This window comes from Streptomyces sp. NPDC058678 (assembly GCF_042714835.1).
Taxonomy (GTDB): Bacteria; Actinomycetota; Actinomycetes; order Streptomycetales; family Streptomycetaceae; genus Streptomyces.
Map to the genome: position 1 here is coordinate 425,584 of NZ_JBHXSG010000001.1, position 57,671 is coordinate 483,254.

General features: G+C 70.4%; 40 protein-coding genes and 2 pseudogenes (1 of these 42 running past the window's edge). 23 read left to right on the forward strand and 19 right to left on the reverse strand.

Features of this window, described 5'->3' with window-relative positions; all coding sequences use genetic code 11:
• Positions 1-176 precede the first annotated feature (176 nt).
• Complete coding sequence (locus tag ACFWWR_RS01825) at positions 177-1,262, reverse strand: M12 family metallopeptidase (protein ID WP_384301400.1); 1,086 nt, start codon at positions 1,260-1,262, stop codon at positions 177-179.
• Positions 1,263-1,339: 77 nt separating this feature from the next.
• On the opposite strand from ACFWWR_RS01825, the gene ACFWWR_RS01830 reads away from it, so the two are divergent.
• On the forward strand, positions 1,340-3,145 hold the full coding sequence (locus ACFWWR_RS01830; RefSeq protein ID WP_384301404.1) for a LuxR C-terminal-related transcriptional regulator: 1,806 nt from the start codon (positions 1,340-1,342) through the stop codon (positions 3,143-3,145).
• A 71-nt stretch (positions 3,146-3,216) separates the two neighbouring features.
• On the opposite strand, the gene ACFWWR_RS01835 is transcribed toward ACFWWR_RS01830, so the two are convergent.
• Positions 3,217-5,784: a CHAT domain-containing protein gene (locus ACFWWR_RS01835; RefSeq protein WP_384301590.1), complete on the reverse strand. Its 2,568-nt coding sequence runs from the start codon at positions 5,782-5,784 to the stop codon at positions 3,217-3,219.
• Positions 5,785-5,932: 148 nt separating this feature from the next.
• Here ACFWWR_RS01835 and ACFWWR_RS01840 point away from each other — a divergent pair, with 148 nt between their 5' ends.
• From ACFWWR_RS01840 to ACFWWR_RS01850, 3 genes are read left to right on the forward strand one after another with little or no spacing between them, the layout of a single operon-like run.
• Complete coding sequence (locus ACFWWR_RS01840) at positions 5,933-7,363, forward strand: S8/S53 family peptidase (RefSeq protein ID WP_383868328.1); 1,431 nt, start codon at positions 5,933-5,935, stop codon at positions 7,361-7,363.
• Entirely contained in the window at positions 7,360-7,998 is a 639-nt protein-coding gene (locus ACFWWR_RS01845) for an RNA polymerase sigma factor (protein ID WP_383868330.1), read from the forward strand. Before ACFWWR_RS01840 ends, ACFWWR_RS01845 begins: the two co-directional genes overlap by 4 nt.
• Before the next feature lie 14 nt (positions 7,999-8,012).
• Positions 8,013-8,522 carry a hypothetical protein gene (locus ACFWWR_RS01850; RefSeq protein ID WP_384301408.1) on the forward strand — a complete coding sequence of 170 codons (510 nt, stop codon included), beginning with the start codon at positions 8,013-8,015 and terminating at the stop codon, positions 8,520-8,522.
• Between the two features lie 227 nt (positions 8,523-8,749).
• On the opposite strand, the gene ACFWWR_RS01855 is transcribed toward ACFWWR_RS01850, so the two are convergent.
• Positions 8,750-9,547: an N-formylglutamate amidohydrolase gene (locus ACFWWR_RS01855; RefSeq protein WP_383868334.1), complete on the reverse strand. Its 798-nt coding sequence runs from the start codon at positions 9,545-9,547 to the stop codon at positions 8,750-8,752.
• Between the two features lie 84 nt (positions 9,548-9,631).
• Between ACFWWR_RS01855 and ACFWWR_RS01860 the strand changes: the two genes are divergently transcribed.
• Positions 9,632-9,973 (forward strand): DUF5713 family protein, encoded by a 342-nt coding sequence (locus ACFWWR_RS01860; RefSeq protein WP_383868336.1) that lies wholly within the window; start codon positions 9,632-9,634, stop codon positions 9,971-9,973.
• A gap of 73 nt (positions 9,974-10,046) precedes the next feature.
• Here the strand turns inward: ACFWWR_RS01860 and ACFWWR_RS01865 are convergent, their stop codons facing one another.
• Positions 10,047-12,266: an NADP-dependent isocitrate dehydrogenase gene (locus ACFWWR_RS01865; protein ID WP_383868338.1), complete on the reverse strand. Its 2,220-nt coding sequence runs from the start codon at positions 12,264-12,266 to the stop codon at positions 10,047-10,049.
• Between the two features lie 223 nt (positions 12,267-12,489).
• On the opposite strand from ACFWWR_RS01865, the gene ACFWWR_RS01870 reads away from it, so the two are divergent.
• Positions 12,490-14,031, forward strand: coding sequence for a M1 family metallopeptidase (locus tag ACFWWR_RS01870; protein ID WP_383868340.1), 1,542 nt, complete (start codon positions 12,490-12,492; stop codon positions 14,029-14,031).
• A gap of 48 nt (positions 14,032-14,079) precedes the next feature.
• Here the strand turns inward: ACFWWR_RS01870 and ACFWWR_RS01875 are convergent, their stop codons facing one another.
• The 3 genes and pseudogenes from ACFWWR_RS01875 to ACFWWR_RS01885 form a co-directional block, all read right to left on the reverse strand.
• The gene (locus ACFWWR_RS01875; protein ID WP_384301410.1) at positions 14,080-15,177 is read right to left on the reverse strand and encodes a mechanosensitive ion channel family protein; all 1,098 of its coding nucleotides are present in this window, start codon (positions 15,175-15,177) and stop codon (positions 14,080-14,082) included.
• Between the two features lie 205 nt (positions 15,178-15,382).
• Positions 15,383-15,699: pseudogene (locus tag ACFWWR_RS01880) on the reverse strand (amino acid permease); the annotation flags it as partial.
• Between the two features lie 56 nt (positions 15,700-15,755).
• Positions 15,756-16,724, reverse strand: coding sequence for a YbhN family protein (locus ACFWWR_RS01885; RefSeq protein WP_383868344.1), 969 nt, complete (start codon positions 16,722-16,724; stop codon positions 15,756-15,758).
• Between the two features lie 180 nt (positions 16,725-16,904).
• Between ACFWWR_RS01885 and ACFWWR_RS01890 the strand changes: the two genes are divergently transcribed.
• On the forward strand, positions 16,905-18,794 hold the full coding sequence (locus ACFWWR_RS01890; RefSeq protein ID WP_383868362.1) for an ABC transporter ATP-binding protein: 1,890 nt from the start codon (positions 16,905-16,907) through the stop codon (positions 18,792-18,794).
• Positions 18,795-18,808: 14 nt separating this feature from the next.
• Here ACFWWR_RS01890 and ACFWWR_RS01895 read toward each other — a convergent pair whose 3' ends face one another.
• The 4 genes from ACFWWR_RS01895 to ACFWWR_RS01910 all read right to left on the reverse strand — a co-directional run bounded on the left by ACFWWR_RS01895 (position 18,809) and on the right by ACFWWR_RS01910 (position 24,020).
• Entirely contained in the window at positions 18,809-19,780 is a 972-nt protein-coding gene (locus ACFWWR_RS01895) for a helix-turn-helix domain-containing protein (RefSeq protein ID WP_383868346.1), read from the reverse strand.
• A gap of 110 nt (positions 19,781-19,890) precedes the next feature.
• Entirely contained in the window at positions 19,891-22,179 is a 2,289-nt protein-coding gene (locus ACFWWR_RS01900; protein ID WP_383868348.1) for an ATP-binding protein, read from the reverse strand.
• A 129-nt stretch (positions 22,180-22,308) separates the two neighbouring features.
• Positions 22,309-23,025 carry an alpha/beta hydrolase gene (locus ACFWWR_RS01905; protein ID WP_384301413.1) on the reverse strand — a complete coding sequence of 239 codons (717 nt, stop codon included), beginning with the start codon at positions 23,023-23,025 and terminating at the stop codon, positions 22,309-22,311.
• A gap of 23 nt (positions 23,026-23,048) precedes the next feature.
• Positions 23,049-24,020, reverse strand: a complete 972-nt coding sequence (locus ACFWWR_RS01910; protein WP_384301417.1) for an alpha/beta hydrolase — start codon at positions 24,018-24,020, stop codon at positions 23,049-23,051.
• Between the two features lie 630 nt (positions 24,021-24,650).
• On the opposite strand from ACFWWR_RS01910, the gene ACFWWR_RS01915 reads away from it, so the two are divergent.
• The 13 genes from ACFWWR_RS01915 to ACFWWR_RS01975 all read left to right on the forward strand — a co-directional run bounded on the left by ACFWWR_RS01915 (position 24,651) and on the right by ACFWWR_RS01975 (position 37,275).
• Positions 24,651-25,151 (forward strand): flavin reductase family protein, encoded by a 501-nt coding sequence (locus ACFWWR_RS01915; protein ID WP_383861302.1) that lies wholly within the window; start codon positions 24,651-24,653, stop codon positions 25,149-25,151.
• Between the two features lie 11 nt (positions 25,152-25,162).
• Positions 25,163-25,546 (forward strand): chorismate mutase, encoded by a 384-nt coding sequence (gene aroH, locus ACFWWR_RS01920; protein WP_383861305.1) that lies wholly within the window; start codon positions 25,163-25,165, stop codon positions 25,544-25,546.
• A gap of 54 nt (positions 25,547-25,600) precedes the next feature.
• Entirely contained in the window at positions 25,601-27,049 is a 1,449-nt protein-coding gene (locus ACFWWR_RS01925; RefSeq protein WP_383861308.1) for an FAD-binding oxidoreductase, read from the forward strand.
• An 11-nt stretch (positions 27,050-27,060) separates the two neighbouring features.
• A complete protein-coding gene (locus ACFWWR_RS01930) occupies positions 27,061-28,251 on the forward strand; it encodes an acyl-CoA dehydrogenase family protein (protein ID WP_383861311.1) in 1,191 nt (396 codons plus the stop codon).
• A 41-nt stretch (positions 28,252-28,292) separates the two neighbouring features.
• Positions 28,293-29,264, forward strand: a complete 972-nt coding sequence (locus ACFWWR_RS01935) for a methionyl-tRNA formyltransferase (protein WP_384301420.1) — start codon at positions 28,293-28,295, stop codon at positions 29,262-29,264.
• A 20-nt stretch (positions 29,265-29,284) separates the two neighbouring features.
• Entirely contained in the window at positions 29,285-29,779 is a 495-nt protein-coding gene (locus tag ACFWWR_RS01940; RefSeq protein ID WP_384301423.1) for a quercetin 2,3-dioxygenase, read from the forward strand.
• A gap of 35 nt (positions 29,780-29,814) precedes the next feature.
• Positions 29,815-30,567, forward strand: a complete 753-nt coding sequence (locus ACFWWR_RS01945) for an SDR family NAD(P)-dependent oxidoreductase (RefSeq protein ID WP_383861320.1) — start codon at positions 29,815-29,817, stop codon at positions 30,565-30,567.
• Between the two features lie 105 nt (positions 30,568-30,672).
• Positions 30,673-31,269 (forward strand): TetR/AcrR family transcriptional regulator, encoded by a 597-nt coding sequence (locus ACFWWR_RS01950; RefSeq protein ID WP_383861323.1) that lies wholly within the window; start codon positions 30,673-30,675, stop codon positions 31,267-31,269.
• A 116-nt stretch (positions 31,270-31,385) separates the two neighbouring features.
• Complete coding sequence (locus tag ACFWWR_RS01955) at positions 31,386-32,603, forward strand: MFS transporter (protein WP_383861325.1); 1,218 nt, start codon at positions 31,386-31,388, stop codon at positions 32,601-32,603.
• Positions 32,604-32,684: 81 nt separating this feature from the next.
• On the forward strand, positions 32,685-34,073 hold the full coding sequence (locus ACFWWR_RS01960; RefSeq protein ID WP_384301425.1) for a class II 3-deoxy-7-phosphoheptulonate synthase: 1,389 nt from the start codon (positions 32,685-32,687) through the stop codon (positions 34,071-34,073).
• Complete coding sequence (gene aroH, locus ACFWWR_RS01965; RefSeq protein WP_384301430.1) at positions 34,070-34,456, forward strand: chorismate mutase; 387 nt, start codon at positions 34,070-34,072, stop codon at positions 34,454-34,456. Before ACFWWR_RS01960 ends, aroH (ACFWWR_RS01965) begins: the two co-directional genes overlap by 4 nt.
• Positions 34,456-35,670: a prephenate dehydrogenase gene (locus ACFWWR_RS01970; RefSeq protein ID WP_384301434.1), complete on the forward strand. Its 1,215-nt coding sequence runs from the start codon at positions 34,456-34,458 to the stop codon at positions 35,668-35,670. The genes aroH (ACFWWR_RS01965) and ACFWWR_RS01970 overlap by 1 nt, the downstream gene beginning before the upstream one ends.
• 468 nt (positions 35,671-36,138) lie before the next feature.
• Complete coding sequence (locus ACFWWR_RS01975) at positions 36,139-37,275, forward strand: tyrosine-type recombinase/integrase (RefSeq protein WP_384301438.1); 1,137 nt, start codon at positions 36,139-36,141, stop codon at positions 37,273-37,275.
• Between the two features lie 213 nt (positions 37,276-37,488).
• Here the strand turns inward: ACFWWR_RS01975 and ACFWWR_RS01980 are convergent.
• The 7 genes and pseudogenes from ACFWWR_RS01980 to ACFWWR_RS02010 all read right to left on the reverse strand — a co-directional run.
• A pseudogene (locus ACFWWR_RS01980) lies at positions 37,489-38,192 on the reverse strand (metallophosphoesterase); the annotation flags it as partial.
• Between the two features lie 178 nt (positions 38,193-38,370).
• Complete coding sequence (locus tag ACFWWR_RS01985) at positions 38,371-40,308, reverse strand: DUF2357 domain-containing protein (protein WP_283968631.1); 1,938 nt, start codon at positions 40,306-40,308, stop codon at positions 38,371-38,373.
• Positions 40,305-42,557 carry a hypothetical protein gene (locus tag ACFWWR_RS01990; protein WP_384301444.1) on the reverse strand — a complete coding sequence of 751 codons (2,253 nt, stop codon included), beginning with the start codon at positions 42,555-42,557 and terminating at the stop codon, positions 40,305-40,307. The genes ACFWWR_RS01985 and ACFWWR_RS01990 overlap by 4 nt, the downstream gene beginning before the upstream one ends.
• 118 nt (positions 42,558-42,675) lie before the next feature.
• On the reverse strand, positions 42,676-44,124 hold the full coding sequence (locus ACFWWR_RS01995) for a hypothetical protein (protein WP_384301448.1): 1,449 nt from the start codon (positions 44,122-44,124) through the stop codon (positions 42,676-42,678).
• A complete protein-coding gene (locus tag ACFWWR_RS02000) occupies positions 44,108-47,494 on the reverse strand; it encodes a DEAD/DEAH box helicase (protein ID WP_384301450.1) in 3,387 nt (1,128 codons plus the stop codon). The genes ACFWWR_RS01995 and ACFWWR_RS02000 overlap by 17 nt, the downstream gene beginning before the upstream one ends.
• A gap of 23 nt (positions 47,495-47,517) precedes the next feature.
• Positions 47,518-48,939 (reverse strand): protein kinase, encoded by a 1,422-nt coding sequence (locus tag ACFWWR_RS02005; RefSeq protein WP_384301452.1) that lies wholly within the window; start codon positions 48,937-48,939, stop codon positions 47,518-47,520.
• 34 nt (positions 48,940-48,973) lie between these two features.
• Positions 48,974-49,627 (reverse strand): VWA domain-containing protein, encoded by a 654-nt coding sequence (locus ACFWWR_RS02010; protein WP_384301592.1) that lies wholly within the window; start codon positions 49,625-49,627, stop codon positions 48,974-48,976.
• A 437-nt stretch (positions 49,628-50,064) separates the two neighbouring features.
• Between ACFWWR_RS02010 and ACFWWR_RS02015 the strand changes: the two genes are divergently transcribed.
• The 3 genes from ACFWWR_RS02015 (at position 50,065) to ACFWWR_RS02025 (ending at position 55,815) form a co-directional block, all read left to right on the forward strand.
• Positions 50,065-54,621: a sacsin N-terminal ATP-binding-like domain-containing protein gene (locus ACFWWR_RS02015; RefSeq protein ID WP_384301454.1), complete on the forward strand. Its 4,557-nt coding sequence runs from the start codon at positions 50,065-50,067 to the stop codon at positions 54,619-54,621.
• 385 nt (positions 54,622-55,006) lie between these two features.
• Positions 55,007-55,426 carry an aspartate 1-decarboxylase gene (gene panD / locus ACFWWR_RS02020; protein WP_384301456.1) on the forward strand — a complete coding sequence of 140 codons (420 nt, stop codon included), beginning with the start codon at positions 55,007-55,009 and terminating at the stop codon, positions 55,424-55,426.
• 38 nt (positions 55,427-55,464) lie between these two features.
• Entirely contained in the window at positions 55,465-55,815 is a 351-nt protein-coding gene (locus ACFWWR_RS02025; protein WP_383861339.1) for a GNAT family N-acetyltransferase, read from the forward strand.
• A 580-nt stretch (positions 55,816-56,395) separates the two neighbouring features.
• Here the strand turns inward: ACFWWR_RS02025 and gndA are convergent.
• A protein-coding gene (gene gndA / locus ACFWWR_RS02030) for an NADP-dependent phosphogluconate dehydrogenase (protein ID WP_383861342.1) crosses the window boundary here: on the reverse strand, positions 56,396-57,671 show its 3' portion. Its footprint extends 164 nt past the window's final position; the window shows 1,276 of its 1,440 coding nt (coding positions 165-1,440); its start codon lies beyond the right edge, outside the window; it ends in the stop codon at positions 56,396-56,398.

A 57,671-nucleotide genomic window follows, 5' to 3' on the forward strand; every position in this document is an offset into this window, starting at 1 on the left:
AGAGGTCGTTCCCCCGTGGGGGAGGTGCCCGGTCGGGGCCTCCGACTAACCACAACGCCCCAACCCCCGCGCGGGCGCGGGCCACCCCCCCCCCCCCCCGCGGGGCCCGCCCCCCGACCGCTCCCCCGGCGCCGGACAGTGGTCCAGCATCGCCCGTGTGCGGCCCGCATGTGCTGTCACCAGCACATGACCGCTGTTTCCCCCGAACCCCAGCTGGAGTACAGGCGCACACGGACGAAGTAGCGGCGGCCCTTGACGAGACGGGCCTTGATCGTGGCGTTGCGCGGGGTGCCCCCGTCGTCCTCGCCGGTGAGGTAGCGGGGCTCGCCGTCCCGCTCCTCGAAGAGCACCACCAGGGCGTCGCTGTCGCCGAAGGTGCCCACGGTGTACTCGCGGGTCTCCGGCGGCTCGACGACGAAGTCGGCCTGTTCGCCCGGGCCGAGACCGAGCGGCGCGGAACGGAAGGGCACCAGCGCGGGCGCCCGCGGCGGCCGGGCCGGCGGGTACCAGCGCAGCACGTACTCCTTGTCGGCGGCGGAGAGCGTGCCGGGCGGGTGGAGACCCGCGCGGTACTGCTCCGGCTCCAGGATCAGCCCCGCCTCGAAGGGATACTCCATGATCGACTGCGGATCCCACACGGAGCCGTTCACCTCGCGCGGGTCCAGCTTGCGCAGGATGTTGAAGAACGTGCGGTCCCGGCTCCAGAAGTTCGGCGGGCCCGCCAGATCGGCGTAGACGGCCTCGTCGTCCCAGTGGATGCCGGCGAACGGGCTCTGGTGCTCGTGCAGCATGCCGAGCCCGTGACCGATCTCGTGCAGGGCCGTTCCGCGCTCCCCGGGCGCGGTCAGGTCCCAGCCGAAGTTCATGGTGCGTTCGTTCAGGCCGACCTGGAGCGCGTCCTTGCCGACGGTCGACCAGGAGCCGTCGCCGAGCTGGAACCCGATCCGCAGTTCGGCCTCAGAGCGGTCTCCGACCTCGGCGAACGACACCCCGATGCCGAGGTCCTGCCACTCTTCGAAGCACTCGCGTACGACGTCCCGCTGGTCCTTGGGGCCGGCCCACGAGACGCGCCTGGTCGCACCGGATCCCGGGACGGGAATGACGGACCCGTCGGTGTCGTCGTCGAAGAAGCAGTAGTGCAGCAAGGTGTGGTTGGCCCACATCCGGCTGCCGGCGATGAGCGCACTGTGCCGCTCGGCGGCCAGTCCCGGCACGAAGGCCGGGGCGGGCTGCCACGCGAGCGAGCAGTAGCGTGCGGTCATGGCGAACAGACTGCCGCGGGCCGCCCCCGGGCGCCTGAGTCGGGGGCTACTCAAGTCCCCCTGTATCAGGCGTGAGTATGGCGCCTCTTGTAGTCGTGACGATTTTCGAACGGGACGCGAAGACGCTGGAGCTGCCCTGGCCGTTCACCGGCCGGGAGGACGAACTCGAACTGGTCCGCCGGGCCCTGTCCGTCGCACGCCAGGGCATCGTGGTGACCGGGCCGACGGGCAGCGGCAAGACCCGCCTCGCCACGGAGGCCGTGCGCGGCACCGACTGCGCCAAGCTCGCGGGGACGCCCGAGACCCGGCAGATCCCCTTCGCCGCCTTCGCGCACCTGCTCCCCGAGCACGTCTCCCTGCACCGCGCCGTGCAACTCCTCGCCGACACGCGGGTGTTGCTGGTCGACGACGCCCACCTGCTCGACGACGCCTCGGCCGCCCTGGTCCACCAGCTGGCCGTGCACGGACGCACCCGCCTCCTCGTCGTCGCCACCGAGGGCGCCCCGGTGCCCGGAGCGGTCTCCCGGCTGTGGACCGGGGAGCTCCTGCCGCGCCTCGCCCTGCAACCCCTGTCCCGGGAGGAGACGGCCCACCTGCTCGCGGCGGGTACCGGCGACGGCCTGGAGCCGCTCACCGTCAACCGCCTGCACCGCCTGTGCCAGGGCGACCTACGACTGCTGCGCGACCTGCTGGGTGCCGTGCGCGAACTGCTCACCCCCCTCCCGGGGGCCGACGGCGCCCGGGCCTGGCGCGGCCCGGTGCCGATCACGGCGACCGTCCGCGAACGCACCGCCCACCTCCTCGACCGCACCGGCCCCGCGGAGCGCGAAACACTCGACCGGCTGGCCTTCGCCGAGCCCCTCCCGCTCCCCATGGACGACCTCGACCTGCGCACCCTCGAACACCTGGAGGCCGACGGCCTGGTCCACGTCGACGACCACGGCGCCGCCCGCCTCGCCCACCCCCTGCACGGCCCGGTACTGCGCGCCGCGGCCGGACGGCTGCGGTCCCGACGGCTGGCCCGGACGCCGGACAGCTGCACGGCCGCCCTGGCCGCCGAGTCGGCCGCGCTGACCAGGGGGATCGAGCGGGCGGACGTACGGGCGATCCCGGCACCGGTGGGGGAGTGGCTGCTGGACGAGGGCGCTGTGGTGCCCGCCGGATACGCGGCCGTACGCGCGCGGTTCTCGCGGCTGCGGGGGGAACTGCGCGAGGCGGCGGCCTGGGCGGGGGAGGGGCTGAGGGGAGCTCCCGGGGACCGGCCCTGCCGCGTCGAACTCGCCTTGGCCGCCGCCCAGTCGGGCGAGACGGTCATGGAGACCGTCGTAGGGGTGGCGACGGTCTGGCAGGCGGCCGCCCGAGGTGACCTCGACACGGTGGCGGCGGCCACGGACGACCCGTACGACGCCGTCCGTGTCGGCGCGCCCGACACCGCCGCCGGCAGGCTGACCGGCGTGTTCGCCGCCCACGCCGACGCGCTCGCCCGCGGTGACGGACCGGCCCTGGACCATGCGGCCGCACGACTGGAGGAGCGGGGCTTTCTGCTGTTCGCCGCCGAGGCGCACGCCCAGGCCGTACGCGCGCACCGCGACCCACGCGCCGCCCGCACCTCACGCACCCGTGCCGTCGCGCTGGCCCGCCGCTGCCAGGGCGCCCGCACACCCGCGCTGTCCGGGCTGGTCCTCGGCGAACTGACCGCACGCCAGCGGCAGATCGTCACGCTCGCGGCCGCCGGCCTGAGCAACCGGCAGATCGCGGAGAAACTCACCCTGTCCGTCCGTACCGTCGGCAATCACCTCTACAGCGCGTACGCCCGCCTCGGCGCGAGCGACCGCGGCGCGCTGCCCTGGCTCGTCGAACTGCCGGAGGCGCAGCCGGCCTGAGCCGCCCACAGGACCGGCGGTCTGACCCCCGTGATCGGGGGTGGGGTCAGGCCGCCACACACGCGGGCGGGTCAGGCCGCCCCGAACGCCGAGAACGCCCACCCCGTCGCCTGGTGGGTCGCGTCGCCCGGCAGCGCGGCACGGGCGTCGCGCAGCGCCTCGGCCAGGGACAGGCCGGCGTCGAGCCCCTTGTGCAGGGCGAGCATCAGGGGCACCACCGCGGCGTCGTTGACGGGCGCGCTGCACGCCACCACCCCCGCCGTGCCCAGCGGCAGCAGCGCGGTGACCAGGCCGAGCAGTTCGTCGGCGCCGACGGACGCGAACCGGGCGGTGTCGCAACAGGACAGGATGATCCGGTACGGGCTGCGGTCCAGGCGTTCGAAGTCATGGACGATCAGCGGGCCGTCGGCCATCCCCAGCGACGAGAACAGGGGGCTGTCCGCGCGGAACGTGCCGTGCGCGGCGATGTGCGCCAGCGCCGACCCGTCGAGCTCCTCCAACACCCGGGGAACACACGCGTCCTCGTCCTCCAGCACGGTCGATCCGCCGTACCGGCCGGCCAGTTCGGGCACCTCCGCGCCCCCGGTCGCCAAACCGGGGCCCCGCACCAGCACCTGGCGTCCGCCCGGCGGCGGCGCCGTCTCCAGGGCGCGCAGCCAGCTGCTCGCCGACGGCGACACGCTGAACACCCGCTCCCGCAGCGAGGGCAGCAGTGCCCACGGCACCCGGTGCAGCCGCCCCGGCGGCACCACCACGAGCGGTCCGCTGCCCAGATGCGCCGCCGCCGGACCGAACAGCAGCTCCTCCAGCCGGCGCCCCGCGGCCTCCACCACCGGAAGCCGCGCCTCCGCACCCGGATGGGCCAGCCGCCGCAAGCCTGCCTGCACATGCTCGGCCTCGGTCTCCGCCTCGGCCAGCAGCCCGGCCTCGAACCGCCGCACCCGCCCCCGCCCGCACAGCAGCACCTGCACCCGCCCGTCGAGCACGGCCAGCTCCACCAGCCGTACCTCGTCCCCCAGGCGCTCCAGCAGCCGGGCGGGGTCGAACCGGTCGCCGTCGCCGGGCGCCTCGCCGCGGATGTGCAGGGTCCGGGAGCGGACCTCCCGCTCCAGCCGCCGCTGGTCGCGCTCCAGCGTCGGCACCGGACGGCCCTCCATCCGGGCGGCCTCGGCGCGGGCGGCGATCTCCCGGAACGCGGTGAGGCCGCTGAGCAGGGCGGGGTCGGCCGGGGGCCGGGTCGGCGGCGCGGACAGGACGGTGGCCCGCCAGCGCTCGCTCCACACCAGCAGCCGCCGCGGGCCGCCCGAGGCGAGACTGGCCTGCTGGGCCAGCGCGGCGAGTTCCGCGCCCTGCGCGGTGGCCCGGGCCCTCAGCTCCGAGGCGCCGAGCGTCATCCGGTGGTCGTCCAGCACGTCGAGGCCGTGCCGGCAGGCATTGAGGACACCCCGGCCGGAACCGGCGGCCCGGGCCCGCAGCGCCTGCGCCGCCCAGCCCGTCATCCGCGCCAGCGGCGGCCCGTTGCGCCTGCTGCGGGCGGCGACCGTCAAATGCCGTTCGGCGTCCGCCGTCCAGCCGAGGGCGAGGGCGATCCGCCCGGCGAGCAGCGAGGCCTCCGGCGCGGCCGGCGCGCCGAAGCCGGCCAGCCGGTCGGCCACCGCGGCGGCATCCGCGACCATCCGGCCCGAGCGGCGCCCGGTGGCGACCCGCGCCTCGATCAGCACCAGCCTGGCGTGCGTCTCCCACCAGGTGCGCCGCTGCCCGGCGAACAGCCGTACGGCCATGTCCGCGCGCGCGATCGCCGTGTGCGGGTCGCCCGCCAGCCGGGCGGCGCGGGCGGCGGCCAGCAGCAGTTCTGCCTTGCGGGTGGACTGCCCGCCGATGCCGTCGAGCACGGCGATCGCCGAGTCCGCCTCGCCCAGCGCCTCCGGGGCGAGCCCGGCCGCCATCAGGACCTCGCAGCGGCGGATGTTGAGCATGAAGGTCGGCGTGCCGAGCTTGGCGTACCGCTCCTCGGCCTCGTCGAGCAGCCGTAGCGCCGCCGGGATGTCGCCCGAGCGGTACGCGGCCAGGCCCCGGCTCTCCACCGCGTCCGCCTTGTCGTGCTCCTGGCCGGTGGTGTCCCACAGCGCCTCGGCGGCGGTGAAGTCGGCGTCGGCGCGGTCCACCGCGCCGAGCGCCAGATGCACGGTCGCGCGCAGCGTCAGCGCGCGCGCCGTCCAGATGACGTCGTCCGCCTGCCGCAGCACGGGGACCGACCGGCGCACGTCGTCCAGCGCCTGACGGTGATGCCCCAGCACCCACGAGGCGTAGGCCCGCCGGAACAGCACCCGCGCGCGTGTGTGCCCGCTGCTCACCGCGACTCCGCGTTCCAGCGCCTTCAGGCCCTCCCGGGTGCGGCCCGCGTGCACCAGCGCCACGCCGAGGGCGGCCAGGACGTCCGCCTCCCGGTCGGCCGACTCCGCGCGCGCCGCCAGATCGCGGGCGCGACGCAGGTGGTGCAGCGCGATCCTGAGGTCCCCCCAGTCCCGCTGCCAGATGCCGATCACCTGGTGGGCGACGGAGGCACACCACGGAGACGGATCGGAGTCGAGCACCGCCTCTGCCCGCGCCAGCGCCTCGTTCGGTGCGGCGAACACCATCGGCAGCAGTTCGAGAACCGAGTCGCTTCCCGCTGTCACTCCATGGATGGTAGTGGCCCCGGTCGCACGCCACACAGGGTTGTCGCTGTATCAATCGCCGTCTTGGCGGCTCTGACTGACGACCGCCGCCTCAACCGGAGGACATGCCATGGCACCACAGCGTTTCCACGAGCAGTTCGACCAGATCCAGCGCTCCATGCCCGACGTCCCCCTCGCTCTCGGGCCCGACGACGCCGCGGAGTTCATCTACGAGAAGGGAGTCGTGCTCGCCCGGGACGGTGAGGAGGCGCGGCTCGTCGAGGACAGCGTGCGCAGCCACTTCACCGCGGCGCCCGACCTGACCGCCGACCACGTGCGACGGGCGAGCCCGGAGACCAACCGCTCGGGCATCACCCGTATCCACGTCGGCGACCCCGGCCAGGGCGGCCGAAGCGCCGACCAGGCCGTCGCCCACGCCCTGCGCGCCCTGCGCGAGCCCGAGGGGCGCGCCGGACGCCGGCTGGTCAGCCGTAACCACGTGGTGTCGATCGCGGTCAACTCCTGCCCCGGTGACGAACCCGTGCCCGCCCCGCGCGCCCAGGGCACCAACCCGGCCCCGGCAGAGGCCGGTCACGACCCGGACACCGCCGTCGGCGTCCTCGTCATCGACAACGGCCTCACGCACGACTACGCGGCCCTGCCCCTGCTCGCGCACGTCCAGGGCGACCTGCACGGCACCGAGACCGACAGCGCGGGCAACCTCCTGCAGTACGTCGGCCACGGCACCTTCATCGCCGGGCTCGTCGCGGCCGTGGCACCCAACACGGACGTCACCGTGCTGAACACCCTGAACGACGCCGGCGCCATCCTGGAGTCGGAGTTCGGCGAGCGGCTCTTCGACGCCGTCGACCAGCACGGCTGGCCCGACGTCATCAGTCTCTCCGCGGGCACCTCCAACGGCCGCACCGACGGACTGCTCGGCATGGACGCCTTCATGGAGGAACTCCGGCAGCAGCGCACCCTGCTGGTCGCGGCGGCCGGCAACAACGCCAGCGCCACGCCGTTCTGGCCCGCCGCCTACGCCTCGCTGCCCGAGTACCAGGGCGTCGTCCTGTCGGTCGGCGCGCTGCGCGGCGACGGCGAGCACGGCGCCTGCTTCAGCAACCACGGCTCCTGGGTCGACGCCTACGCCCCCGGCGAGCGCCTCACCAGTGCCCTCACCGGCTTCGACGCACCCGTCCCGTACCTGTACCAGCACTCCACGTACGACGCCTGCCGCTACGGCTTCACCTACACCTGCACCTGCCAGTCCCCGCAGCACGCCGGTGTGTTGAGCGAGGAGGGCGACACCGTCACGCCCGACCAGGTGATGTTCGAGGGGCTCGCGCACTGGAGTGGCACCTCCTTCGCCACCCCGGTCGTCGCGGGCCTGGTCGCGGCCCACATGACCGCGCACAAGGAGACCGACCCGCGCGCCGCCCGGCAGCAACTGCTCACCACGAACACCGAGTTCGCGGAAGTGCGTGGGGCGCACGTCCCGGCGCTGCGGCCGGCCACCTGGCGCCCGGTCCCGGTCACGCGGCCCTCGGCGGGCGCATGACGGCCGGAACCGCCCACTCCACGGCGTACGATGACTTGCCGTACACGAGGGGTGGGGCCGTGGACCGTGCAGATGTCGGCGCGCTCGTCCAGTCCGCCGTCGACGGTGACGCGGCGGCCTGGAAGGCGCTGGTGGAAGGGCTGAGCCCACTGGTGTGGTCCGTGGTGCGCGCACATCGGATGTCCGACGCCGACGCGCACGAGGTGTACCAGACCGTCTGGTTCCGTTTCGCCCAGCACCTGGGCCGGATCCGCGAACGCGAGAAGGCGGGCTCCTGGCTGGCCAGCACCGCGCGGCACGAGTGCCTGAAGGTGCTCAAGAGCTCGAGGCGGCTGATGCCGACGGACGACCCGCAGGTCCTGGACCGGGTCAGCGAGGACCGTACGCCCGAGCAGTCCTTCCTCGACTCGGAGGAGGCCGCTGCCGAGACCGAGCGGATCCGGCGGGTGTGGCAGGAGTTCGAGGAACTCGGCGACCGGTGCAGGCAGTTGCTGCGGGTGCTGATGGCCTCGCCGCCGCCGAGCTACCAGGAGGTGTCCGCCGCCCTGGGGATCGCGGTGGGCAGCATCGGGCCGCTGCGCCAGCGCTGTCTGCGCCGCCTGCGGGCCCGACTCGACGCACGGGGGGCGTTGTGAGCGACATGCATGACATGAACGACTTGAACGGTGACTCCTTCGCCGAAGAAGGCATCGGCGACGAGGAGTTCGACGACACGGCCGACCCCACGGAATTCGACACCGGCCTCCTGGACGATCTGCGTCTGGCCGCCGGCATCCTGGACCCGGTGCCCGCCGAGCTGCGGCAGATCGCCGTCGAGGCCTACGCCCTGCACGACCTCGACGCCCGGCTCGCCGAGCTGACCTTCGACTCGCTGGTCGACGCGATCCCGGTCAGAGGAGCGGCGGCCCCGCCGCGGATGCTCACCTTCCACACCGGTGACGTGACCGTCGACGTGGAAGTGACCCCGCAGGGACTGATGGGGCAGGTGCTGCCTCCGCAGCCGGCCAGCATCGAGGTGCTCAGCGGCCCCCGGGCCGGTGCCGCGCTCGTCGCAGACGACATGGGGCGCTTCACGTCCGACGTGCCCCCCGCCGGACCCTTCGCACTGCGACTGCGGGCCGGCGGGGAGGTGGTGGTCACGGAGTGGCTGCGCGCCTGACCCGGCGGTCGCCCTTCACCACGTGACGGGCAGGGTCCGCGGATCCCGTCTTCCGGCGCCGGCGGACCTGGTCGGCGCGGACCGCGAGCCGCAGCCCGGGCAGCCGGTCGGGGACCGCGCCGACCAGGAGCCCGGTCTGCAGGCGGGCGGGGACGTACCGGTGCGGTGGTGCGGCCCGTTGCCGAAGGCGAGACCCGGCTGGGAGTCCCGTTCCGGGTCCGGTCCGGCTAGCCGGTCAGCGCGTCGACGAGGCCGGCCAGCGCCGACGCGAGACGGGTGAGGCCGGGTCCGGCGGGGCCGCCCGGCTCGCTCATGTACGTGTCCCGGCGGATCTCCACCATCAGAGCACCGACCCTCGGCTCGGTCCCGTAGAACTCCAGCGGCACGTACGCCCCGCCGAACGGACTGTCGAGCCCGATCTCCCCGCACCCCGCGAACGCCTCCCGTGCCGCTGCGAGCAGACCGGGCGGCGTGTGGAAGGAGTCGGTGCCCAGGCAGACCGGCGGTCGCGGGCCCTCGCCGTGCAACTCGTAGGGCAGCGCGCCCGTGGGGTAGGAGTGCACATCGATGATCACGGCCCGACCGGCCACGGCGAGCCGCTCGGCCACGGCGTCCGTCATCGCCTGCGCGTACGGGCGGAAGTACCGCGCGATCAACGGCTCCGGGTCGGTGTCCGCGGGCCGCAGCGGTTCGCGGTGCGTGGTGCGCGTGTACACGGCGCCCATACCGACGGCGAGCATCTCCTCCCGTTCGTCCGGGAACCGCTCCGGGTCCACGACCAGCCGGGAGAGCCGATTGACGAACCGCCAGGGGGCGACCGGGGACAGCCGGGAGGCTTCGGCGGCGATCTCGGCGGTGTGCGCGTCGGTGATGTGGTCGAGCTCCCGCTCCAGTTCCGCGTCGTCCAGCACGATCCCCGCGCGCACCCCGGGCGGTATCTCCCGTGCGGAGTGCGGCACGTGCAGGATCACGGGGGATTCCGCCGCACCGGGCAGCAGCTCGAAGGACGGTGCGGCAGAGGTCATGAGGCTGCTCCCGGGGCGTTGTCAGTGGCGTGGTGCACGATCAAGGTGCCACATCGGAACGTCGAGGAAGGGCGGGGGAGCAACATGCCCGTCAACAACCAGCAGGTGACCGCACACCGGTTTCTCAAGGGGCTCTACCGGGACGACTACTACCCGGACCACGTGGTGGACCGGGGCAAGGAGATCCTGCTGCGGCTGTGCGAGCGCATCGAGACCGAGCGGCCTGACGGCCTGGCGGCGCTGTACGTCCTGACCCAGGCCGCCACCGGCGAGTTCAACGACCTCCAGGCCGACTTCGAGGAGGCCGACAGCGACATCGAGACCGTGGCGCGCGAGGAGATAGCCGAGAACTTCTGGTTCGTGGCGCAGGCCTACGGCTTCGCGGACGCGGACGTGGAGGAGCTGATCGCCACCCGGGACTGGTGACAGACGGCTCCGCCCCGGCCGGGCGGCTGCCGGCCGGGGCGGAGTCACGCGGGGCCTCGCGGAGGCCGGTGCGTCAGCTCAGGGACGCGAGCGCCTCGTTCCACGTGGTCGACGGGCGCATGACCGCGGCGGCCTTGGCCGGGTCGGGCTGGTAGTAGCCGCCGATGTCGGCGGGCTTGCCCTGGACGGCGTTCAGCTCGTCGATGATCTTCTGCTCGTTCGCGGCGAGCGTCTCGGCGAGCGCGGCGAAGGCCTTGGCCAGGTCCGCGTCGTCGGTCTGCCGCGCCAGCTCCTGCGCCCAGTACAGGGACAGGAAGAAGTGGCTGCCGCGGTTGTCGATGCCGCCGACGCGACGGGTCGGGGACTTGTCCTCGTTGAGGAAGGTCGCCGTGGCGCGGTCGAGGGTGTCGGCGAGGACCTTGGCGCGGGAGTTGCCGGTGGCCGTCGCGCACTGCTCCAGGGACGGGACCAGCGCGAAGAACTCGCCGAGGGAGTCCCAGCGCAGGTAGTTCTCCTTGACCAGCTGCTGGACGTGCTTCGGCGCGGAGCCGCCGGCGCCCGTCTCGAACAGGCCGCCGCCCGCCATCAGCGGCACGACCGACAGCATCTTCGCGCTGGTGCCGAGCTCCAGGATCGGGAACAGGTCGGTGAGGTAGTCGCGCAGCACGTTGCCGGTGACCGAGATGGTGTCCTCGCCGCGGCGGATGCGCTCCACCGACAGCTTGGTCGCCTCGACCGGGTTCAGGATCCGGATGTCCAGGCCCTCGGTGTCGTGCTCCGTCAGGTACGCCTTGACCTTGGCGATCAGGTTGGCGTCGTGGGCGCGGGTCTCGTCCAGCCAGAACACCGCCGGGTTGCCGGTGGCGCGGGCGCGGGTGACGGCCAGCTTCACCCAGTCCCTGATCGGGGCGTCCTTGGTCTGGCAGGCGCGGAAGATGTCACCGGCGGAGACGGCCTGCTCGATCACGACCTCGCCGGCCTGGTCGACGAGGCGGACCGTGCCGGTGGTCGGGATCTCGAACGTCTTGTCGTGGCTGCCGTACTCCTCGGCCTTCTGCGCCATGAGACCGACGTTCGGGACCGAGCCCATGGTGGACGGGTCGTAGGCGCCGTTGGCGCGGCAGTCCTCGATCACGGCCTGGTACACGCCGGAGTAGCTGCTGTCCGGCAGGACCGCGAGGGTGTCGGCCTCCTGGCCGTCCGGGCCCCACATGTGGCCGGAGGTGCGGATCATGGCCGGCATCGAGGCGTCGACGATCACGTCGGACGGCACGTGCAGGTTGGAGATGCCCTTGTCGGAGTCGACCATGGCCAGCTCCGGGCCCTCGGCGAGCTCGGCGTCGAAGGAGGCCTTGATCTCGGCGCCCTCCGGCAGGGCCTCCAGGCCCTTGTAGATGCCGCCCAGGCCGTCGTTCGGGGTGAGGCCGGCCGCGGCGAGCGTCTCGCCGTACTTCGCGAAGGTCTTCGGGAAGAAGGCGCGCACCACGTGACCGAAGATGATCGGGTCGGAGACCTTCATCATCGTGGCCTTGAGGTGCACGGAGAACAGCACGCCCTCGGCCTTGGCCTTGGCGATCTGGGCGGTGAGGAACTCGCGCAGCGGCGCGACGTGCATGACGGAGGCGTCGACGACCTCGTCCTTGAGGACGGGTACCGACGGGCGCAGCACGGTGGTCGTGCCGTCGTCGCCCACCAGCTCGATGCGCAGGGCGCCGTCCTCGGCGATGACCGCGGACTTCTCGGTGGAGCGGAAGTCGTCGACGCCCATGGTCGCCACGTTCGTCTTGGACTCGGGGGTCCAGGCGCCCATGCGGTGCGGGTGGGTCTTGGCGTAGTTCTTGACCGACGCGGGGGCGCGCCGGTCGGAGTTGCCCTCACGCAGGACCGGGTTGACCGCGGAGCCCTTGACCTTGTCGTAGCGGGCCTGGATGTCCCGCTCCTCGTCGGTCTTCGGGTCGTCCGGGTAGTCCGGCAGTGCGTAGCCCTGGCTCTGCAGCTCGGCGATGGCGGCCTTGAGCTGCGGGATGGACGCCGAGATGTTCGGCAGCTTGATGATGTTGGCCGCGGGCGTCTTGGCCAGCTCACCGAGCTCCGCGAGGGCGTCCGGGATGCGCTGCCCCTCCTCCAGGTACTCCGGGAACAGCGCGATGATGCGCCCGGCCAGGGAGATGTCGCGGGTTTCGACGGCGACACCCGCCTGCGAGGCGTACGCCTGGACCACCGGCAGGAAGGAATACGTCGCCAGGGCCGGGGCCTCGTCAGTGTGCGTATAGATGATGGTCGAGTCAGTCACCGGGTGCTCCGCTCCACGTCTGCAACATTGCTCGACATCAAGATATCTCCTGACCGCCCTCGTCTCGACAGGGGTCCGTACAGTCGTGCGGTCCCACAAGAAATTTTCGCTCTCAGGCAACCGACTCTTCCGATCATGTGGTCATGGAGGGTGATCGCCCACGATCGCCCACTGGATGCGGCGGCCGGACCTGACCCGTCGGCCGCCAGAGCGAAAGCGGACCATGAGATATCGCACCCGAGTGACGGCCCCGGCGGCCGTCCTCATCGGCACGGCCGCGGCCCTGGCCACGGCACCCTCGGCACACGCGGCTCCGAAGGAGACCGGCACCCCGGGCCCGGAGACCCTCGGCGACTCCGTCTACCCGAGTCTCGGCAACGACGGCTACCGCGTCTCGGCCTATCGCCTCGACCTCGCCTACGACGCGACGACCCGGCTCGTCGACGCCGAGGCGACCCTGCGGATCCGCACCACCCAGGCCCTGACCCGCCTCTCCCTCGACGCCCTCGGCCTGGACATACGCGCGGTCCGCGTCGCCGGCCGTGCGGCCACGTTCGAGCAGGCGGACGAGAAGCTGCGGATCACGCCGGCGCGCCCCCTGCCGGCGAACACGCCCGTCACCGTCTGTGTGGAGTACGGAGCCGACCCGCGCCGGGAACTCGCGCACACCGCCTGGGTTCCCACCCCGGACGGCTTCGCCGTGTGCCCCCAGCCGAACTCCGCGCACACCGTCTTCCCCTGCAACGACCACCCGGCGGACAAGGCCGACTTCACCTTCCGCATCACCGTGCCCGCCGGCCTGCGCGGCGTGGCGTCCGGCCTGCTCGTCGGCACCGAGAGCCTCGACGGCGACCGGACCGCGTACACCTACCGGTCCCGCTCACCGATCGCCACCGAGCTGGTGCAGATCACGGTCGGCGACTACGTGGTCAAGGACCGGCAGGGCCCGCACGGACTGCCACTCAGGGACGTCGTGCCGGTCGCCCGGGCCGCCGCCCTGGAGCCCGCGCTCGCGCTGACGCCCGGGCTCGTCGACTGGATCGAGCAGCGGCTGGGGGCCTACCCCTTCGAGACGTACGGGCTGCTGCCCTGCAACTCCGACGATCCGGCGGCCTTCGACTTCACGGGCCTGGAGACCCAGACCCTCACCCTGTACAAGCCGAACTATCTGCTGCAGGCGGAGCCGAAGATCGGCTCGCACATGATGCACGAGCTGGTCCACTCCTACTTCGGCAACAGCGTCAGCCCCGCCAGCTGGGCCGACCTGTGGCTGAACGAGGGGCACGCCGACTTCTACGGGCTGCTGTACCGCTACGAGCGCGGCTGGACCGACTCACTCGGCCTGACCACGATGGAAGCCCGGATGAAGGACACGTACGCGCGCGGCGACCAGTGGCGCAAGACCTCCGGGCCGGTCGCGTCGCCCAACGCGGCGAACCTCTTCGACAGCCAGCGCTACCTGGGCGGCGTCCTGGTGCTCTACGCGCTCCGGCAGGCCGTCGGGGAGGACGTCTTCCACGCGATCGAGCGCAGGTTCCTGGAGCGGTACCGGGACTCCTCCGCGTCCACGGAGGACTACATCGCCGTCGCCACGGAGGTCTCCGGGCAGGACCAGTCCGGCTTCCTGCGGGACTGGCTGTACGGCACGAAGACCCCGCGGATGCCCGGCCACCCGGACTGGACGGTCACACCGGTGACCTCGACCCTCATCGCGCCGAACAACCGGACGGGCGGGCACCACCACGACAACTCGGCCACCTTGTGAGGATCAGCCGAGGCAGGTGATCAGAGGCTGGTGATCAGAGGCAGGTGATCAGTCGAGCCGGGCGGAGGGGACTTCGCCCGGCTCGGTCTCCGCGCCGCGCTGCTGCGGGATCACCACCGCGCCCTGCTGCAACGCAACCGTCCGCGTCGGCGCCGGGATCCGGATGCCCTCCGCGCGGTAGCGCTTGTGCAGGCGCTTGATGAACTCGTGCTTGATCCGGTACTGGTCGCTGAACTCGCCGACGCCCAGAATCACCGTGAAGCCGATCCGGGAGTCGCCGAAGGTGTGGAAACGGACCAGCGGCTCGTGGTCGGGGAGCGCGCCGGTGATCTCGGTCATCACCTCGGCGACGACCTCGATGGTCACCCGCTCGACCTGCTCCAGATCGCTGTCGTAGGCGACCCCCGCCTGCACCAGGATGGTCAACTGCTGCTCGGGACGCATGAAGTTGGTCATGTTCGTCTTCGCGAGCTCCCCGTTGGGGATGACCACCAGGTTGTTGGAGAGCGAGCGGACGGTCGTCTGCCGCCAGTTGATGTCCTCGACGTAGCCCTCCTCGCCGCTGCTCAGCCGGATGTAGTCGCCGGGCTGGACGGTCTTGGAGGCGAGGATGTGGATGCCCGCGAAGAGATTGGCGAGGGTGTCCTGGAGGGCCAGGGCGACCGCCAGACCGCCGACGCCCAGGGCGGTGAGCATCGGCGCTATGGAGATGCCCAGCGTCTGGAGCACCACCAGGAAGCCGATCGCCAGGATCAGTACCCGGGTGATGTTGACGAAGATCGTGGCCGATCCGGCGACGCCGGGGCGGGACTGGGTGACCGACCGCATCAGGCCGGCGACGACCCGGGCCACGGCCACCGTCACGACGAAGATCAGCAGGACGGTCAGGACCTGGTTGATGTTGTGCTGGACCGTCCCGGTCAGCGGCAGCGCCGCCGCCGCGGTCGCCGCACCACCCGCGATCGCGGCCCACGGGACCGCGGTCCGCAGGGCGTCCACGATGACGTCGTCACCGCTCCAGCGGGTGCGGTCGGCGTGCTTGCCCAGCCAGCGCAGCAGCATGCGCAGCAGGAACGCCGCGAGCAGGCCCGCGATCACGGCGATGCCGGCGATCACCAGGTCGTCCATGGTGAGATCCCGCTTCACCGGTCACCTCCGGAGAGAAGTCCTGTGGCGAAGTCCTTCGCCGACGGCCGGATGTGAAGTCGTGTCACGTTGCCACCTGTTCGTTCCGGGATGAGAGGTCGCGCCGTCCAGGAAGCCCCCCTTGGTCGACGCGACCGCTCATCCTGCCGCATCCGGTACAGGAGTTCGTACCTGGACCGGTGCCGGATGGCGGTGTTTCGGACGGCCCTTCGGCCGGTCCGGCCTGCTCACGGTCGGCGTACGCGGCGGTGGTGGGCGTTTCCGTACGAACGACGGGCGCCGAACCACCGCACCGTGGCGAGGACCAGTACGACGGTGAGGGCCACGGACGCGTGGTTCATCGTGTCCACCGTCACCGGCGACGACTGCGGCAGGCAGAACAGAACCGTCACACAGGCCACACCCATGCCTCCGCGACCCAGCCGATCGGCTTGCTCCACCGGCCAGGTTCCGCGGACGCGGCTGAAAACTGTCGTCCGCGCGCAGACACGACAGCACGGTGATCCTGACGGCCGGCTGGACCGGGCGGGTGGATCCGACGGGCGGTCCGGTGCGCGTGGCGCTCGCGGAGCGGTGAGTCAGATCACCTTCAGCCGTACCAGCGCGCCGAGCGTCAGCGCCCCCGGCAGCAGCGGCAGCCACACGGTGATGATCCGGTAGGCGAGGACCACGGCGGTGGCCACGGCCACCGGGCCGCCCGCCGCCACCAGGGCCACGATCAGTGCCGCCTCGACCGAGCCGATCCCGCCCGGCACGGGCACCAGGGCGACCGCGACGGTCGCCGCGAGATAGGCGAGGGCCATGTGCGCGGGCGGCACCGGCAGCCCGAGCGCCTGTCCCACCGCGACCAGTCCGGCCGCCTGCAGCGCGGGGAAGGCCAGCGAGCCGCCCCACAGGGCGAGCGCGCGGGCCGGACGGGTGTGCACCGAGCGTGCCTCGCCCAGCGCGGTCCGCAGGAAGGAGAACACGGCCGTACGCAGCCGTCGCACCGACGCGAGCACGCCCACCGCCACGACCAGGACCGTCCCGACGGCCAGCAGCAGCGGACCCACGGCCCCCTCGGGCAGGAGCGGGCCGAGCCGCAGCGCGTCCGGGAAGGCGATGAGCAGCGCGGCCAGCAGGCCGAGCCGGCCGATCGACTCCGCCAGCAGATACAGGGCGAGCGCGGCGGAGGAACGGGCGAGCGGCAGCCCGCACACGGTCATGAACCGCAGGTTCACCGCGCTCGCGCCCAGGCCCGTGGGCAGCAGATGGTTGGCCGCGCCCGCCGCGAACTGCGTGGCCACCAGCCGCCCTTTGGGCAGTGGCTCGACGACGGCACCCTGCCGGGTGAGCGCGGCGGCGACCCAGGTCAGGCAGGTGGCGCCGACCGCGACCGCCAGCCAGGGCAAGCGGGCGTTCCGCAGATGGCCGAAGCCCTCGGCGAGCACGGACCGGTGCTCCACCGCGACGACGGTGACCAGCAGGAGCGGAAGCAGACACAGGATCTGGCGGATCCTGCGGACCGGGACGCGACGGGGGAGTTCGGGGAGTTGTACCGCTGTCACATCCGGAGAGGCTTCCCACCCCGCACCAACGGCGGGTTGCGGAAGCGGGGACAAGGGATTGCGTACGGTCATCGGGTCCTTCGCGCGGGTGGACGACGGGCTGGGGGACGACGGGCGGGTGAACGACGGCAGTACCTTGACCTCAATCAAGCTCGAGGTTCTACGGTCCTTCCCATGAGTATGGAGACCACAGCCTGGACCCAGCTGCACAGCGTCATGAACGCCGAGCAGGAGCGCCGTCCCCTCGCCCGCGCCACCCTCCGCCGTATCGGCGCCTTCGCCCGCCCGCACCGCAGCCGTATCGCCCGGTTCGTGGCGCTCGGCGTGGTGACCGCGCTGCTCGCCGTCGCGACCCCGGTCCTCGCCGGGCGTGTCGTGAACGCGATCGTGTCGGGCGGCGACGAGGGCACGGTCGTACGACTCGCCCTGCTCATCGCGCTCATCGCGGTCGCCGAGGCGGCCCTCGGCGTGCTCGGCCGACGGCTGTCGGCGACGCTCGGAGAGGGCCTCATCCTCGATCTGCGGACAGCTGTGTTCGATCATGTGCAGCGGATGCCGGTCGCGTTCTTCACACGTACTCGTACGGGAGCGCTCGTCTCCCGACTCAACAATGACGTCATCGGCGCCCAGCGTGCCTTCAGCAACACGCTCTCCGGAGTGGTCAGCAACCTGGTCACGCTGCTGCTCACGCTCGCTGTGATGCTCACGCTGTCCTGGCAGATCACCCTGCTCGCACTCGTGCTGCTGCCGGTGTTCGTGATCCCGGCGCGGCGCATGGGCAGCCGGATGGCCGGGATGCAGCGGGAGGCGGCGGCCCTGAACGCGGCGATGGGCACCCGGATGACCGAGCGCTTCTCGGCCCCCGGCGCCACGCTGGTCAAGCTCTTCGGCCGCCCGGAGCAGGAGTCCGAGGAGTTCGCCGTCCGCGCGCGACGGGTGCGGGACATCGGCGTACGCACCGCCATGGCGCAGTCCCTGTTCATCACCGCCCTGACCCTGGTGTCCGCCCTGGCGCTGGCCCTGGTCTACGGCCTCGGCGGCTGGTTCGCCCTGCGCGGCACCCTGGATCCGGGCGCCGTCGTGGCCCTCGCCCTCCTCCTGACCCGTCTGTACGCCCCGCTGACCGCCCTGGCCGGCGCTCGCGTCGAGGTGATGAGCGCCCTGGTCAGCTTCGAGCGCGTCTTCGAGGTGCTGGACCTGGAGCCGCTGATCAAGGAGCAGCCGCACGCACGGCCGGTCCCGGACGGCCCGGTCTCCGTCGAGTTCGAGAACGTCCGCTTCGGCTACCCGTCCGCCGACAAGGTCTCCCTCGCCTCCCTGGAGGAGGTGGCCTCCCTCGACACCCGGGGCGGCGCCGAAGTCCTGCACGGCATCTCCTTCCGCGCCGAACCCGGCCAGACCGTCGCCCTCGTCGGCTCGTCCGGCGCCGGCAAGTCGACGGTCGCCCAGCTGCTGCCGCGCCTGTACGACGTCGACGAGGGCGCCGTCCGGGTCGGCGGCGTCGACGTCCGCGACCTGCGCACCGAGTCACTGCGCGGCACCCTCGGCATGGTCACCCAGGACGGCCACCTCTTCCACGACACCGTCCGCGCCAACCTCCTCCTCGCCCGCCCCACCGCGACCGAGCCCGACCTGTGGGACGCCCTGCGCCGCTCCCGCCTCGACGATCTCGTACGGTCCCTGCCCGACGGCCTCGACACGGTGGTCGGCGAGCGCGGCTACCGCCTCTCCGGCGGCGAACGCCAGCGCATGACCATCGCCCGGCTGCTGCTGGCCCGCCAGCGCGTCGTCATCCTCGACGAGGCCACCGCCCACCTGGACAACACCTCCGAGGCGGCCGTCCAGGAGGCGCTCGCCGAGGCCCTGGAGGGCAGGACGGCGGTCGTGATCGCCCACCGCCTGTCCACCGTCCGCACGGCGGACCTGATCCTCGTGGTGGAGGCGGGGCTGATCGTGGAACGCGGCACGCACGAGGAGCTGCTGGCGGCCGGTGGACGGTACGCGCAGCTGTACCGGACACAGTTCGCGCAGGAGCCGGGCGGGGTGACGGAGATCGGGTCGGCGGCGTAGGCGGCGGCGACGGCTCAGGCGCCGGGCGCGGCCGCGGAGGTGCGCGGGCCGCGCCACTCGCTGGGGGAGACGCCGTACGCCGTGCGGAAGGCCCGGCTGAAGTGGGTGGGGCTGACGAAGCCCCAGCGCCGGGCCACCGCCGACACGGTGGGGCTCGTCCGGCCGCGGCGGGCCAGTTCGCGTGCGCACTCCTCCAGTCGGCGCTGCTGGACGAGCCGTCCCACGGTGATGCCCTCGCCCTCGAAGAGCCGGTGCAGGTACCGGACGGAGATCCGGTGCGCCCCGGCGATGGCCTCGGGCGACAGGGCCGGATCGCCGAGGTTCCGGTCGATGTGGTCGCGGACGCGCCGCACCAGGTGGGTGCGCGTGCCGTCCTGGTCCGGGCCGGCCTGACGGGTCCGCTCGGCCACCAGGGCGCCGACCAGGTCGACGACGCTGCCGGCCAGCCTGCCCCCGAGAGCGGGCGAGTAGGAGTGGGCCGAGGTCGCCAGCGAGGCCAGGAAGGGAAGCAGCACCGTGCCGAAGCCGTCCGCGGTGCCGATGGCGGTGCCGGTGATCCGGCGGAGGTCGGCCTCCGGCACGCCCAGGGCCGGGCGCGGCAGCCGGAAGACATGGGTGGCGAACCGCTCCGGGTGGTCGAGGGAGTACGGCCGCGTCGTGTCGTAGACCAGGAGGTCGCCCTCGCGTACCTGGGCCCTTCGGCCGTCCTGGGTGAGGGTCGCCGTGCCCGACACCTGGATGCCGACGGCCCAGAACGCCTCGGGGGAGCGCGCGACGAGTGACGGCGTACGGCTGATCCGCGCGGCGTCCGCCTCCAGGGTGGACACCCGCAGGTGGCCCAGGTCGCTGGTCGTGATCCGGCCGTGGAACGGACCGGTGCCGCGCGGGGCGACGGTCATCGGCACCAGCGCTCGTCCCACCACGTCGCGCCAGTAGGCGACTTTCTCCCCGTCGGGAACCGAAGCGGTCGTCAGTACCGGACTCAACGGGCTCGCCCCCTTCTTGCGTGTGCTGTCGGTCGACAGCAGCCAATCAGGGGCGTGTCGGTGACTCCAGGCAGAACACAGGCAGAAACGCGGTGGGGCTGCGCCGCCGTTCAGGTGTCGCGGCCGGCCAATTGCTCGCGGGCCTCGGCGACGGCCCGGGGGTCCGCGCCCGCGCCGAGGGTGAGACAGCGGGTGAACACGTCCCGGGCCTCCGCCTCGCGCCCCGCGTCCAGCAGGACCTGGCCCAGGTCGACCAGGCAGCGGCTCTCCAGGCCGGTGTTGCCGCTGTCGTGACTCAGTTCGACGGCCATCCGCAGGTGGTCGACGGCCTCGTCCCAGCGCTTCAGGAGGGCGTAGGCGCGACCGTTGCCGTGGTGCCTGTTGAACCGGGTGAAGCGAGCGATGTGCGGTTCGAGGCGGTCGCCGGCCTCGTCGAGGAAGGCGAGCACCTGGAGGTTGGCGGCGATGGCCTCCTCCGCCAGGCCGGCCTCCACCAGGACGCTGCCGTGACCACTCATGGCCTGGACGGTGCCGTACATGTCGCCGGCGGCCTGGAACAACTCCGCGGCCCGCCGGTTGTGTTCGGCGGCCGGCGTGTAGTCGCCGAGCCAGCGCAGGGCCCAGGCCGTGTAGAAGTGCGCCCACGCCTGCTGGACCGTGTCGCCGGCGCGCTCGGCGGCCGCGAGGGCCTGTGCGGCGCGGGCGATGCTGTCATGGTGGCGTCCCTCGCACAGGAGCAGTGCCCAGGAGTGGTAGTTCAGCTGGGTGGCCTCGACGAGCGGGTCGCCCAGCTCCTGGGCGGAACGGGCGGCGGTGCCGAAGACCTCGGGCCAGTGGCCCCAGTAGATCCACTGGTCGGAGAACCAGTGCAGGGCCTCGGCCACCTCCACGACGGTGGCGTGCTCGCCCGCCGAGGCCGCCCGGCGCAGTGCGGCCAGCCAGTTGGCGCCCTCGGCCTGCAGCCACAGGCGGGCCTTTTCGGCGGTCGACAGGTCGACCGTGCCCTGCCAGGTCGCGGGCGGGGCACCGTGGTCGGGCTCGTACCAGCGGCCGGCCACCACGGCGGTCTCCAGAAGCCAGTGCTGCATCGCCGCGCGGGCCTGCTCGGTGTCCTCGGTGTTCTCCTCCGCGGCCAGACGGGCGCGGGCGTACAGCCGTAGCAGGTCGTGGAAGCGGTAGCGGTCCCCCTCCGCGCCGAGCAGGCCGGTCTCGACCAGCTCCTCCAGGGTGTCCTCGGCGTCGAACAGCGACTGCCCGGTCAGCCGGGCGGCGCAGGCGGCGCCGGCATCCGGACCCTCCACCAGGGCAAGACGCCGGAACAGCCGGGCGGCCGTGGGGGTGAGCTGGCGATAGGACAGGTCGAAGGCGGCCGACACCCGAAGGTCCCCGGCCGCCAGCGCGTCCAGCCGCCGCTCCTCGAAGGCGAGACGGTCGGCCAGCCGGCGCACGCTCCAACCGGTCCGGGTGGCCAGCCAGCAGCCGGCCACCCGCAGCGCCAGCGGCAGATGCCCGCACCGCTGGGCGACCTCCGTCAGCGCGGCCGGATCCGCGCCGGCCCGCTCCTCGCCCACCAGGCCGGTCAGGAACACGGCCGCCTCGTCCGCGCTCAGCTCGCCGAGCGGCAGCCGTTGCACGCTCTCCAGGCCGGTGAGCATCCGCCGGCTGGTCACCAGCACCATCCCCGCACCGCTGCCGGGCAGCAGCGGGCGGACCTGGGCTTCGTCACGGGCGTTGTCCAGCACCAGCAGACACCGCCGGTCGGCCAGCACCTGCCGGTACAGCCCGGGATGCCCCTGCGGGCCGGCCTTCGCCAGATCCCGGTCGGCCACGCCGAGGGCCTTGAGCACGCCCAGCATCAATTCGACCGGCTCGGGCGGAACGTCATCCATACCGCGCAGGTCCACGAGCAACTGCCCGTCCGGGAAACGGTCGGCCAACTCCCGGGCGGCGTGCAGCGCGAGCGTGGTCTTGCCGGTGCCGGGCGGGCCGGACACGGCGGCGACGACCACCTGTGGTCCGCCTTCCACCGCCGTCGCCGCGGACCGCCCGACCACGTTCGCCCCCTCCGCCAGCTTCCGCAGCCGCACGAGCTCCCGCTCCCGGCCGACGAAGTCGTCGATGCCGCGCGGGAAGGCCCGCACGCCGACCGGGCTGTAGCCGGGGCTGCGGCCGGCGCGGGCGGCGGCCAGGAGTCGCTCCCGATCCGGTTCGGCCAGGCCCAGACCGTCGGCGAGCGCGGCCACCGTACGGCGCTGGGGGGCCGCCCGCCGACCCCGCTCCAGATCCCCGATGCCCCGCACGCTGACGCCCGAGGCCTCGGCAAGGCCCTCCAGCGTCAAGGACGCGGCCAGCCGCAACTCCCGCAGCACAGACCCGAACGCCGCGTTTTCCTCTGCCAACCCGCCCCCTCGCACACCATGCGCGAGCGGAACGCCCGAACATGATCACGAGAATTGTATGGGGGTGTTGTGTGCTGGACGTAGACGAGCGGTGCGCACGGGAGGGCAAGGGGGCGGGAGCCGCCTGTGTCAGCTCGTCGCGCGTACCGCCTCGCGGATCAGGTCGGCGACCGCCGAGGGCCGGGACACGGCCACGGCGTGCGAGGCGCCCTCCGCTTCGACGATCGTCGCCCCGGCCCGCTTCGCACCGAAGCGCTGCACCTCCGGGTTGATCGCCTGGTCCGAACCGGCCACCAGCGCCCAGGACGGCTTGGTCCGCCAGGCCGCCGCTGACGCCGTCTCGGTGAACACCCCGGCCGCCAGCGGCCGTTGGGCGACCGCCAGAACCTTGGTGACCTCGGCCGGGACATCGGCGGCGAAGATCTCCGGGAACGCCTCGGCCTTGATGGTGACCTCCACCGCGGCCGCCGCCCCCTCGACGGGGTACGTCGCCTCCCGCAGACTGCTGACCAGCGGCGACAGCGGGAAGCGCCCCTGCAACTCGCCCAGGCTCTCGCCCTCCTCGGTGACATAGGCGGCCACGTAGACCAGCCCGACGACGTTCTCCACGGTCCCGGCCACGGAGATCAGCGCACCTCCGTAGGAGTGGCCGACCAGCACGACCGGGCCCTTGATCTGGGCGGCCGCCGAGGCGATGTACGCGGCGTCGGACGCCAGGCCGCGCAGCGGGTTCGGCGGCGCCACGACAGGGATGCCGTGCTGCTGCAGCTCGGCGATGACGCCGGACCAGCTGCCGGCGTCCGCGAAGGCGCCGTGCACGAGAAGGACCGTGGGGGTGGTGGACATGCGGGGTTCTCCTTGTCGATGTCTCAGTGGCCGTGGAGCGCGGTGCGCAGGGTGTCGACGGCCATCGCGATGGCGGCTTGGGCGGCGTGGGTCTCGCGCAGGGCGTTGAGCATCACGAAGTCGTGGATGATGCCCTGGTAGCGGACGGCGGTGACGGGGACGCCGGCCTCGCGGAGCTTGTTCGCGTAGGCCTCGCCCTCGTCGCGCAGGACGTCGGCCTCGCCGGTGATGACCAGGGCCGGGGGCAGGCCGGTGAGCTGGTCGGTGGTGGCGCGCAGCGGGGATGCGGTGATCTCGGCGCGCTTCTTGTCGTCGGTCGTGTACTGGTCCCAGAACCACTGCATGCCGTCGCGGCGCAGGAAGTAGCCGGTGGCGAACTGGTGGTAGGAGCCGGTGTCGAAGCTCGCGTCGGTGACCGGGTAGAAGAGGACCTGCTGGACGAGGGGGACATCGCCGCGTTCCTTGGCCATCAGGGTCAGCGCGGCGCTCATGTTGCCGCCGACCGAGTCTCCGGCGACGGCGATGCGGGTGGCGTCCAGGCCCTTGGAGGCGCCCTGCTCGACGACCCAGCGGGCGACCGCGTAGTTCTGCTCGATGGCGACCGGGTAGCGGGCCTCGGGCGAGAGGTCGTACTCGGGGAAGACGACGGCGGCGTTGGCGCCCACGGCGAGTTCGCGCACCAGCCGGTCGTGGGCATGGGCGTTGCCGAACACCCAGCCCGCTCCGTGGATGTAGATGATCACCGGCAGGGTGCCCTCGGTGCCCGCGGGCTTGACGACGCGGGCCCGGACGCTGCCCGTGGGACCGCCCTGGACGGTGATCCACTCCTCGTCGATCTCCGGCTTGTCGATCTCACCGGACTGCACCTCGTCGACGGCCTTGCGGCCCTCCGCGGGCGGGAGGTCGAAGAGGTAGGGCGGATTCGCGGTCGCCTCGGCGAACGCGGCGGCCGCGGGCTCCAGGACCGGCTGAACCGGAAGGGCGGCGTCGGACATGTGAATCTCCTGAAGTGTCGTGCGTGAAACGCGGGGTCTCCCACCGCGGGTGCTCCGCACGGCACGCTAGTTCCGGGAATCCGACCCGCCTTGCCCGTGAGCGCACGGGCGCTGACCTCACAGCGCACGGCGGTGCGGGCCCGACCGCAGACCGCTATCCGGCACCGGCTCTTCAACACCACCCCAAGGAACGGGTCCCGCTCTCCGACCAGGATCCGTGCGCGACGGGGCTGCGCGCTGCGATCGCGACCGGTTGCTTCCGCAATGTCCTTTCTTGGCCAAAATCCCTCAGCGGCGGTGACGTGATCTATGTCTCCGACGCGATCGCGGGATCCACAGGCCCCTCGATGTCCGCACTTCTCGGGACCGCTGTCAGTGCGACTGAACGTGCCAGCTCACGGAGGGGGCGCGCTCGGATGGAACCCTCGGCTACCGAGCGGTAACACAGTGCTTCCAGAGGCTGTCGCGCCGTCACGGTCAGTGGTGCGCCTGTTCGGTGTCTGCTACGTTCGTTCCTACTGGACTGATCAGTTCAAAAGCCCTCAACTCCCGTTGCGTCACCGTCCTCCCGCAGGTGGACGCCGCACCGACCTGCCTCACAAGGGCAGAAGGACGAAAGGACAATCAGGGATGACCAGGGGGACCTATCCCGCCGCGCCTACGGAGCCCGATCTCCGGTCCGTCATGCGTCTGTTCCCGACGGGCGTTGCTGTCCTGTTGGCCGGTCACGGTGACGAGACCGTGGCCACTACGGTCAACTCGCTCACATCCGTCACGCTCGAGCCTCCGACCGTGCTGGTGTCGCTGCGGAAGTATTCGCGAGCGCACACAATCACCTCCGCTGCCGGAGGGTTCTGCCTGAGTTTCCTCTCCGGGCTGCAGGGTGACCACGCCAGGCTCTTCGCCTCCAGGAACAAGCCCACGGGGCACGAACTGGAGGAGTACTTCAGCATCGCCGCCGACGGGCGCCGCATCCTCGACGGTGCCCTGGCCACGCTCCACTGCACGGTCTCCACCACTCACCTCGAAGGTGACCACTGTCTGTTCCTCGGCCGAGTCACCGCCGCTCACCGCGGCGACACGGACCAAGGCGCACTGCTGTTCCACCAGGGCCGTATGGCCTCCGTCTGACCCGGCCGCCCATGTATTCCACCGTGCGTGCCGTCCGTGGTGCGATCCGCTCCGACGCGAACACCCGCGAGGCCATCGCCCGCGCCACCGTCGACCTTGTCGACGGGGTGCTCCAGAAGAACGACCTACGGCCCGAGGACATCGAAGCCCTGATGTTCACGATGACCTCGGATCTGACCGCCGACATCCCGCCGCTCGTCCTCGCCGAACAGGGTGTCCTGGACGTGCCGTGTCTGTGTGCGGCCGAGCCCCGCTGGGACGGGGAGATGCCGAGGGTGATCCGGGTGATGGCCTTCGTCCGCAAAGGGCCCGACCAACCCCTGGAGCACGTCTACCTGAGTGGTGCCGCTCCCACGAGGCCAAGCCCCGATCCACGTTCCGGGCACAGACCCTGAACCGGGTGTCTCGCCTTCGTCTCCCTCGCCCATCTCGACCGAGGATGCCTCCCCATGCCCGAATCCACGCTGTCGGCTGCCCTGGACAAGGCCGGACAGGCAGTCGACAACGCCCCCTCCCGCATCGTCCGCCCGGCGCAAGCCGGCGCCAACGTGTCCATGTTCGAGTCCCGTCGCGTCCCCGCCGTCATCCGTCCGACCAGCCCGCACCAAGTGCCCGGCATCGTCCGTGCCTTCGGCGACGACGAAGCGCCGCCACTCCACGCCGTCTCCACCGGGCGGAACTGGGGCCTCGGCTCACGTGAGCCCACCCGCCACGACGCCGTCCGTATCGAACTCGATGGTCTCGACCGCATTCGTGACCTCGACACCCGGCACGGCTGGGCCGTCATCGAACCCGGAGTGACCCAGCGACAGCTCGCCGCCGAACTCTCGGACACCCCGCGCATGCTGAACGTCACGGCCTCCTCCGGGCATTCGAGCGTCCTCGGGAACGCCCTGGACCGCGGAGTGGGGCTCCGTCGGCAACGCACCGACGACCTGGTGGGCCTGGAAGTCGTCCTGCCGGACGGCGAGCAGATCCGTGTCGGGTGGTGGCCCGCCAAGGGCACCGTCACGGCGCCGAACCCGTACGGACTCGGGCCCTCGCTGCTGCACCTGTTCACCCAGTCCGACTACGGCATCGTCACCGCCGGCGTCATCCGCCTCCTGCCGCGTCCCGAGGTCCAGCGGGTCCTCCGCCTCACCTTCGACCGCGACCAACTGTCCTCGGCGGTGGACGAGTTGCGGCGCTGGCACTCCCAGGGCCTCGTGCACGGTGTCCTCAAGATCTACGACACCACCTCGTCCACCACCTACGGGACCAGCGCACAGGGCGGATACCTCGTCCACGTCCCCCTCGGCGGCACCGGCGAAGTGGTGGCTGCCCTCACCGACACCGCATGCCGACTCGCCGACGCCTCGGGCCTGTTCACCTCGGTCGCCCGCTCGGACCAGGAGCCCCCCGCGGACGATGACATCGTTTCCCGGGTCGTCCAGCACGGCTACGCCGGAGACGTCGCCCATCACGAGGCGATGCTCCGTTCCGCGGTCGGGCAGGCGGCCCCGAGGGTGGATGACCACGGAGGCGGCTGGATCTTCTTCCTTCCCCTCGTCCCCTACACCGGCAGGGACGTCACCGCCGCTCTCCGCCTCCTCGACCAGGTGCACGCCGAGACCGGCATACGGCCCGGAGCGACCGTCAACGCCCTGGATCCCGATGTCATCGACCTGGTGGTCTCCCTCCGGTTCGCGCGGACCGCGGACGAGACCGCGCGGGCGCACCAGGCCCTGGACCTGCTCTACGAGCTGTTCACCGAAGCCGGATACCTCCCCTACCGCCTGGACGTCGACCACGGGGAGTGGACCGACCGGCTCACCGATCCCGGCGCGCTGGCCCTCACCCGGCGTATCCGGGACGTGATCGACCCCCACCGTGTGATGGCGCACGGCCGCTACACCTGACAAGGAGCCCCATGACCACCGCGACCCTCGCGAACACCGCGATCATTCCGAAGACCGCCGACGCGATCATCGCCCGTGCCCGGGAGATCCAGCCCGTCCTGCGGGAGAACGCGGCACGGATCGAGGAGAACCGGCGTCTGCCGGAGGACATCGTCGAACTCCTCCGCTCCGCCGGCGTCTTCCGCGCCACGATGCCCAAGGCGTGGGGCGGACCCGAACTCACCTCCGTCGAACAGATACGGCTCTTGGAGACCATCGCCCAGGGCGACGTGTCCGCCGCCTGGTGCTCCATGATCGGAATGGACTCCGGCATCTACTCCGGGTTCCTCGACCAGGAGACCGCCCGCAAGCTGTACTCCTCGCTGGACACGGCTCAGTCCGGATGGATCTACCCCCAGGGCCGGGCGGAACGCGTGGACGGCGGATACCGCGTCTCGGGGCAGTGGCGCTTCGGATCCGGCACCACGCACTGCGACATGCTCGCCGCCGGCTGCACCGTCTACGAGAACGGCAGTCCCGTCATCGACGACGCCACGGGCCGGGGGCTGTGGCGGGTCGTGCTGGCCACCCCCGACCAGTTCGAGCACCTCGACACCTGGTACACCACCGGTCTGGCCGGCTCCGGCTCCATCGACTACCAGGTCGACGATCTGTTCGTGCCGGCCGAGCACTCGTTCTCCTTCGCCGAACCCGTGCGCAGCGGCCCGCTGCACGACGCGCCGGACGCGATCCTGCGCAAGATGTCGGGCATCCCCCTCGGCCTCGCCCGCGCGGCGCTCGACCACGTACGGGAGATGGCCGGCCACCGCGCCGACCGCGAGACCGGTCTGGCCTGGTCCCAGGACCACCGGGTTCAGATGGCCGTCGCCGAGCTGGAGATGGAGCTCACCGCGGCGCGGACCGCCGTGTACGCGAGCGTCGAGCGCCAGTGGACCGCGCTGGAGACCGGCACCGAGCTCTCCGCCGACGAGCGGGTCCAGACGGCCCTGGCCCGCTACCACGCCTTCCGCACCGCACGCCGCATCGTGCACCGGCTCTACGACCTGGTGGGCGGGTCCTCCGTGTACCGCAGGAAGTCCCCGATGGACCGGTGGCTCCGTGACGTCAACACCATGTGCCAGCACGCCGTCGCGCAGGACTCCATTCTGCAGCTCACCGGAAACGTGCTCCTCGGCGGCAGGTCCACCTCCCCCTTCTTCTAGGACCCCGTTCCTCACGTTCCTCCGTACGAAAGGAGCCCGCATTGACCGGCCCGATACGGGTGGTGCTGTTCTCGGAGATCAACTCCAAGCTCGGCGCTCCCTTCCTGGACATGCTGCACGGACACCCACTGGTGGATCTCGCGGCTGTCGTCACCAGCCCCGTCGGCCGCCTCTGCGGCTACTTCACCTCCGACGCCGATCAGGTGGACCTCGAACAGCAGGCGAAGGCATTAGGTGTGCCGGTGCTGCGCCCGGCGAACGTCAACGGTCCCGAGTTCGTGAGCGGGATCGGGCAACTCGCCCCGGACTACCTCGTCGTGGGCAACTTCCAGCGCATCCTGAAGGAAGAGCTGCTCGCCACTCCGAAGGTGACCTGTGTCAACTTCCATCCGAGCCGGCTTCCCCGTTACGCCGGTCTGGCGCCGTTCTACTGGATGGTCCGCAACGGTGAGACCGACGGAGCGGTGACGGCCATCGAGATGGCCGCCGGACTGGACACGGGGGCGATCCTCGCGCAGCACGAGACGCCGCTCACCGGACGGGAGACGGCCCTGGAGCTGCGGACCATCCAGGAACGCGCCAATGTGCTGATGCTGCTGGACCTCATCCCGCAGCTCGCCTCCCGCAGCTTCCGGCGCATCCCGCAGGACCCCTCCGAGCGGACCTACTTCACGCGCCCCTCACAGGACGACTACCGCCTCGACTTCGCCCACTCCGCGCACAAGGTGGCGTGCCACATCCGGGCCGGATACCGCCATCCCGGGGCGTTCGCCGAAACACCGTCCGGTCAGCGCGTGACGATCCTGTCGGCCGACGACACGGCTCCGGCCGGAGAGCTCCCGGCGCCCGCCGGGACCGTACGGCGCCTCGACCACGGCCTGTTCGTCGCGTGTCGGGACAAATGGCTTCGCCTCCTCACCGTCGAGTTCGGCGGGAACGAGGTTCCCGCGCAGGCGCATCCGGCGATCACCGAAGGACAGACGCTGTCCGCGACCCGTCTCGAACCCGTATAGAAAGGCGCACCGTGTCTCTGTTGGAGCAGCAGAACACCGACCAGCCCCCGCAGGTCCGGAAGGTGATGCACCTCCCCGCCGGGCAGGGCCGTGCCGTGTGGCTCAACGGCGACGTCTACTCGGTGAAGATCGGTCACGAGGAGTCCGCGGGCAGCCTCGCGGTCCTGGAGGCGTCTGTTCCCCCTGGGGGAGGGCCGCCACTGCACGACCACCGTCACGAGGACGAGGCCTTCTACCTCCTCGAAGGGGAGCTGGAGATCCACGCGGACGGTGAGACCTACCAGGTCAAGGCGGGCGACTTCGTCTTCGTGCCCCGCGGGACCGTGCACGGATTCCGCAACACCGGTCTGCACATGGCCAAGCAGCTGCTGTTGTTCACCCCCGGAGGCTTCGAACGGTTCTTCCTGGAGGCCGGCAAGGACGCGGTTGCCGGAGTGAACATCCCGGCGTTCGACCCCGCCGACAATCCCCAGGCCATGCAGGTCGCCGAGAAGTACGGCTCCTACCAGGTCTGACCCGTACACCGGACAGTCAGAGGAATGCGCACGTCATGATCGAGAAACTGAACGGAAAGGTCGCCCTCGTCACGGGCGCCAGCCGGGGCATCGGTGCCGCGGTGGCCCTGCGGCTGGCGGAGGAGGGGGCCGACGTGGCCCTCACCTACCAGGGGAACGAGGAGGCCGCGCGGAACACCGCCGAGATGCTGACGAAGAAGACGGGGCGGCGCGCCGTCGCGATCCGGGCCGACGTCGCCGACGTCGAGGCCGTGAGCGCCTCCGTGGACCGGACGGTCCGTGAGCTGGGGCGGCTGGACATCCTGGTCAACAGTGCCGGCGTGATGGACACGACGTTCTCCGGCATCGGGGACGTACCGGTCGAGGTCGTGGACCGGACGCTCGACGTCAACATCCGCGGCTCGCTCCTCGCCGCCCGGGAGGCGGCGCGGCACATGACGGACGGCGGGCGGATCATCAACATCGGCTCGTGTATCGGGGAGTTCGCCCTGGGACCCGGCTGCACCGCCTACGCCACGAGCAAGGCCGCCGTCACGGGTATGACGAAGGGCCTGGCCAGGGATCTGGGGCCGCGCGGGATCACGGTGAACGAGGTGGCCCCAGGGGCCACGAACACCGACATGAATCCGGAGGACGGCCCGGGCTCCGAGTTCCAGAAAGGCCTGTCCCCACTCGGCCGCTACGCACAGCCGGAGGAGATAGCCGCCGCGGTTGCCTACTTCGCCTCTCCGGAGGCAGGCTTCACCACTGGCGCGAGGCTCGCCGTCGACGGCGGGCGCAACGCCTGACGTTCCCGGGGACCGCGGGCTCCGGCCTCCCTTCATCCCCGCCGTGGTGGCCGGGGCCCGCACTAGTTTTGTTCCGAACGTTCCATAACCTGCTAGGGTGCTGCCATGGGAAGACCACGGCAGTTCGACGAGGACCAGGCGGTTGAGGCGGCGTGTCGCGTCTTCTGGATCAAAGGGTACGAAGCAACCTCCACCGGGGACCTGTGCACGGCCACGGGACTCGGGCGCAGCAGCATCTACAACACGTTCAAGTCGAAGAAAGACCTGTTCCTGCGGGCCCTGTCGTATTACGTCGACACCATGACCGCCCGTCAGGTCTCCCTGCTCGCAGAGGAAGGGCGCCCCGCCGCCGAACGTGTCCGCGCCCTGTTCTCGGTGATCATCGAGGGTGAGATGGAGAACCGGCGCGAGGGCTACGGCTCCGGCTGCTTCACCGTCAACACCACGACGCAGATGGCCGCCTCCGATCCGCAGATCGCAGAGGTCCTGAACCGGGATTTGGAGCGGCGCATGGTCTCGCTGCGCGCGGTGATCGCGGAGGGCAAGCAAGACGGCTCGGTCACCTCTCCGCGGGCGACGGACGGTCTCGCCTGGTATCTGACGGCCCTCATCGCCGGGATGCGGGTCGCCGCCCAGTCGGGTGCGGACCGTTCCGCGCTGGAGCAGATCGCGGCCTCGGGCGCGGACACCCTCGGCTGCTGAGTCCCTGACGGCCGGCCCCGCACCCCTGCCCGGTGCGTCGGCCGGGCCTCCGCATGCCCTCGGGCCTTCCTGCGCCTTTGTTTTGGTCTGATCAGTACATAATTCTGGAGGTACCCATGCCAAAATCCGTCTACCTCATGGCTCTTGGCATCTTCGCCATGGTCACCAGCGAGTTCCTCGTCGGCGGCCTCATGCCGCAGATCTCCGAGGACCTCGGGGTCACCATTCCCCAAGTCGGCTACCTCATCACGGCGTTCGCCATCGCCATGGCGGCGGGTGGGCCCTTCGCCACCGTGCTCGTCCTCAAACTGCGGCCCAAGGCCGCGCTCATGACCCTGTACGCCGTCTTCCTGCTCGGCAACGCCCTCGCGGCAGTCGCCACCGACTACTGGGTCATGGTGACCGGCCGGGTCATCACGGGCACGGCCTCCTCGGCGTTCTTCGGAGTCTCCCTCGCCGTCGTCGCCCAGATCACCAAGCCCGAGCTGCGGGGGCGCGCCACCGGCCTCACCATGCAGGGACTCATGGTCGGGACGCTGCTCGGCCTGCCCGTCTCCACCCTCGTCGGCGAGCAGTGGGGCTGGAGGGCCGGATTCGTCGCCGTGGGCATCATCACGATCATCGCCGCCATCGCCACCGTCATCGTCGTTCCGTCCCTCGGTCACGCCGAGGACGCCGGAGGCCTCCGGGAGGAGATGTCGGCCTTCCGTAACGGCAAGCTCTGGCTCATCATCTGCACGTCCACCCTCATCATCGGCGCCACTTTCTCCGCCTTCTCCTACTTCACACCGATCCTCACCGACGTCACCGGCTTCTCCCGCGGCGTCGTCCCGCTGCTCCTCCTCGCCTACGGTGCGGCCACCGTCATCGGCAACGCCGTCGTGGCGCGCTTCGCCGACACGCACACCATCCGTGTCCTGGCCACCGGTCTGACGCTCAACGTCCTCTTCCTGAGCGCCTTCGCCCTGCTCGCCGATCTCAAGGCGCCCGCGGTCCTCGCCATGATGGGCATCGGCTTCGTCGGCGTCACCATGAACCCCGCGATGATCAGCAGGGTGCAGCGCGCCGCCAACGCCCGCGCGCTCGTCAACACCGTGCACACGTCCTTCATCACGCTGGGCGTCGTCATCGGCTCCTGGCTGGGCGGACTCGGCATCAACGCCTACGGCCTGCGCGCCCCCCTCTGGCTCGGCGCGGTTCTCGCCGTTCTCGCTCTGGTCGCGCTGGTCCCCGACATGGGCCGACTGCGCCGTACCCCTGCGGGCACCCCCGACGAGGCCGCGGGAGAGAACAGGCCGGCACGCGAAGCGGCAGAAGCGGGACAGCGCGGCTGAGCGGCGGGATCGCGTGTCCTCGTCGCTCCCCTTACGGAGCCGACTATCTCCAGCCCCCAACAGCTCAGAGGTGTGTGAGACATGAAGCCTCGTCAGAACGACGAGTACACCGCCACATGGCGCGAGCTCCCCGCGGCACAGCAGCCCGAATGGCCGGATTCCGGGACCCTGCGTGAGGTGGTCGCCGACCTCGCCTCGTTCCCGCCTCTCGTGTTCGCCGGAGAGTGCGATCAGCTCCGCGCCCGGATGGCGGCCGTGTCCAAGGGCGAGGCGTTCCTCCTGCAGGGCGGTGACTGTGCCGAGACGTTCGACGCCGTGTCCGCCGACCGGATCCGCAACAAGGTGAAGACGCTGCTCCAGATGAGCGCGGTGCTCACCTACGCTGGCTCGGTGCCGGTGGTGAAGGTCGGCCGGATCGCGGGCCAGTACTCCAAGCCGCGCTCCCGGCCGACCGAGACCCGTGGCGGGGTGACGCTGCCGTCGTACCGCGGCGACTCCGTCAACGGCCCCGAGTTCACCGCCGCCTCCCGTACCCCCGATCCGGAGCGGCTGAAGCGGATGTACCACGCCTCGGCTGCCACGCTGAACCTGGTGCGCGCCTTCACCACCGGCGGCTACGCCGACCTGCGCCAGGTCCACGCCTGGAACCAGGACTTCGTGAAGTCGTCCCCGGCCGGGCAGCGTTACGAGGCCCTCGCGCGCGAGATCGACCGGGCGCTGAACTTCCTGCGCGCCTGCGGGACCGACCCGGAGGAGTTCCGGAATGTCGAGTTCTACTCCTCGCACGAGGCGCTGCTGCTCGACTACGAGTCGGCGCTGACACGTATCGACTCGCGGACCGGACGGCTGTACGACGTGTCGGCGCACATGGTGTGGATCGGTGAGCGCACCCGGCAGCTCGACGGGGCCCACATAGAGTTCGCCGCCCGCATCCGCAACCCCGTCGGGGTGAAGCTGGGCCCGGCCACCACCGCCGACGAGGTGCTCGCCCTCATCGACCGGCTGGACCCCGAGCGCGAGGCGGGCCGGCTCACCTTCGTCACCCGGATGGGATCCGACCGGATCCGTGACCGTCTGCCGGATCTGGTGGAGAAGGTCACGGCGTCCGAGGCGGAAGTGGTCTGGGTGTGTGATCCGATGCACGGCAACACCTTCGACGCCGCCTCCGGTCACAAGACCCGTCGCTTCGACGACGTGCTCGACGAGGTCAAGGGCTTCTTCGAGGTCCACAAGGGCCTCGGCACCCACCCGGGCGGCATCCACGTGGAACTCACCGGTGACGACGTCACCGAGTGCGTGGGCGGCGGCGACGCGATCCTCGCCGACGACCTGCACCAGCGCTACGAGACGGCCTGCGACCCCCGGCTCAACCGCAGCCAGTCCCTCGACCTGGCGTTCCTCGTCGCCCAGATGATCGTCGCGGATCCGGCACACCGGAAGCCGGCGGCCCAGTGGGAGGTGCGGTCATGACCGTGCGGGCCGTGCGGGGCGCGATCCAGGTCGACCGTGACGAGGAGAACCATCTCATCGACTCCGTCAGAACCCTGCTGAAGAGGGTCATGCACGCCAACGGCCTGCTGTCCGACGACCTCATCAGTGTGGTCTTCACCGCCACGCCCGACCTGACGAGCGTGTTCCCGGCGGCGGCAGCACGTGAACTGGGGCTGGTCGACGTCCCGTTGATGTGCGCGCAGGAACTGGACATCGACAGTGCGCTGCCGCGCACCGTACGCGTCCTCGCCCACGTCGAGACCAGCCGTGCGAGGCGGGACATCCAGCACGTCTATCTGGGGGGTGCCGCGGTCCTGCGCCAGGACCTGGCACGGACGGAGAAGGGGAGCGTGAGCCGGTGATGCGCACGATGGCAGTGGTCGGTACGGGGCTGATCGGCACGTCGATAGGACTTGCCGCAAGCCGGTACGGCGTGACCGTGCACCTGTTGGACCGGGACGAGACGTCGGCCCGCACGGCCGCGGCACTGGGGGCGGGTCTGGTGGGCGCCCCCGAGGCACCGGTGGACCTGGCTGTCGTAGCCGTGCCCCCGAGCACGGTCGGCACGGTCCTCGCCGAACAGCAGGTGCGGGGGCTCGCCCGCGCCTACACGGACGTGGCGAGCGTCAAGTCCCAGTCGGCGTGCGAGGCGCTGGGGAGCCTCCCCGCCCCGGAGTGCTTCGTCGGCGGCCATCCGATGGCGGGCCGGGAGAAGACGGGGCCGCTGGCGGCCCGCGCGGATCTCTTCGAGAACCGGTCCTGGGTGCTCACTCCCACGGACATCACCTCACAGACGGCCCTCAACCACACCCTTGAGATGATCTCCATGTGTGGTGCCGTCCCGGTGATCATGGGAAGTCAGGAACACGACGCGGCGGTGGCGTTGACGTCCCACGTCCCGCACGTCCTGGCCAGCCTGATGGCGGCGCGCCTCGAGCGGGCGCCTGAGCCCGCGTTCCGGCTCGCCGGTCAGGGGTTGCGCGACGTGACCCGTATCGCGGCGGGCGACCCCCACCTGTGGAGCGACATCCTCCGGTCCAACGCAGCCTCGGTGTCCCGCGTCCTGCATGCCCTGCACGAGGACCTCTCGGTGCTGCTGCAGTCCTTGGACGACCTCTCGGCCGCCGACGTGTCGTACCAGCCGCACGAAACGACCGGCATGACGCATCTGCTGAACCGGGGAATCGCGGGGCTGGGCCGGCTCCACGACAGGCCGAGCGGAAAACCCGCCCACCGGACGTCGCTGCGCGTCACGGTGGGGGATCGGCAGGGGGAACTGGCCCGGCTGCTCGGCACACTGGAGCAGTTCGGTGTCGGTCCCGACGACGTGACCTCCTCGGTCACCCCGAGCCGGAGGAACCTCTCCGTCGAGCTGGGCGTTTCCGCCGTGGACGTCGAATGGCTGCTGAGGAAGCTGACCGAGGACGGTTGGGAGGCCGAGCGGGTCGACCCGGTGCCGCGACCGCGAGATCCCCGGGAGACGTCGTGCTCCGCGGCGCAGAGTGTCCTGGGAGCCGCGGTCGGTGCCATCTCACTGCCGGACCAGCCCCGCCAGGAGGCACTGACGCAACCGTGAACAGCGCGGCGACGGGCCGCTCTTTCCGGGTCGGGCGTGGAAGAGCCTTGGCGACCTTACCCACCGAGCGGTCACCGCGGCACAGCCCGATGACCTCGGCCTTGAACTCCGGCGTGGACGAACGGCGAGACCGGGGTTTCTTCTTCCCCTCCGCTCGGCAAAGGGTCAGTGTGAGTCCTGAGACACCCGGCGACAGCTGACCGGATATGCGAATGGTTGTACGCTGCGGGCACCGCCCTTGACCTGCACAGCAGGCAGGGAGCAGACGAAACAGGAGCTCCTTCATGTTGCGTACCGTATTCAAGTCCAAGATCTAGCGTTTGGGTGTTTTCGCAGGTCAGGGCCCTGATTGCCGCCTTCAGGTCAGCAAAAGGTCAGCATCAGGCCGGACGGTGTCCGGCTTGCTGACCTGCACCTGTGGCAGGGGCCTGCTGTGCCGCCCGGCGCCCTGCTCGGAAGGCTTGATGCGTGGCTCGACAGCTCGCTCGTGGGATGGGGTCGTTCTTCAAGGAGTGCGGTTGTTCCAGGCCGACCCGTTGCTCGCACCCGTACACGATTCGGTTCAGGGACGCTCTCGGCAAGCAGCGTGAAGAGGCTGGCTTCGGCACGCAGGACGACGCGATCGAGCGCCTTACGCAGATCTATGCGGAGAAAAAGAAGACGGCGCCGTCCGTTGCCGAGGCCCGCCGGGAACTCGGTCAGCAGACGGTCGCGGAATACGCGAAGCAGTGGCGGCCGCGGCAGCGGAGGATGACGGAATACTCCACGGGCTGGCACGTCGACAGCTCCATCAACGTGCACATCATCCCTCGTCTCGGATCAAGGAAGCTGAACTCTGTCACGCCGATCGTGGTCGAGCGTTTCCTGGACGAGTTGGAGGCCGATGGGGTGGGCCGCGGGAACCAGGTGAACATCTTCCGCACTCTGAAGGCGATATTGCGGGACGCCTATGGCAAGGGGGCCATGGCGGACGATCCTGTGAAGGGAGTCCAGGAGCCGGAGTACGTCCGCCAGAAGGTGGTCATCCCGCCCCTCGACTATGTGAAGAAGGCGCTGACTGCCGCTGACGAGTATCTCGCGCTTGAGATCGTCATGATGGTGGGCTGTGGTTTGCGAAACGGGGAAGCCCGGGCAGTGAACGTCAACAACGTTGTGGCGGATGACGTCTACCGAGTGCATGAGCAGATCCACTCCAACACGCACAGGCCGGCGAAGCTGAAGCACCGCAAGGCGGGGGAGTTCCGGGAGGTCCCTCTGCCGCGCTCAGTGCGGGAAGCTATCGAGCGGTACGAGGATAAGCACAGCACCACGCAGGATGGCTATCTCCTGCGCGGCCCAAGCGGCTACTACACGGAACCGATGGAACGCCGCCGTGTGCAGAAGCTCTTCAGGAACCTCCCCGCGGCGGACGGTGTCGGCATGTATGGCTTCCGGCACTACTTCGCCTCGAACGCGCTCGGGAACGGAATACCGATCACCGACGTGGCGGAATGGATGGGGCACAAGTCCATTGAGGAGACGTATCGGACCTACCGGCACCTGATGCCTGGGAGCATCGCGAAGGCGGCTCGCATTTTGGATGCAGGCTTGTGGGAAGCGGCTTGATTCGGTGCTGAGATCAGCAGGTTCTTCGTCTGCTGGTGGTGCAGGCGCCAAGCGTCGCTGAGCTGTGTAAAACGTGTCCACGTGTGGTTCGTTGGAGCCGCCGGCCCGGGAATGGTCCGGATCTTGCCCTCGGCGAGACGAGCCTGGTCATTTGTCGACGCCGCACCCCTCGGCTCGTGGACTACTCCAAGCGGATGTGTTGGCCCGCCCCGTCTACGGCCCGGTGGGCATGTGCGGGCTGCGGAGCACGGGCAGGGTGATCTCGCTGGGGCGGAATGGCGGGCCCCAGAAGCCGTGAGGCGGCTGGTGTAGAGGAGGGTGTGGGGGCTGCGGTGGCTGAGGCTGGCGAGGGCGGGCTGGTCGATGCGGACGAGGTGGTGGAAGGGCCACATCTGGCCGCCGTGGGTCTGACCGGAGAGCTGGAGGTCGATGTCGGCGGCTACCGCCCGGTCGACGAACTTGGGCTGGTGGGCCACGAGCAGGACAGGCAGGTCGGGGTCGGCGCCGTTCAAGGCTCCGGCGAGGTGGGCGCAGCGGCCTTCCAGTCCGGAAGCCTCGGCGGTGACGTCGTCCACGCCGGCGACCACGAGGGTGTCGCCTCCGCGCTCGACCAGCAGATGGCGGTTGCGCAGCGGCTCCCAGCCCAACTCGTCCACCAGATCGACTCAGCCCTGTGCCTCGGCTGTAGTACTCGTGGTTGCCGGTGACGTTTACACGAGCCCGGGTCGCGCGCACGGTACGAGCGGGGCGGCCTGCGCGCGGCGACGTGCGGCCGTGCCGTCCGCGATGTCGCCAGTGTGGCAGACCAGGTCGGCTTCCAGAGCGTTCACGGTCTCGCATACCCGTGCCGACCAGCGGGCTCGGTCGAGTAGGCCGTAGTAGGTGTCGGTGATGAGGACGACGCAGGGGCCGTCCAGCGCGAGTGCTTTGCCTGCAACCGTCCCGAGGGCGCTTCTGCGCGGAGGGTGAGGCCACTCTACCGAACTGACGTGACACCACATGCCCAGCGGACGCCGCGACGATCCTGTTCTGCCTGTGCTGCGCCGAGGCATTCCGGGCCACGGCCCGTTCGAGGGATAGACGCACCTTCCCGGTTCAGAGCGGTGGCTGGGCCGAACAGCCGCGCGGGCAGGAAGTGACTCGTCCCGCCTCACCGCAGGTGCCGCAGGCGGGACAGACGGACTGGCCGGTGCGCTCCGCAGACCAGCACGGAACCGCCAGGAGAACCCCACCGGCACGGCGATCGAGGTCGGGTTCGGGAGCACCGGTAGCGGCAAGGCCGTCCGGATTGAGCAACGGGAAGGTGTCGCCACAGGCCAGGCAGCGACGGAGCTCCCACCTGGTACGGCACGAGGTGCAGGACGCTGCGAACAGGCCGTCCTCACGGGGCTCGAAGACCGTCTGGCGCTGAGGTCCGGTCTTGGCGCACACCGGGCACACTTCGAGCAGTTCGGTCTTGGCGGCCGCCTCTTCCAACGCCGCACACAGGACACGCAATCCCCGGGTCTCGTGCTCGGTTGCCCGGCCACTGCCGTGCCGCCTGAGGGTCTGTTTCAGTCGAGCGGGGAGACGCTCCAACTCGGTCTGGCTCGGGGCGCGTACGACCGCGACACCGTCGGGCCGGGGTTCGAGCCAGCCGCAGCCCGCCAGAGCGGAGCGATTGCCTGCGGGCACGGGCACGGTGTGGGGGTAGTCGCGCGCGTCGGCACCCAGTGTCGCCCATTGGACGGCCCGCAGCAGGCGGCTGACGCTGAAAATGTCCAGAGGGGACAGAGGAGCGACGTCGACATGCCGCTCGGGCGCGTCGCCGTCGCGGCGACCGATCCGATAGGAGGCCCGGACGACGTCAGGCTCAGCGTCCTGCCGTGCTTGAAGCAGCCCTGGATAGACGATCAGGTCGTTGTCGCACACGGCGCTCGGCCGGTCACGGCGGGACTCCGTGATCGCCGCAGCGACCGAGGAGGCGTCGGGAGCCGTGCACAGGTCGGTCGCGATCGGTACGACGCGGAGCACCTGCCGCGTGCGCCAGTGAAGGACGAAGTCGCCCGTCCGGGACCAGGTGACCGTCAGCAGTTCGCCTCGCATGCGGAAACGGGTGGAGCAGCCGGGGGAAGGGACCGGCTGGCCGGCTTCCGGGACGGCCTGGAGCAGCTTGCAGGCGAGCAGCAGAAGGAGGCCGGTGAAACGCTCGAAGGCGCCGAGGACCTCCTGTCGCCGACGGGTCGTTTCGGCTTCTCCGAGACGCGGGGTCTCGATCGCGGTACAGGCTTGCCAGAGCAGAGCCACCCTGCGGTAGTGCGGATCACTGCTCAGCAGGTTCGTCGGATGCAGTTCGCGCGGCGGTGCGGAGCGGTGGTCGACCGCGCGTGCCAGCGGCGAGCCCAGCATCAACTCCACCGTCATGAGGGAGGATTCCAGTGCCCGTCGGCGTACCTCCGCGGCTGCCTGATGTCGACCGGATTCCTCGATGTTCCTGAACAGTTTGGCTAGGTCTCGTCGGGCCCGCCAAGAAGTTTCCTGCGAGGGCATGAGCAGGCCGTGCACATCGTCCACCATCCTGCTCAGGTCCCTGAGCTTGGCGATGCGCTTCTGCAGATGCGACCGCATCACGTTGAGGACGGCGATCGCGACCCGGTTCTCGTAGATGTCGGCGTTTTCCTCACTGCGCCGGGCCAGCAGACGGCTGGGCCGGACACCGGCGAGCGTATGCGAGGCCCAGTCCTCGGGGTGGGCGGCCAGACGTGCCGTCGCGCCTGCGGCGATCGAGCGCACCTGGGACGTCGGCAGGACTTCCTCCACCGTACGCAGGCGCGTGTACGGGCGGTGGCATACCGTGCGCAGCGCACCGGACTCCCGCTCGAAGACGTCCTCCACCGTCAAGGCTTCCGTCTCATCGGTGACGTCGAGGATGATCGGCGGCATGGCCAGCCAGTCGTCGAGCGTAGCGGCCTCCTCGGCGAGACGGGCAGACACCGCAAGGAGATGGCGGACGAGGAGAGAGCCGAGTTCCGGCTCGGCCGCTTCCCGGCTCATCGCCGACCGCGCGAGCGGATTTCGTCGTCCAGCAGTCGTTGTGTTGCCGTCGGCTCGTGAGCGCTGTCGAAGTGTGTCAGGCTTTCGACAAGGTCGGTGCGCAGTGTGTCGAGGGTGTCAGCATGGATGTCGTATCGCCCCCGGACGGAGCGCAGGATGCGTGTGGCCAGCAGGTGGTCCAGCGCTTCCCCCGGGCTGCCTCCGGCGGCGACCACGACTGGTGTGAACTCCTTGATCTGTAGCTCGAGCCGGTTGCCCCAGCCGATGCGCAGCTCATCCGCGAAGCGCCTGCGCCAGAGGGTGTCGAGAAAATCGATGATGCCGTCGGCCTGTGTGCCGTAGGTGGCCTGCGCCTCGCCGAAAGCCTGGCTGATACGTCCGAGTCCGAGGGGCTGCGCCGGTGCGCACGGCGTCACCGGCAGCTCCGGGTGCTGCCAGGGCAGTTCCAGGACGAAGGCCCGGTCGTAGGTCTTGTCGGCGAAGCCGACGGTCGTTTCGTCATGGTTGGCCGTCCCGATGAACCAGACGTTTTCCGGAATGGCGAGGTGCGTTCCGTCGATGATCAGGTCGGCGGGGTTTCCGACCGGTGCTGTGGTCAGCGTCAGTCTGGGTCGGTCCTTGATGGCGAGGGCCGACAGCACTCCGCTGAAGTACTGTTCGGGATGGGAGAGGTTCATCTCGTCCAGGACGATGAAGAAGGGCCGGTCCTTGAAGGCGGGGCACTGAGCGCGGTACAGGGCTTTGGTGAACTCCGATTCATAGAAGACCCGGTCGAAGCTGTTGTAGTAACCCATGAGGTCCTGCGGATCGCGCCAGCCGGCCTGGACGGGAACCACGGCGACACTGGTGTCACTGCCGAAGGCGCCGGCCAGCGCCCGGGCCAGGCCGGTCTTGCCGATGCCGCTGATGCCCTGGAACAGATGGAGATGGCTCATCGCCATGCCCGCCAGAACTAGGCGCAGGTCCGACAGGCGATAGGAAAGGCCGGCCTTCTGCCGGATGACCGCCTGCATCTGGCGCACCAGATCGGGCATGCCCGGCATGGGCGCATCGGAAGGCAGGGGTGTGCCGAACTCCCGGTCCATGCGTGCGCAGGCCGGGAACACGTGACCGTCCTTGCCGGCCTGGGCTGTGGCGTTGAGTTTGGCTGCTTCCTCGTTGAGGAGCTGTTGCAGTTGGCCGTTGGCGGCACTCAACCAGTTGTTGATCTCCAGGTAGTTCTGGCGCTCGTTGACCGCGATACGGTCACGTTGCAGAGCGGACTCCAGTTCTCCGCGCTCCCGCACCAGTTCCTCGTTGTCGGCGATGAGTTGCGTGACTTGCTGCCGCAGTTGCTCGAGCATGCGCGCGTCCGCCCGTGGCGCCGTGGCGCTCTCCTCCAGCAGGCGGGCGTTCTCGGCGCGGAGTTCGGTAAGGCGCTCGACGACCTGCTCCAAGGTCATGCCGCCCAGGGACGCCAGAGCGCTTTCGTACTCGTTGAGCCGAGCGCCCAGGCGCTCGTTGCCCTCGGCCAGGGCAGCCGCCTTCTGCCGGTACTCCTCCAGTTGTTGGACCAGCTGGCCGGTGCGGCTCGTCAGCTCGCCCTCGAACCGTTCCGCCCGGCTGGCCTGTTGTTCCTTGAGCGCGGCTTTGAGGTGGACGATGTCCTCGCGTTCGTCCTCCAGCCGGAGCTGCGCGGAACGCAGGTCCCTCTCGCGCTGGGTCAGTTCGCTTTCCCTCTGGTCCAGGACCGTCTGCGCCTCGGCCAGGCGACTCTGCTCCTCGGTCCACCTCGCATGCCGGGCCCGGCGTTCGCTGTCGAGGGCGTCCACGGCCGTCTGCCGCTGCTCCGCCAGCCAGCTCTCCAGCTCACGGCCGGCTGCCAGACGACGTTCGGCGAATTGCGCTTCCGCCGATCGCTCACGGTCGGAAAGATCACGCTCCCTGCGGTCGAGGAGCTCCGTGCGCGTGGCCAGGGCGGCGCGTTCGTCCTGCACCGAAGCCGCGTCCTCTGCCTGGCGGGCAGCCGCGGCAGCGAGCTCCTCCCGCTCTGCCTGAAGCCGCTCTGCCTGTACCGTTAGGGCGTTCGCCGCGTCTTCCTGGCGCTTGGCGAGAGCGCGGTAGAGCTGCCACGCGTGTTCCAGGCCGGAGTGCGTGTCGACGGTCTTGTCACCCGCCGCCAGGACCACCTGCGCCTCGCTCGCCACCTGCTGTATTTCCGTCAGCAGCGCGACGGTTTCGTTGCTCCCCGAAGTGGTGCTGGGCGCCACAGGAGCTGGCTGACGCACACGGGTGGTCTCGCTGCGCTGGGAAGCGGCAGCCTGCTGGCCCGGCCACACCACTCCCTTACCTTTCTGACGCGATCGCGTCTGCCTCTTCCCCATGGCGTCAGTTCACCTTCTCGCTGTCCGTGGATCGGCCACCACTCAGACCGAGCAAGTGGCGGGCTGCTTCGTACGCGAGGGTCCGGATGTGCTCAAGCTCGTCCGGGGCCGGGGCACCGGTCGGTCCGTGGGTCGCGTTGTTGCGCAGTATTCGTGACCGGTCGAGATCCTCTAGGAGTGTGGGGCGTCGCCGGATGAACGTGACGAACGGATGTTGCGGATTCTCTCCGGCCGCCCAGACCGCCTTGATGATGTCTCCGGCCAGCCCGCTGGCCGGTGCTTTGCAGTATCTGCGCATCTCCGGCGGCACAGAGGCGGCGCCCAGGCGCTGGGCGGTCAGGACGAATGCGCGCTCCCGTACCCCTGGCTCCCTGGAGGGCGGCAGCCGGGCGGGGAAGCGGTCGTTGAGCCCGGGAAGTATGCACTCGAAGACACGGATCGCATTGCGTGCGGCGTTCTCGCGTTCCCGCGCAGTGTCCTTGAGAAGCGCCAACTCGATGTCTGCGAGGTGAGCCAGCACCTCAGGGTGGTCCCGGATCTCCTCGCCGAGCATGCGTACGACGTCGGCGCGGGCCTCCTCGGCGAGCTCCTGGTCGACCCTGCGCGCGGTGGCAGTCCGGTCGCGGCGGCTCCCGCCGAGCAAACCGTCGATCAGCCGGCCCAAAGGCTCGTCGCTTTCGGCACGGGCCACCAGGAGATCCGCCACGTAGCGCCCGTCACCCACCGCGAACGGATCCTCGACGGTCCACATACGCCCGGACCCGTCGTCGTCCTCAACGACGTAACACACCACGTAGGCGGCGATCGCCGTGCCATGGAAGCCGATCCGCCGAGCCGCCACCACGCCGTCGGGCGTACCGCGGGAACCACCACGAAGCCCACGAGCAGCCAGGTCGTGGCTTTTGCAGGCTTCCAGCACATCTCGCTCCGACGGGCGCAACGAGGAACCGCCGGCCCGAAGCGTCAGCGCGCCAACCTCTCTGGAGGCACCGGCGGTGCCGAACTGAATGGTGACCCAGCGGCCGCGATGCTCCCGCACATCGGCTCGTACCGGATCGGCGACCAAAATACGAGGCAGCAGCACCCCGGTGGCCGGATCCTGGAACATCCGGACGAGCTGGGGATCCGTCTCCGCCACCTCTCCCTCGGCCACGGTACGCCGCCCCGCCTCGGTCAGCTTCAGCCCGGGTTCCATCAGCCGCCCCTCCACAAGCCGGGCGATCACCGTGCGGCACAGGGCGGTGTCCAGGCCGATGAGCCGGGACAGGTCGCCAACGTCTCGCACTCCGGCGGCGCACAAACGCAGCACCACGGTCTGGAAGACGTCCAGTGTGCGGGAGTAGCCGGTCGGCGCCGTCACCTGGTGAACCCACACGGGCAGCAGAACGGGCCGATACCGCTTCCGGGGCGGAAAGGCCAGCTGGAAGACGGGCGTCTCACGGTCGAACGACACGGCCGTCCGCCCCCTTCCGACACAGCTCCAGGAACGCGGCCAGGGGCGCGATCACCTGGGGACTGCCAGGCCCGAACATGTCGTCGTCACCCACGACGGCGAGCAGCCGCTGCTGACGGCTCATCGCCACGCACAGTCGGTTGGCGACGGTGAGGTGTCCGTAGGCGCGCTTGACATCGGTTCGCGCGGCCGGTGCGCAGCTGCGCACGGTGGACAGATAGGTGACGGAGAATTCCATGCCCTGGAAGGCGTCTACGGTGCCGACTCGTAACCGGTCGAGCGGTGCGCCGTCCTCGTCACGGCACAGCCGGGGCACGGGGCGCCATCCGCCCGCATCGGTGAACTCGGCGAGCCCGGCCTTCTTCAGTTCCTTCCACACCTCGGTGACCTGCGCGGCGTAGAACGAGATGACGCCGAACGTCATGTTCGGATGCCGCTCGATCAGCGCGGCGATCTCCGCCGCGATGACAGCGGCTTCAGCGTGCCGCGTGCGGCTCGTTCCCCGTTGCGTTTCGCCGCCCGCGGACAGGGGCACGGGAAGCCACACCGCGGGGACCTCACCGTAGCGGTCGATTCCGTGGGTGAAGTCGGGCGCTTCGCGGCCGTTGCGCAGTTTCCCCTGGTAGAAGTTGTCGCTGACGAAGCTGCCGAGCACCGGGTGCATGCGGAACTGGGTGTCGAGACGGACGAACCGGCGATGTCCGTCGGACGAACCGTGCTCCCACTGCCGTGCCAATCGCTGGAAGAGGCTTTCCTGTAGCCGGTCGCGGACGTCCTCGCCGAGCGAGCCCAGCTCGCGCTCCACGTCGGGTTCCAGCATGTGGGGGAGCTGGGCGTGATCGCCGACCAGCACGATCCGACGGCGGGCCTGAGCGAGGGGGATGAGGAGATCCAGCGGGTTGGCCCGGGCAGCCTCGTCGACGACGACCGACTCGAAGCCCCCGTCTTGACGGCCGAGATCGACCATGGCTTTGGATACGGCCTGTTGGCAGGTCGAGGCCAGTGAGACGGTGTAGGCGCGGAGGGTGTCGTCGACGCCTTCCGGATCGCTGCGCAGGTCGTCCCGGTAATCGAGCAGTGCCGCGGCTATGGCGTCGGGTGACCGGGTCACCGCTTCCGCGAGTTGTGCTGCGAACCGGTCGAGGAGGTCGGCGATCGCGGGATTGGCCACGGTGACTTCTGGCAGCCGAACGCGCGCGGTGAGACGGTCGAGCAGGGTGTCGCGCAACGTGGCGAGAGAGCCAAGGAGTTCACGCTCTGGTGAAGCGGTTCTGGCCGCTGTACGCAGCGACTCCTGGTAGGAGATGCCGTCGAAGAGCGGAGAGTCGGTGAGGTCGAGCCGTGTCAGCAGTGCTCGAGCCGTGCGGGGCCCGTCGTCCTCGAACCCGGTCACCGTGCAGCGCAGCGACCGGATGTAGGGGAGGAGGTCCGAGCGCAGGTCGGGGTCGGCCATGGCGGCGGCCCGAGTGCGATTCCTCTCGGCTCCGTCTCTGAGGCTGCGGAGCTCGCCGACCAGTGAGGGGTCGGATATGTCTCCGAGCTGGGTGAGTACTTGGTCGAGGAATTGGGGCAGGAACTCGGGCGGTACGGGTGCCGCCCTGTAGGTGGCGGCCAGTTCGGCGGCTGCTCGCCGAGCAGCGAGATGCTCTCCCACCGGGCGCTCACGTAGCCGCAGGTCGGCGGCGCGGGCAGCGTCGATGCGCCAGGTGTCCAGCGCGACCTTGCTGCCCCGGCCGCGGGAGTCCACCTTGAGCGGCGGCAGCCCGAAGACCCAGCCTCGCGTGACCAGATGGTCCACCGCCGCGTGCTGGAAACTCGTCAACAGGGTGCTGCCGGCCACCTCTCCGCCCTGGGCGAGATCACCCAGTTGATTGACCAGAGCGGCGATCACCTGCGTTTTGCCCGTGCCAGGCGGTCCTTGGATGATCGCGACATCGGGGGTGTTGAGCGCGGTGAGCACCGCCTCCCGCTGGGCCGGCGTCGGGCCGTGGGGAGCGAAGCAGCTGAGCGCGGAAGGAGAGATCTTCGTGATCCGGCGTCGTGCTGGCTGAGGCCAGGAACCCCCCTCCAGCAGCGTCGGTAGCGCGGGAATGTGTGTCCCGTCGGTGCGCAGCTTCTGCATGGCTTGCTCGCGCCGGTCGAGACGGCGCTGATCGCCGCGGTGTGCCAGGTAGAGCCAGCCTTGGGGCGGCGGGTCCTTCTGGTCGTTGAGGGTCGCGGCGAGTCTCAGGGTCTCGGTGACGCTGTCATACCCGAGCGGTTCGCCGATCCAGGCACGTACCTTCTGCGCCCGGGAAGCGACCAGCCACTCCCGGTCGGTCATCGCGGAGTCTGTCACGGAGGCCGGAACGTCTGTTGCTGCCTCGATCTCTACGCGTTCGGCAGCTGTCGTGTTCTCCAGGGCCGCTCGCGTCCGCGGCAGTGCCCGGTCGAGGTCCACCGTGAACACGCAGCGGCCATCGGACTCGACCTTGACCTTGGTGTAGCGGATGATCCCGAAATCGCGAATCCGGCCTCTGATGTGGCGGGCCTCCAGCTCTTGGTACCTGTCCCACATGGCCAGGTAACCGTTCTGGTTGGCCACCAGGTCGAGGCCCCGCTGTATTCTCTCCCGGTCTCGCTGTCTGGCGGTCATGTCGCGGAAGTCGATCGACCCGACGGCCAGTGCCTTCTGGCCGGCGCCGCGCTGATCGTGGACCGAGCTGAGCAGGCGCACAATGCGGTAGCCGGCGCTGTTTTTCTCGACGTCGGCCATGAGCCCTGGTCCGTGCACCCGGAAGCCGACCGCAAAGCCACCAGCTGGTCCGGCTGAGACCACCATGCGCCTGGCGTCGGCCGGCGCCCCGGGGCGGGGTTCCAGGAAGAGCTCTCGCCTCATGAACTCCATGACGGCCCCGACGTTGGCGGTGTCCGCGCGGTCCGCGTACTTGGTGGCGTCCTCCACGACGGCGTCGTCGACGTCGAGCAGCAGGCCGGTGCTGAGCGGCACAGCGAGTCCTACGGCGGGGGCATAGATGTGCACGCGCAAGGTGAAGGGTTCGCCAGCCGGCGACGCGGGCGGATGCGGACTACCGGTGCGGCGCCGGGGCGGTGCGGCGGGCGCAGGCGGCTTCGGCCGGGCCGGATGCGCAGTGACCGTCACACAACTGCTACCGGCTGCCTCGACTTCGTCGAGCCTCCGTTCGTCCTCGGGACTCGCCGGCTTGACCCCGAACGTGGCGAAGTCGGTGACCAGGTCGAGTTGGCCTGTGGGGCGACGGTAGAGGCGGACCTCGCTGCCATCGGGAATGATCCGGTCGACGAACTCCTGCGGCACTCGGCGCCAGAGGAAGGACACGAAGACCGGCTCTCCCGGCATACGGGCGGGCATGACCGGCCCCCTGGGGCGAACGCTCACCTGCTCGCCTCCACAGCCATCAGACGTACCCAGCGGTGGATCGCACCCTGTCTCCCGAAGTGAATCGTCCAGCCACGGCCGTCGACAGGCACGGTTGCCTGGCTTCCCTGACCGATCTCCCGCCATGGCCGTCCGTCTTGACGGTCCAGCCAGAGGTTGTCGCGGGAGAGGTTCAGCACGGTGGCGTCCTGGCTGTGAAGCCGCAGCCGCGCGACTACCGCGTCAGGTCGATCCGGGGCGGGTGAGGTGTGCCGGGCGGTCAGAGTCGTCTCGCCGCCGGGACGCAGTGCGGTGAAGTCGGGCAGAGGAACCTCCGAGAGCTGGACACCAGGGGTGTCGTCAGTGCTCCCCGATCGGTCCTGCGGCTCGGTACCCACCGGACCGGTCAGTCCGTGGCGCAGCACCCAGACACGGTCGCGGGGCCTCCGGCAGGCGAGGCAGGAGGGTGCGGAGGCACGGTAGGTCCATCCGCACTCCGGGCACTCGACAGTCTGTCCCGCAGCGGAGTGCAGTGCCGCGGCCCACCGGGCAGCCGACGGCCGGAGGATGGGATTGGCCACGGCGTCCACGAAGCACTGTGAGGCCAGGTCCCACAGTTGACCGGACAGGAGTTCCTGCCGTGGTGTGATGCCCAGAGTGCACTCATTGGTGCGGTCGGTGGGGTGGTCGATCCATGGCAGGCGGAACCGGTCTGCGTACTCCTCTTGGTAGGCGGGGTCGGAGTCCAGCACCTCGTCGCCCCGGAACGGGTGACTTGCCGTGAGGGTCTCGAAGATCAGCACGCCGAGTGCGTGTGCGTCGGCCAGTGTGGTGGCTCCGCTGCGACCCGACACGATTTCAGGCGCCCCGTATCCGGGGGTGTGTACCGGCGCGGATCCGACGGTCGAGGCCAGACCGAGGTTGTCCACGTCGATGAGACGGACTTCCTGTTGCTCGACAGCGGCGGAAATCAGCACGTTGGAGGGGGACAGGTCCTGGTACACGATGGCACGGGCGTGGAGCCGGGCGACGGCGTCCGCAAGTTTGGCCAGCAGCCGCAGTCGGCGTTCCAGACCCCCGGTGCGCACATACCAGGCTGCCAGGTCCTCCTCGTCGGGGACGCACAAGGTGTCCAACGAAACCATCTCGTCGGCCAGTTCCATGACATAACCGAGCTTCGGCGGGGCGAGCAGGGCGAGCACGCCGGCCAGCGGGACACCGTCCAACGGAAGGCGCTGGATGCGGCGCAGCCGAACGTGTACAGCCTCTGCTGCTTCCTGAGTCGGAGCAGTGATCATTTTGACGGCGGTTCGTCCGCCTCGGGCCAGCCATACCTCGCCCTGGCCGCCGGCTCCGATCGAGTGGGACAGTGACCACAGTTGGTGGTACTCGTCCTCGACGGGCCGCAGCAGGCCGCCGAGATCCCAGCGCGATGCCACGGGGGTGCCTTTCCTCTCGCCGCGTCCCGCCGGTTCAGGCGCCGAAGTCGGACAAGTCGTCGGGGCTCAGTACCGGCGCCCGGTCCGGACGAGTACTTCGAGCCTGCTGGGTGACGGTGACCGTGACCCAGCGGAAGTACTGCTGGATGCGTCCGACGTCCTGTGCCTCGAAAACGCCGTTGGCCTCGTCGCTGACGAAACGGCGCAGTACGGCTTTTGCCTGCTCGGTCATGTCGGGACCGATGGCGACCGCCAGCCGGTTGGCTCTGGAACCCTTGGGGGATTCGAGCAACCGGTCAAGGGCCTCTTCCCACTCGTCGGTGGGCATGCCGTCGGACACGAGAACGAGCGTGGGAGAGAAGGACCTGGTGGGGACGGCTGCTTCGTCACGCAGTACCGCGTCGGCGAGCTCGAGGGCGGCACCGAGCGGGGTGCCACCTCGGGCCTCCATGTCGGTCCAGGACGCATCGGCCGCGGGCACCATGTTCTGATGCAGTTCAGCCCGATCGCGGCTGAAGGCGATCACTCCGACGTGGATGGTGCCTCGCCCGATGTCGGCCGTGGCGAAATCGTCGAGCATGCGACGGATGCACTCGTTGAGCACATCGATCTTCTCTTGGGGTTCCCCCATGCTCCCACTCACGTCCGCCAGTACGAGTACTGGTAACGGACGTGCCTTCGCGGCCATGAAACGCGGCGCGGCACCCACGATGTCCCCCCATCGCTCTCACCGCACTAGGGGCTGCAAGCCGATACGCCTAGTTGCGGCAAGGTCATTCCTGACGCTGAGGCAGACAAAGGTACTACGTGTTGCACCTTGCGTGCAGTCCGTGACAGCAGGGGATGTGGTCGTCGTGGCGGAGGAGTGTCGAAAGTCCACGGCCAAGGGATAGCGGCCGTCCCAGTAGGCGGCACGCTGCGCTGCCGCCTTCAGTACGACGAGCCCGGGGCAGCTTGAGGCGGAACCATGATCCTCGTACCTGTGCGAACGGACTGGTATGGCAGACACAACGAAGCGGTCGGACGCGGGAATCGACGGGGTCACGCCGACCACCGTTTCCGCCCCTTCCTCCTCCTCGACGATCTACGATCGGTAACCGTGGATCCCACAGCAAGGGGGCGGGGGTGACCGCTGAGCGGGGCGGGTCGACGGCGGCCGAGGTGGAGCAGGCGATTTGGGCGGCCGAGGAACTCATGAACCGGGAGGGGCTGGCGGGCGGGGCGGAGGTGGTGGAACCGGTCGGGCCCGAAGCGACATGTGCGGCCGTAGAGCGGCTCGGGCGTCTGTTCGTGGAGCTGCCCGGACAGATGCGGTATGGGCTGCGTCGGCAGCGAGACAACGGCGGGGACCTTTCGACCGACCCACTGCAGGGGCTGTCCGAGATCGTGCAGAACGCCGACGACCTCGGGGCGAACCAGGTCAGGATTTTCGTACGTGACACGGAGCTGCTGGTAGCGCACGACGGGCGTCCGGTACGGCTGACCGATGTGATGGCGCTAGCCATGCCGTCGCTGACGAGCAAGGACGACGACCCCGACGCCACCGGTCGGTTCGGCATCGGGCTCATGACCCTCCGGCGGCTGTCCCCGGTCCTGGAGATCTTCTGCGGCTTCTACCGCGTCCGGATCGGGGACCCCGACGTGTCCCTCGCCGACCCCTTCCCGGTCCCCTCCTGGTTCGCCGACGACGGTTGGACGGTCCTGCGCATCCCGCTCGCCACCCCCGCCGATGTGCGGGGGCAGGATGTCGACGACTGGCTTGCCGCATGGGGTGACGAGGCGTTGCTCTTCCTCGACCACGTGCGCACGGTCGAGCATCAACGGGAGGGCGGCGACGTACACAGCCGCCTCGCCTTGGAGTGGGGCGAACCCGACACCTACGAGGCCGTCATCGGCGGCCGGGACACCGTGATCGACGTGCGCACGGCCCGGTCATCTGGCGGCATGACCTGGCAGGTTAGCCGTGCCACCGTGCCGAGCCCGCCGGACGTGCCGCGGATTCGGAAGGCCGCGGGTGAATCGACCGGCCTTGCCGTCGCGATCCCGCTGCACGAGGGCGCGGGCGACGAGGCTGCCGGGCAGGTGCATGTCGGACTGCCCGTGACCGAGCTGGGACTTCCGCTCCGGGTCGGCGCCCAGTTCGATCCGAACCCGAGCCGTCAGCATCTCAACGACACCCCGTGGAACCAGGCGCTGCTTCCCTTGTTGGCCGACCTCTGGGCCGCCGTCATGGTGCGACAGCTTCGGCTGGACCCGACCGCGGCCTGGCGGTGCCTGCCCTTGCCGCACAACGTCCGGTCGCCCAAGGGACCTGTACGCGACCTGGAGCAGCGGTTCCTGACCCTTGCGCGCGCGAGGGTGTCGTACGAACTGCGCCTGCGGACGCCGCTCCATGGTGACCTCGAAATCGCCGACCTCGCCGTTGGTGACGAGGTGCTTCTGCCAGCGCTCTCGGAGGCAGAGATCGCGCAGGTGGCCGGCCGCACGGCCGTATTGCCTCCGGCGGCGCGGGATATGGAGGGGCGATGGCAGGAGGTGCTCGAGGACTGGGCCGAACACGACGGTGCCGCGCCCGGGACCGTCACCGTCCCGATGGCTGTGGACGCGCTCCTCGGAGATGCGTCCCGAAGCCCGGAGGCGACGGTCGCACTCGCTTCCGTAGCTATCGCCGAGGGCGAGACCCAGAAGCTTCGATGGCACAAGTGGCTGGTGGACCTCTCCGGAGCACGGCACCAGGTGCCCTGGTTCGGAGCCGCGGAGTTCTTCACTGACAAGGCGCAGGGGCTTGCGAAGGTGCTCGGGCTCAGCCACGTGCTGCACCCGACCTTCGTCGCCGAGACCGGGGAAGCGGCCCGAGTCCGTGCATGGCTGAGCGAACAGCAGGTCTTCGTCACGGGCGCGGATCCGGTGCCCGCCATCCGCCAGCTCGCCGCCCGTGGCGCCCGAAAGGACATCGCGCCTCTGGTCCTGGACGACGACCAACTGGTAGCGCTGCGCGAGGGGTTTCTGCGCGTCCCCGCGAAGGAGCGCCAGCGGCTGGGCAAGGACGTGGGCCGCGCCGTCCTGCTGCACGGCCGCCGGTTCGGGCCCGGCGGTCGTAGGGAGGACGTACAGGTCAGACCAGCGGATGCCTACCTGCCGGCCGGGTTGGACAGTGTGGACCGGGAGGACAGCTTCGAGACGGCCGCAGGTACCGCCACCGGCCTGACGTGGCTGCGGCCCCGCTATGCCCAGGTCCTGCCCGGGGCGGGGACGGGCCTGGGCGCCCGAGCGTTCTTCCACCTGCTCGGTGCCGAAAAGGGACCGCGGCTGCGGCCGCACCCCGGGATCGAGCACCGGTTCACCGCTTCGTCCCCGAGCGAGGGTCTGCCGGCCCAGGTCCTGGGCGGCCCTGCGGAGAGGTCGCAGGACCTACGGAACAAATCGGCCACCTACACCCTGGAGGACTGCGACAGCCCTGACCTGATGGCCGTCGTCCATGACATCGCCGCCGAGAAAGACGGGCCAGTACGACGCCGACGGGCCGCCGCGCTGCTGCGGGTGCTGGGACGCAACTGGGGCGCCTTGTCCGAGCACCACAAGGTCCGCGCTGTCCGGGACCACCACACATGGAACCCCTGCGGGGAGACGGACGGCTTCTGGCTGTGGCAGTTGAAGACCACGGCGTGGCTGGACAACCAGGACGGCGCACCGGCGGCTCCCCGCGGCCTGCGCGAGCGCACGACCAGTACCGTCGCCGTCTACGGTGCGGACAGTGCCGGATTCCTGCACCCCGACCTCCAGCAGGCGGTCGGCAGACGAGGAGAGGTGCTGGTCGCTCTTGGCGTCACCGGCGAGCCGGGTGTCGCCGACCTCCTGGAGGCGCTGCGCCGACTGCGCGCCCGGGAAACCGAAGCCCCCGACCATCCGGCGGCGCAGCTCCTCTACCGGGCGCTCGCCGAGCGACTGACCGCACACCGGGGCAAGGACGCCGCACAGGTGACCGCCACTGTCGTGCGTGCCTTCGGGCAGGGCCGCGGACTGATTCTCACGTCACTGGGCTGGCGCCGGCCGAGCGACTGCTTCCGCGGCCTCCCGGTCTTCGGCCGGTGGGCCGCCTTCGCGCCGTCGTTCAAGGGCAGTGACGCCCTCTGGGAGACCCTCGCGGTTCCGCAGGCCGGTGTGGAGGACGCAGTACGGGTCGTCAGGGAGGTGGCCCGCGAGGCGAGGGAGGAGCGAGGCGCGCGGGCGCCGGTCGACGCCGAAGCCGAGACCGTGATGCTCCAGACCCTGCAGATGCTTGCCCGAACGGCCCGCGAACACCCAGAGAGAATGACCGCCTCTCTCGTGGGGAGACTGCCGTTGCGCACGAGCCGGGGATGGACCAGTAAGCGCCCGGTCTACGCGGCCGACGCAACGTTGACCGAGGCGCTGGGCTCGCGGATCTCGGTGTGGCTGCCGGGCGGGGAACTCGAACAGTTTACGGCGCTCCTCAGATGCCTGCGGGTGACCGAGCTGGGAGCGGCGGACATTACTTTCCGCCCCGCGGAGGACGCGCCCGTCGACAAGGAAGCAACCGACCTCGTGCGTCACGCGCTGGATCTGCTCCGCGAGGACCTGCAGCGCAACGCCGTCGCCGTCGCGGGATCCCTCGACTGCCCGTGGGAGGACTTGGCCGAGGTCGAGGTGCGGATCACCTCGTCGCTGGAGTGTCTGGTCACCCTCCCCGGTGGGGAACCGGTGCGGGGGCCGGTGCGTACCGCCCTCGACCGGGACTCTCGCACACTATGGACGGTGGACCGGGAGTTGTTGAGGCGACCGTCTGAGGCAGGCCGGGCCATCGCCACTCGCTTCACTGAGGACCGGCGGCAGGTCGCCCACTCCTGGGCGGCCGCCTACGACGAGGCGGAGCGCGGAAGAGAGGCGGTGCGGCTCGAGCTGGCCGAGGAGCGGGTCGCGCAGGACCAGGCGGCGACTGATGCCAAGCGTGCCCAACGCCTTGCTGCGCTGGAGACAGAAGTCAAGACGGCTCAGAACAAGGCAGGTGGTCGGCCGCCCGCGTCGACACCCCTGCCCTCGGTCTCTGGCCGCCTGGCCCCGGCCGTCCCGGTCTCGGCACCGCGAGAATTCGTCGATCCGGCAGCCCTCCGCATCACCGGCATTCGCCGGACCACCCAGGCGTTGCCGTCCGCTGGTGGTGTGCCCGCGGCTGGCGGAGGTGCATCCGTCAGAGCCCGCCTCACCCCGCCTGCCTACGCACCGACCGTGCCCGCACCACGTCTGGTTCCCCCTGCCCCCAACATCGACCGCCAGGAGAAAGTGGCTCTGGACCTCCTGCGCAAGGTTCTGGGCACGGAGCAGGAACCGGAGTGGCTGCGCGATCTACGGCACCAGCACGGCGTGGGCGCCGATGCCGTGGACGCGCTCGATCGGTTCTATGAGCTGAAGACGACCTATGGACCCGAGCAGGACACGGTGACCCTCACCGCTAAGGAATGCGAACGAGCGGTCTCGGGAGCCGAGTTCTTCCTCGTAGTGGTATCAGGACTCGCGGTAGACTCCAATCCTGTCCTGCGTCTCGTTCCCGATCCGCTGCACCAACTGCGCATCCGCCCGAACGGAAACGTCATGCTCACCGGGATCAAACAGTCCGGAAGTCTCATCGTCGAATTCGGCGCAAGGGAGGAGCCGGAGCCTTCTTGACTTTCCTCCCGGGGGCACAGCCCTCGCCCGTTACGAACTCGAGGCAGCCGAGCGGGAGGACCTGGCGCAAGTCGGGACCAGGCCGAGGGCGTCGGTGCTCAGTTACCGCTTAGCAGGCCAAATGCCGCCGACTCTCAACATGCCTGATGAGACGTCAGGTAAGTCAGCATCCACTCAGCATCAGTCCCGTACGGTTCCTCGCGCGTGCGCCTGGTCGGTGGCTTCGCGGCAGCCTGGCTGGCGCAGAAATGCGCAGGCGGGAAGCCTGGTCACAGCAACGCACGATTTTCCTGGAGGTCTTCGAGTCGAAGGCATGCCGATGTACAGTGAGGGACGCCCCTGACCTGCAGAAAGCTGGCGGGGAGCCGTCTTCTAGGAGTCCAAAGTGCTGCGAACTTTGATCAAGTCCAAGATCCACCGCGCCACCGTCACCCAGGCCGACCTGCACTACGTGGGATCGGTGACCATCGACGCCGACCTGCTCGACGCCGCGGACCTGCTGCCCGGCGAGCTCGTGCACATCGTCGACATCACCAACGGCGCCCGGCTGGAGACGTACGTCATCGAGGGTGAGCGTGGCTCGGGTGTGGTCGGGATCAACGGGGCGGCCGCCCACCTCGTCCACCCCGGCGATCTGGTGATCATCATCAGTTACGCTCAGGTGACCGATGCCGAGGCGCGGGCACTCGAACCCCGGGTCGTGCACGTGGACCGCGACAACCGCATCGTGGCCCTGGGAGCCGACCCGTCCGAGCCGGTGCCGGGCTCGGACCAGGAGCGCAGCCCGCAGGCCGTGGTGGCCTGACCCCGACTTCCGACGATCTTCGGACCAGGAGCGTGCCCATGAGCGACATCGAGATCCGCGACGACCGGGCGGCGGGCCGCCTGGAGGCGATCGGCGACGGTTCCGGTGAAGTGGTCGGCCACATCGAGTACTTCGTGCTCGAGTCGCCCGAGGGCGCGCTCGTCCCGGTCCACACGATCGTCGAACCGGCCCACGAGGGGAAGGGCATCGCGGGCTCCCTGGCGCGTGAGCTGTACGCCATGGCGAACCGCGAGGGCATCGCCGTCGCCCCGCTGTGCCCGTACGTCGTCAAGTGGGCCGAGCGTCACCCCGCCGAGGCCCCGCCGGCCGGCCCCGCCCTGCTGCGGGCGGCGAAGGAGTGGCTCGTGGCGCATCCGGGACGGTTCTGAGCGACGCGTTCGGATCGCCTGCTGCCTCAGCCACTGCGGCTGAGCCGGTCAGATCAGCGGCCGCGCGTCGACCGCCGTGCGGCACACGGAGATCCTCGCCAGGCGGCACACGGCGAGGACCTCGGTCTGCCCCGCACACCGGCAGACCCACCCGGCTCAGCCCCTTCACGCGGCGGGGTGAGTGGTGGCGCTGCCGTCGGGTACGCGGGGGAGTAGTCCAGAGCCGATGTCGACCGACTGGCCGGAGGACGCCATGACCAACCCGTACCCCGACCCCGTCCACCCGGACCCCACACCGGGCCCCGGGCCGGGGCCCACACCCGGCCCGGATCCTCAGCCGCCGCAGCCGTACCCCGACCCGGTGCCGCCCGCGCCAGGTCCGGACCCGAGTCCGCCTCCACGGCCGACCCCGGAGCCCTCCCCGTCCCCCATCCCGCCGGGCCCGGAGCCGGTCCCGAACCCGGAGCCGGGACCGCCACTGTCCTGAGCCGGCACCGCCGGTACCTGCCCCCGGCGCGCGAAGCGGCGGTGGACGGCCTCCGGGCCGCCCACCGCCGCTTCGTACCTCCGCGAGGCTCGCCTACTCGGAGACCTCCGACCGGTCCCCGCCCCACAGCGTGTGGAACGACCCGTCCCGGTCGGTCCGCCGGTAGGTGTGCGCGCCGAAGAAGTCCCGCTGCCCCTGCGTGAGTGCCGCGGGCAACCGCTCCGCGCGCAGCGCGTCGTAGTAGGCGAGGGCCGCCGCGAAGCCCGGCGTCGGGACGCCCTGGCGGGTCGCGGCGACGAGGACCTCACGCCAGTCGTCCTGGGCCGCCGCGATCTCCTGCGCGAACGTCTCGTCGGACAGCAGGCTCGGCAGGTCCGCCCGGGCGTCGTACGCGGCACGGATGCGGTCCAGGAAGGCCGCGCGGATGATGCAGCCGCCCCGCCAGAGCGCGGAGACGGCGCCGAGGTCGATGTCCCAGCCGTACTCCTCACTGCCCGCGGCGATCTCGTGGAAGCCCTGGGTGTACGACACGATCTTCGAGGCGTACAGCGCCTGCTCCACGCGGTCGGCGAAGGCGCCCGCCTCCGCCTCGCTCAGCGGCGACGCCTTCGGTCCGGCGAGCCCCCGCGAGGCCTCCCGCAGCGCGGCGTGCCCGGAGAGCGAGCGGGCGAAGACCGCCTCGGCGATGCCGGAGACGGGGACGCCCAGGTCGAGGGCGATCTGGACGGTCCAGCGGCCGGTGCCCTTCTGCTCGGCCTGGTCCACCACCACGTCCACGAAGGGCTTGCCGGTCGCCGCGTCCACGTGCGACAGCACCTCGGCGGTGATCTCGATCAGGTAGGAGTCGAGGCGTCCGGTGTTCCAGGTGCGGAAGATGTCCGCGATCTGCGCGGGCTCGTACCCGGCGACATCGCGCAGCAGTTGGTAGGCCTCACCGATCAGCTGCATGTCGGCGTACTCGATGCCGTTGTGCACCATCTTCACGAAGTGTCCGGCGCCGTCCGGCCCCACGTGCGTCACGCACGGCGTCCCGTCCGCCGCCTTCGCGGAGATCTTCTCCAGCATCGGGCCCAGCGAGTCGTACGACTCCTTGGGCCCGCCCGGCATGATGCTCGGCCCGAGCAGCGCGCCCTCCTCGCCGCCCGAGACGCCCATGCCGACGAAGTGGATGCCCTGCTCGCGCAGTTCTCGCTCACGGCGCCGGGTGTCCGCGAAGTGCGCGTTGCCGCCGTCGATGATCATGTCGCCCGGCTCCAGGAGCGGGGCGAACTCCTGGATCACCGCGTCCGTCGGCTCCCCGGCCTTCACCATGACGACCAGGCGCCGCGGTCGCTCCAGAGCCGCCACGAACTCCTTGGCGGTCTCGGCC

Bases quoted from the DNA above. Each gene is read 5' to 3' on its own strand.
- ACFWWR_RS01825 (WP_384301400.1), bottom strand. From the start codon at position 1,262: ATGACCGCACGCTACTGCTCGCTCGCGTGGCAGCCCGCCCCGGCCTTC.
- ACFWWR_RS01830 (WP_384301404.1), top strand. From the start codon at position 1,340: ATGGCGCCTCTTGTAGTCGTGACGATTTTCGAACGGGACGCGAAGACG.
- ACFWWR_RS01835 (WP_384301590.1), bottom strand. From the start codon at position 5,784: ATGGTGTTCGCCGCACCGAACGAGGCGCTGGCGCGGGCAGAGGCGGTG.
- ACFWWR_RS01840 (WP_383868328.1), top strand. From the start codon at position 5,933: ATGGCACCACAGCGTTTCCACGAGCAGTTCGACCAGATCCAGCGCTCC.
- ACFWWR_RS01845 (WP_383868330.1), top strand. From the start codon at position 7,360: ATGACGGCCGGAACCGCCCACTCCACGGCGTACGATGACTTGCCGTAC.
- ACFWWR_RS01850 (WP_384301408.1), top strand. From the start codon at position 8,013: ATGAACGACTTGAACGGTGACTCCTTCGCCGAAGAAGGCATCGGCGAC.
- ACFWWR_RS01855 (WP_383868334.1), bottom strand. From the start codon at position 9,547: ATGACCTCTGCCGCACCGTCCTTCGAGCTGCTGCCCGGTGCGGCGGAA.
- ACFWWR_RS01860 (WP_383868336.1), top strand. From the start codon at position 9,632: ATGCCCGTCAACAACCAGCAGGTGACCGCACACCGGTTTCTCAAGGGG.
- ACFWWR_RS01870 (WP_383868340.1), top strand. From the start codon at position 12,490: ATGAGATATCGCACCCGAGTGACGGCCCCGGCGGCCGTCCTCATCGGC.
- ACFWWR_RS01890 (WP_383868362.1), top strand. From the start codon at position 16,905: ATGGAGACCACAGCCTGGACCCAGCTGCACAGCGTCATGAACGCCGAG.
- ACFWWR_RS01905 (WP_384301413.1), bottom strand. From the start codon at position 23,025: ATGTCCACCACCCCCACGGTCCTTCTCGTGCACGGCGCCTTCGCGGAC.
- ACFWWR_RS01910 (WP_384301417.1), bottom strand. From the start codon at position 24,020: ATGTCCGACGCCGCCCTTCCGGTTCAGCCGGTCCTGGAGCCCGCGGCC.
- ACFWWR_RS01915 (WP_383861302.1), top strand. From the start codon at position 24,651: ATGACCAGGGGGACCTATCCCGCCGCGCCTACGGAGCCCGATCTCCGG.
- aroH (WP_383861305.1), top strand. From the start codon at position 25,163: ATGTATTCCACCGTGCGTGCCGTCCGTGGTGCGATCCGCTCCGACGCG.
- ACFWWR_RS01925 (WP_383861308.1), top strand. From the start codon at position 25,601: ATGCCCGAATCCACGCTGTCGGCTGCCCTGGACAAGGCCGGACAGGCA.
- ACFWWR_RS01930 (WP_383861311.1), top strand. From the start codon at position 27,061: ATGACCACCGCGACCCTCGCGAACACCGCGATCATTCCGAAGACCGCC.
- ACFWWR_RS01945 (WP_383861320.1), top strand. From the start codon at position 29,815: ATGATCGAGAAACTGAACGGAAAGGTCGCCCTCGTCACGGGCGCCAGC.
- ACFWWR_RS01950 (WP_383861323.1), top strand. From the start codon at position 30,673: ATGGGAAGACCACGGCAGTTCGACGAGGACCAGGCGGTTGAGGCGGCG.
- ACFWWR_RS01955 (WP_383861325.1), top strand. From the start codon at position 31,386: ATGCCAAAATCCGTCTACCTCATGGCTCTTGGCATCTTCGCCATGGTC.
- ACFWWR_RS01960 (WP_384301425.1), top strand. From the start codon at position 32,685: ATGAAGCCTCGTCAGAACGACGAGTACACCGCCACATGGCGCGAGCTC.
- aroH (WP_384301430.1), top strand. From the start codon at position 34,070: ATGACCGTGCGGGCCGTGCGGGGCGCGATCCAGGTCGACCGTGACGAG.
- ACFWWR_RS01970 (WP_384301434.1), top strand. From the start codon at position 34,456: ATGCGCACGATGGCAGTGGTCGGTACGGGGCTGATCGGCACGTCGATA.
- ACFWWR_RS01985 (WP_283968631.1), bottom strand. From the start codon at position 40,308: ATGAGCCGGGAAGCGGCCGAGCCGGAACTCGGCTCTCTCCTCGTCCGC.
- ACFWWR_RS02000 (WP_384301450.1), bottom strand. From the start codon at position 47,494: ATGCCCGCCCGTATGCCGGGAGAGCCGGTCTTCGTGTCCTTCCTCTGG.
- ACFWWR_RS02010 (WP_384301592.1), bottom strand. From the start codon at position 49,627: ATGGCCGCGAAGGCACGTCCGTTACCAGTACTCGTACTGGCGGACGTG.
- ACFWWR_RS02025 (WP_383861339.1), top strand. From the start codon at position 55,465: ATGAGCGACATCGAGATCCGCGACGACCGGGCGGCGGGCCGCCTGGAG.